We start from the raw sequence: 47,657 nt of genomic DNA on the forward strand, positions 1-47,657 counted from the left end.
ACCCTAAATTGTAGGGGGTTCCCGGGCCCGGCCAGGGGCGCCCCCCCGGCGCCGCCGCCGGGCCCGGCGGCCGGGGGGCCCCCGGCCACGGCGCCCACCGACGTGCCCGGGCCACCGCCGGTGGCCCCCGGCCCGGATCCGCCCTCTCCAGCATCGAGAAAGGCAGCAACACATGAACGACAGTCAGCACGGGATGAGCCGTCGCCGCATGCTCGGCGCCCTCGCCGGCGTGGCCGGCGCGGCGGCCGTCGGCGCGACCGGACTCGCCCCCGCCGCCGGCGCCAACGGCAACGGCCTGCTCGTCCCGGCCGGCAAGCGGGGCATCATCCTCTACAGCGTCCGGGACCGGATCGGCGCCGCCCCGGACACCAGCGGAGTGCCGTACGGCTTCGAGCGGGTGCTCGCGCGGCTCGCTGAGATCGGCTACAAGGAGGTGGAGTTCGCCGGCTACAACCAGCACACCTCCATCCTCGGCCGGCAGATCACCGCCGCGGAGATCCGCAAGATCCTGGACGACAACGGGCTGCGCGCCAACGGATCACACGCGTCCATCCCGAGCGTCATCAACCCGACCACCCTCGCGGCCTTCGAGCAGCAGCTCGACATCGCCGAGACGCTGGGCATGACGCACATCGGCACCGGCAGCGACCCGACCGGCAGCAACTACAAGACCGACTGGGACGCCGCCGCGGAGCGGTGGAACACCCTCGGCGAGCTGGCCGCCGCCCGCGGGCTGAAGCTGTACACGCACAACCACGACGCGGCGTACAACTTCCTGCTCGACAGCGGCCCGCTGGACGCCCTGGGCCGGCCGACCCGCTCCTCCGGCGTGCGGAAGCTGGAGTACTTCATCGGGCTCACCGACCCGGCGTACGTGTGGTTCGAGATGGACATCTACTGGGCGCACGTGGCCCAGCACCGGTTCCGCAGCTACACCGACCCGGACGGCGTGACGCGGACCGACGTCTTCGACCCGCTGGCGACCGTGGCCGCCCAGCCGATCCGGTTCCCGCTGTTCCACGCCAAGGACGGCGCGTTCAACCCGGCCAGCAGCGCCGGGTACGACATGGTGCCGCTCGGCCAGGGCGACATCGACTACGGCGGGTTCTTCGCCAACATGGGCGCCAAGGGCTACCACAACCCGATGTGGGAGCAGGACAACGCACCGGGCGGCACCACCGACCCGGGCCGGTCGCTGCGCTACGCGGAGCTCAGTTTCCAGCACATGTCGGGTCTGCGGGGCTGACGGACCCGACACGCACCTGGGGGCCGCGTCCGGGACGACCGGGCGCGGCCCCGCGCGCCACACCCCGGTAACAGCGCCGTGGAAGACTTCAGGCCGGGAGGTGATGGCGATGGTCCTCGTCCGGCCTGAGAACGCGTACCAGGCACGGCTGGTCCGGCTGCTGCGCGACGACGGTCCCCGCTCGCGGGTGGAGTTGGGCGACGCGGTGGGCCTGTCCCGGTCCAAGTTGGCCGCGGAGGTGGACCGGCTGGTCGAGCGGGGCCTGGTCGAGACCGCGGGGCCAGCGGCGTCGCGCGGCGGTCGCCGGTCCTCGATGCTGCGCGTCGCCGGCGGCGTGCGCTTCGCCGGCGTCGTCGTCGGCGCGGACCGGATCACCGTCACGGTGACCGACGGCGAGTTGACCGTGCTCGCCGGGAGCGCCGAGCCGATCGACGTCCGGGTGGGGCCGGAGCCGGTGCTCGGCCGGGCCGTCGAACTGGTCGGAAAGCTGCGGGCCGAGCTGGGTCTGGCCCAGCTCACCGGGGTCGGCGTCGGCCTGCCGGGGCCGGTCGACTTCCCCGAGGGCACGCCGGCCTCACCGGCGGCCATGCCGGGCTGGCACCGGTTCCCGGTGCGCGAGGCGCTCGCCGCCGAGCTGGGCTGCCCGGCCCTGGTCGACAACGACGCGAACGTGATGGCGCTCGGCGAGAAGCACGCCGGGGTCGGGCGCACCTTCGACGATTTCCTCTACGTCAAGCTCGGCACCGCGATCGGCTGCGGGCTGGTGCTCGGCGGCGCGCCCTACCGGGGCGCGACGAGCAGCGCCGGGGACATCGCCCACCTGCCGCTCACCGAGGACGGGCCGAGCTGCGCCTGCGGCGAGACCGGCTGCCTGGAGGCGTACTGCGGCGACCGCGGGCTGGTCGGCGCGGCGCTCGCCGCGGCCCGCGCGGGCCGGTCCACGGCGCTGGCGGCCCGGCTGGCCGAGGCGGGCACCCTCTCCGTGGCCGACGTCGCCGCGGCGGCGGGCGCGGGCGACGCGGCCGTACAGGCCCTGGCCCGGGACGCGGCCCGCCGCCTGGGCCAGGTGCTGGTCGGCCTCGTGAGCTTCTTCAACCCGGGCATCGTCATCATCGGGGGCGCGCCGGCCGGGCTGGGCCACACGCTGCTGGCCGAGATCCGTGGGGTGGTCTACCGCCGGTCCGCGCCGCTGGCCACCGGCACCATGCCGATCGTGCTCTCCGACCTCGACGACCGCGCCGGAGTGGTGGGCGCGGCGCGGCTGGTCAGCGACCACCTCTTCTCGGCCGGCTGACGGGGGCCGACCGGCGGCCGGCCCCCGGTGCGGGCCGTGTCCCCGCCGCGGACCGAGCCCCCGCCGCGGACCGAGTCCCCGCTGCCGCACGCGGCCGTGACCGCTGACGGGCCCTCGGTCCGTGCCGCCGAACGCGGCGTCGACCGGCAGCCGGGACTCGGTCCGTGCCGCCGACGGGTGCTCGGTCCTTGCTGCTGACGGGTGCTCAGTCCTTGCTGCTGAACGCGGCGTCGAAGGCTGCGGCCGGGGCGTCGAAGGCGAGCCGCCGGACGAACTGCAGGGCTTCGGGGGCGCCGACGAGGCGGTCCATGCCGGCATCCTCCCACTCGATCGAGATCGGGCCGGCGTAGCCGATCGCGTTCAGCGCCCGGAAGCAGTCCTCCCAGGGCACGTCGCCGTGACCGGTCGAGACGAAGTCCCAGCCGCGCCGCATGTCCGCCCACGGCAGGTGCGAGGCGAGCCGGCCCCGCCGCCCGTCCCCCGTACGCACCTTCGCGTCCTTGCAGTCGACGTGGTAGATCCGGTCGGCGAAGTCGAAGATGAAGTTGACCGGATCCAGCTCCTGCCAGACGAAGTGCGACGGGTCCCAGTTCAGCCCGAACGCGGGCCGGTGCCCGACGGCCTCCAGCGCCCGCTTGGTCGTCCAGTAGTCGTACGCGATCTCGCTCGGGTGCACCTCGTGGGCGAAGCGGACCCCGACGGAGTCGAAGACGTCGAGGATCGGGTTCCAGCGGTCGGCGAAGTCCTGGTAGCCCCGCTCGATCATCTCCGGCGGCACCGGCGGGAACATCGCCAGGGTGTGCCAGATCGACGACCCGGTGAAGCCCACGACGGTGTCCACCCCGAGCCTCGCCGCCGCCCGGGCGGTGTCCTTGATCTCCTCGGCGGCCCGGCGGCGTACGCCCTCGGGCTCGCCGTCGCCCCAGATCCGGGCCGGCAGGATGCCCTGGTGCCGCTCGTCGATGGGGTGGTCGCAGACGGCCTGGCCGACGAGGTGGTTGGAGATCGCGTACACCTTCAGGTTGTGCTTCGCGAGGGTCTCCCGCTTCCGGTCGACGTACGAGTCGTCGGCGAGGGCCCTGTCGACCTCGAAGTGGTCGCCCCAGCAGGCGATCTCCAGCCCGTCGTAGCCCCACTCGGAGGCGAGCCGGCAGACCTCGTCGAACGGAAGGTCGGCCCACTGGCCGGTGAAGAGCGTGATGGGTCGCGCCATTGTCCTTCTCCCCTGTCGTGATGGGGATTCCGTGGGTGCGTGACCGGGGCGAGGGTGACCGGCCGGGCCGGTGCGAGGGCGGTCACGGCGGGACACCGGTGGGCGCCGCGTAGGCACCTGAACCCGCCGGGTTGCGCCTCCCGCCGGATCACCGGCAACCGCCACGGTCGCCGCCCTCACTCTAGAACCGCCACGCCCCGCACGGAACCCCACACCCGCCCACCCTCCCGCCCCATCCCCTCCCTCCTCCGCGATCTTGCACTTTCTGCCCTCGGCTCGCGGCCTTCGGGCGGAATGTCGGGGCACGAACTGCAAGATCGCGGGGAGGTGTTTCCGCGCACGCCCGTCGATCCCACGAAAGGTCCCTCCTAGGCCGCCCGTCAGAGCGGACGGTCGACGACCTGGGCGGCGAGGACGGCGAGGGCGGCCCGGGCCTCCGGGGTCACGGGGGCCTCCGCCAGGGCCGCCAGGGCGGCGTCGGCGCGCACCCGGATCATCCGCTCGATCCGCTCGCGCGCGCCGGTACGCTCGATGATGCCCCGCAGCTCGGCGGCCCCGTCGGCGTCCAGCGCCGGGTTGCCGAACAGCTCCCGCAGCCTGGCGGCCTGCGCCCGGTCGGCGGCGCCACGGGCCAGCGCCATCATCACCGTCGGCTTGCCCTCCCGCAGGTCGTCCAGGACCGACTTGCCCGTGACGGCCGGATCGCCGAAGACCCCCAGCACGTCGTCGCGCAGCTGGAACGCGTCGCCCAGCGGATCGCCGAAAGCGGTCAGCGCGGCGACCGGCCCCGGGCCCGCCCCGGCCAGCGTCGCCCCGATCTGCAGCGGCCGGGTGACCGTGTAGCGGGCAGCCTTCATCCGGATCACGGTCAGCGCGCTGGCCACCGAGCCGTCGCCGACCCCGGAGACCAGGTCCAGGTACTCGCCCGCGATCACCTCGGTGCGCATCAGCGCGAAGACGGCGCACCCCCGGTGCACCCGCGCGGCGTCCAGCCCGCACTCGTGGAACATCTGGTCCGACCAGGCGGCGCACAGGTCGCCGCAGAGCAGGGCCGTGTTGCGCCCGTACGCCTCCGGGTCGCCGCGCCAGGACGAACGGGCGTGCAGGTCGGCGAAGAGCCGATGCACCGACGGCTCGCCCCGGCGGCGGTCGCTGCCATCGAGGATGTCGTCGTGGATCAGCGCGAACGCGTGGAACAGCTCCAGCGCGGCGGCGGCCACCACGATCGGGGTGCCGTCGGGGGCGCCGGCGCCCCGCCAGCCCCAGTAGCAGAAGAGCGGGCGCAGCCGCTTCCCGCCGGCCAGCACGAACCGGTGCAGCGCGGTGAAGACGCCCCGGGGCGCGCCGTCCGGCCAGTCCCGGCCCTGCCGGTCGAGGAACGCGGCCAGCTCGGCGTCGACACGGGCCCGCAGTTCGCTGGTGTCGGGGGGCGCGACGGTGACGGTCACGACGCCTCCCCCGGTCGTCCGGCCGCCGCAGGGGGCGGCGGCGCGGCTGGCGGGACCAGCCCCGCCAGCTCCAGCAGCAGGGCTTTCACCTCGGTCGCGGCGACCCGGTCCCGGGCGGCGGACGGGTCGGAGCAGAGCAGCACCGGCCCGTCGGCCGGGTCGGCGGGGAGCCGCCCGTGCGACCCGCGCACCGCCTGGGCACCGGCGTCCAGCCCGACCACGCTCATCAGGTAGCGCAGCCCGAGCTTCTTGCGGGCCAGCGCCACGGCGGCGCGGCGCTTGGCGGCACCGGGGGCGGCGGGGTCGAAGAACAGCTCCGCGGGGTCGTAGCCGGGTTTGCGGTGGATCTCCACGAGGCGGGCGAAGTCCGGCGCGCGGGTGTCGTCGAGCCAGTAGTAGTACGTGAACCAGGCGTCCGGCTCGGCGACGAGAACGAGTTCTCCGGCGCGCGGATGGTCCAGCCCGTGCGCGGCCTTGCCGTCGGCGTCGAGCACCTCGGCCACCCCGGGCAGCGCGGCGCAGAGCTTCGCCACCGCCGGCACGTCGGCCGGGTCACGGACGTAGACGTGCGCGACCTGGTGGTCGGCGACCGCGAAGGCCCGCGAGGTCCACGGGTCGAGGTACTCCATGCCGGCCTGGGTGTGCACCCGCAGCAGCCCCTCGGCGCGCAGCAGCCGGTTGACGTCGACCGGGCGGGAGGCGTCGGTGATGCCGTACTCGGAGAGCACCACCACGGTGGCGTCCCGGGCCCCGGCGGCGTCCAGCAGCGGCCCGAGCACGGCGTCCAGCTCGGCCGCCGCCGCGGCGGCCTGCGGGGAGGACGGGCCGAAACGTTGCAGGTCGTAGTCGAGGTGCGGGACGTACACCAGGGTCAGGTCCGGGGACTGCTCGGCGAGGATCCGCTCGGCGGCCCGGCAGATCCACGCCGACGACGCCAGCCCCGCACCCGGCCCCCAGTAGCTGAACAGCGGGAATGTGCCGAGCCGGTCGGTGAGCGCGTCGTGCAGCTCCGGCGGGTCGGTGTAGCAGTCCGGCTCCTTGCGCCCGTCGGCGTGATAGACGGGGCGCGGGGTGACCGTCCAGTCCACGTCCGCGCCCATCGCGTACCACCAGCAGACGTTGGCGACGGTGTAGCCGGGCTCGGCCCGGCGGGCCGCCTGCCAGAGCCGCTCCCCGCCGACCAGGGCGTGGTGCTGACGCCAGAGCAGCACCTCGCCGAGGTCGCGGAAGTACCACCCGTTCCCGACGATCCCATGCTCGACCGGGAGCGCCCCGGTGAGGAAGGTGGACTGCACCGAGCAGGTCACCGCGGGCAGCACCGTGCCCAGCTCGGCCCGGAAGCCGGCGTCGGCGACCGCGCGCAGCCGGGGCATGTGCGCCAGCAGGCGCGGGGTCAGCCCCACCACGTCCAGCACCACCAGCCGCCGGCTCATGCCGGCACCTCGCTCCGCTCGGCGCCGCCATGAGACACCCCGGCACAGTGTCGATGACTCACTCGCTGACGCTCGCTCATGTCGGCACCTCGCTTCGCTCGGCGCCGCCATGAGACACCCCGGCACAGTGTCGATGACTCACTCGCAGACGCTCGCTCATGTCGGCACCTCCGCCGGACGGCCCGCGGGAGCCAGGCCGAGGGCGACCAGCTCGGCGTGGGCGAAGGCCAGTTCCGCGGCGATCCCGGCGGCCAGCTCCGCGTCGGTGCCCGGCCGCCGCGCGGCCGGCAGCACCCCCCAGGTGTACGTCTCGACGTCGAGGTGGTCGCAGCCCGCCTCGGGCCGGGCGTAGAGCGCGGCCAGCGCGGCGCGCAGCACCGGCAGGGTGGAGTCGAGCGGCGGTTCGGGCGGGGCGTGCAGCGGCACGTGGTAGTGCACCCGCCACGGCCCGGGCAGCCGCGCGGCCAGGGCGGCGTCCAGGTCGTCGGCGGCGTGGGCGGGGTCCGCCGGGTCCGCCGCCCCCGCGCAGCCCGCCGCGCGGGTCTGGTGCAGGAAGCGCGGCTCCACCCAGCGGCGCAGCGCCGCCGTCGCCTCGGCCGGCGCCTCGATGGCGGCCGAGACCTGCACCTTCACCACCGGCAGGCCGGCGGCCCGCAGCCGGCGCAGCGCGTCGGCCGGCTCCTCCCAGGCGCAGGCGAGGTGGGCGAGATCCAGGCAGACGCCGAGGCGGTCGGTGTCCACGCCGGACAGTGCCGCGACGGCCTGTCCGGTGCTCTCCACCACGCAGCCCGGCTCCGGCTCGAAGCCGACCCGGACCGGTCGGCCGGTGTCCCGCTCGACGACCGCGAGACCGGCCGCGAGCTGGTCGAGCCGGCGGCGCGCGGCGTCCGTGCGGGCGGCGTCCCAGGGCCGTCGCCAGGCCAGCGGCAGGGTGGAGACCGAGCCCCGGGCCGCGTCGTCCGGCAGCAGGTCGGCAAGCACCCGGGCCAGGTCCAGGGTGTACGCGAGCCGCCCGCCCGTGGTCCAGTCCGGGTGGTAGACGTCGCCCTTGACCACCGGCGCCTGGAAGGCCGCGTACGGGAAGCCGTTGAGCGTGACCACCTCCAGCCCCCGAACGGTCAGCTCGGTACGCAGCCGGCGACGGGCCGCCGGGTCGACGGCCAGCTCGGCGGCGACCGGGGCGGCCAGCCACAGCCCGAGGCCGAGCAGGTCCGCGCCGACCGCCTCGCGGACGGGCACGGCGTAGGTGTCCAACTGGCGGAGGATGCCGGCGAGGTCCTCGGCGGGGTGCACGTTGGTGCAGTAGCCGAGGTGGACGGTGTCGCCACCGGCGTGCCGCAGCCGCATCAGCTGCCGCCGCGCAGGATCGAGTTGCCGGCCCACGTGCCGGTCGGCGGGTCGACGTCGGCGCGGTCCAGGTCGGCCAGGTCCAGCCGCCCGGACTGGCCGTAGAACTCGACCGGGTTGCGCCACAGCACCCGGTCGACGTCGTCGTCGGTGAAGCCGGCCAGCAGCATCGCCTCCCCCGTGGCCCGGGTGAGCAGCGGGTCCGAGCGCCCCCAGTCGGCCGCCGAGTTGACCAGCACCCGCTCGGTCCCGTACGCCCGCAGCAGCTCCACCATGCGCGGCGGCGACATCTTGGTGTCGGGGTAGATGGAGAAGCCCAGCCAGCAGCCGGTGTCCCGGACCAGCTTCACCGTCACCTCGTTGAGGTGGTCGAGCACCACCCGGCCCGGCTCGATGCCGGACTCGGCCACGACGGCGAGGCTGCGCTCCACGCCCCGGGCCTTGTCCCGGTGCGGGGTGTGCACCAGCGCCGGCAGGTCGTGCGCCACGGCCAGGGCCAGTTGGGCGGCGAACGCGTCGTCCTCCTCCGGCGTCATCGAGTCGTAGCCGATCTCGCCCACCGCCACCACGCCGTCCTTGTCGAGGTAGCGCGGCAGCAGGTCGAGCACCGGGCGGCAGCGCGGGTCGTTGGCCTCCTTCGGGTTCAGCGCGACCGTGGCGTGGTGGCGGACCCCGAACTGCCCGGCCCGGAACGGCTCCCAGCCGATCAGCGAGTCGAAGTAGTCGGCGAAGGAGGCGGCGCTGGTGCGGGGCTGGCCGAGCCAGAACGCCGGCTCCACCACCGCCCGGACGCCGGCCGCGGCCATCCGCTCGTAGTCGTCGGTGGTCCGCGAGGTCATGTGGATGTGCGGGTCGAAGATGCGCATCACGCCTCCCTGGCGGTGATCGGGACGGGACCGGTGGTGAACCGGCCGAGCAGCGCGGTGGCGTCGGCGGGCATCGTGCGGCCGGCGGCCTGCCGCTCGGCGGCCAGCCCGGCGAGCATCGCGGCGAGTTCCGCGTCGGCGCGGGCGTCGAGGTCGTGCACCACGGCCAGCGGCACGCCCGTGAAGACGCACTTGAGCACCGCCTGCCGCCAGGCGGCCGGGTCGAGGTGCCGGGCGTACGGGCCGAGGGCGGCGGCGACCAGCCGGGTGTCGTTGGTACGGATCGCGTCGTGCAGCAGCGGCACCCCGGCCGCGCCGATCGGCAGCAGCGGCAGGGCCTTGAGCACGGCCCGCTTCTCGGCGGCGTCGCCGTGGCGGTAGAGCGACTCGGCGTGCGGGGCGTGGTCGGCGGGCAGCGCGGTCAGCAGCAGCGCCCGGGCCGCCTCGTCGGCGCTCCAGCCGGCCGGCTCCGGCAGCGGGGCCCGGCCGCAGCGCCGGCCGGCAGCCGCGAAGAGCCCGCCGATCGCCGCCGGTTCCGCCGCCACCCGCCGCACCGCCGCGTCGAGCCAGTCGGGCTCGGGTACCCCCCGCAGCGCGGCCCGCAGTGAATCCGGTGTCATCCCGTCTCCTCTCTCGTGCTGCCCGAGCTGGCCCCGTCACCGATCCCGTTGCCCGGCTTCCTTCACGGCGGTACGCAGGAAGTCGAGCGAGCGGGCGGCGACGGCGGGGGCGGCGTGCGAGTGCCGGGGCAGCTCCACGGCGACCAGCCCCCGGTAGCCGGCGTCGGCCAGGGCCCGCAGCACCGGCGGGAAGTCGATCTCGCCGGCACCGAACTCCAGGTGCTCGTGCACGCCCCGGCGCATGTCGTCGATCTGCACGTTGACCAGGTGCTCGGCCACCTCGTGCACACACGCGGAGATCGGCTGCGGCTCCAGGCACCGGCAGTGCCCGATGTCGAGGGTGATGCCGAAGTGGGCCGGGTCGCCGAGCGCGCCGCGCAGCCGGCGCCAGCCGGCGATGTCCTCGACCAGCATTCCCGGCTCCGGTTCGAAGCCGAGGATCACCCCGGCCGCGTCGGCGGCGTCGACCACCGTCGCGCAGCCGGCGACCAGCCGGTCCCAGGCCGTCGGCGGCGGGACGGCGTCGGGGCGTACGCCGGCCCAGAAGGAGACGGCCTCCGCGCCCAGGTCGGCGCCGATCCGCACGGCCCGGCGCAGGAACTCGACGCGCCGCGTCGGGTCGTCGTGCAGCAGCGTCGGGGCGTGCTTGTGCCACGGGTCGAGCAGGTACCGCGCGCCGGTCTCGACGACCACGGCGAGGCCGAGCGCCGCCAGCCGGCGGGCGACGGCGGCCACCCGCCGCGCCAGCGCGGGCGCGAACGGGTCGAGGTGGTCGTGGTCCAGGGTGAGCGCGACGCCCTGGTAGCCCAGGTCGGCGATGACCGCCAGCGCGTCGGCCAGTCGGTGGTTGGCGAACCCGTTGGTCCCGTAGCCGAACCGCAGCCCGCCGTCGCCGCGTCCGGCCGCCCCGGCGCTCGGGGGCTCCGGGGCCGTGTGCCGGGGGCGCGGGGCGGTCATGTCGGGGAGACCTTCCGGGCCAGCCGGCGGCCCAGGGGCGCGGCCACCGCCACCGCCAGCCCGAGCAGCCCGGCCCCGGCGCGCGCGGCCAGGGCGCCCTGCAACGCGGGCAGCCCGGTGATGCCGGCCCCCACCGCCGCGCGCACCCGGGCGGCGGAGGGCTCGGCCACCACCCGGGCCTGGGCCGCGCCGTAGCGGGCCGCGTACGAGCCGGCCAGCAGGGCGGGCAGCACCCCCGCGCCGGCCGGGCCACGCCACCGGCGGGGCATCGCGCGACCGGCGGACCGGGCACGACCCGTCGGGACGGTGGCGGCGCCGGCGGCGACCAGGGCGGTGCCGACGAGGGTACGCAGCGGCAGCGCCGCGTCGGCGCCGGTGACCTCCCGGCGGGAGAGTGCCGTGACCGTCCACGTGTGGGCGGCCACGGTGACCGCCGCCGGCACCGCCCGCAGCACCCGTCCACCCGTGGCGCCAAGCAGCACGTCCAGCCCCCGGCACGCGGCCATCACGGCCGGTCCGGCGGGGGTGTCCTTCGCCGCCAGGTCGTACCCCCAGACGGCGGCGGCGAGCGGGACGGCGACGCTCGCGGCGCGCCGGCCCCCGGCGGTGGCGGCCAGCGCGACCCCGGCGGCGGTGAGCCCGGCGGCGAGGCCGAGCGCGGTCCCGGGGGCGACCCGGCCGCTGGGGATGGGCCGCTCGGGGCGTTCGACGGCGTCCAGCCGCTGGTCGGCCCAGTCGTTGGCGGCCATTCCCGCCCAGTAGAGCAGCACGGACGCGGCGGCCAGGGCGGGCGTACGCCGGTCGAGCGCACCGGCCGCGGCCGCGCCGGCGACGACGTCGCCGGGCACCGAGAGCGCGGCCGGGGCCCGGACCAGCTCGACGAGGTCAGCCGCGCGGGGCATCGGCACCTCCCGCGTGCAGCCGGCGGGCGAAGCCGCACAGCCGGGTCCACTGGTCGGCCAGCGAGTGGGTGGACGCGCCGAGCGGGTCCTTGAAGAAGAAGGCCAGGTCGTGCAGGGGGCCGGTGTGGCCGGCGGCGTGCGCGGCGGCGACGAGCCGGGCCAGGTCGAGCACCAGGGGCGCGGCCAGCGCGGAGTCGCAGCCGTGCCAGGTGAACTCCATCCGCATCCCGGTGCCGAGGAAGCCGGCGAAGGTGACCAGGTCCCACGCGGTCTTGAAGTCGCCCAACTCCTCGACGTACTCGATCCTGGTGCCGCCCTGCGGGAGGTAACCGAGCGTCTCACCGAGCACCCGCTGCTTGCTCTCCACCTTGGCCGCGTTGGCGGCCGGGTCGGCGAGGGTGGCGCCGTCGCCGCCGCCGAGCAAATTCACCCCGGACCAGGAGCGCACCGCCAGGTGCCGCATCGCGAACATCGGCGCGAGCACCGACTTGACCAGGGTCTCCCCCGTCTTGCCGTCGTGCCCGGCGTACGGGATCCCGCGTTGCGCCGCCAACGTGGCCAGGGCCGGCAGCCGCAGCCCGGTGGACGGCGTGAAGTCGACGTACGAACAGCCCGCCCGCACCGCCGCGTACGCGTAGAGCGAACTGGGCGGCAGCACCTCCTCGGGACCGGCGAGCGCGGCCCGCAGCGTGTCCGGGTCGGCGTGCGCCGGGTGCGGTCGGGCGACCGGTTCGGTGGCCGAGACGTTGACCACGACCACCCGGTCCAGCTCGTGCCGCCCCCGGAAGTCGGTGAGGTCGCGTACGGTCGCGGCGGCCCGGTCCGCCTGGGTGCCGGCGGTGGGGGCCGCGCACAGCTCGCGCTCGACGGCGGCCAGTTCGTCGGGGAGGGCGGCGACCAGCCGGCCGGGCAGCACGCCGGCGGCGGCGAGGGCCTCGGCGCGTTTGGCCAGCGGGACGGTGGCGACGTCGTGCCCGCCGAAGACCAGGTCGGTGAAGGCCGGCAGGGCGGGCCCACGCACGTCGGGCAGCTCGGTGACGCAGCCGGTGGGGCCGGTGAGCCCGGCTCGCAGGGCGAGCGCCCCGACGATGCTGGTGGTCGCGACCGAGCCGCGCGCCCCCACCAGCCAGACACCCGTACGCATGGTGCTCCTTCCCGTCAGGAGGAACCAGCCGTGCATTGGCTTACATGGATATCAGAAGTTTGTTCGGAAAGATATGGATCTGTGCAGATGGGCCCCGTCCGCCGGCCCGCACCGGGGGAGCCGACCGGCCCGGTGTCGACGTCGGCGGCGACGACGCCGGACCGGCTCCCGGTGCGGGCGCGGACGGACGGGGCTGGCAGGCAGGGGCGGTCGGCGTCTCGCCCCTGCCTCCCCCGCATCCGCCGGCCGGGACGACGGCGCGCCCCGACCGGACGTCGTGGGGTGACGCGGCCCGGCGGGATCGCCGGGGTGGTGGCGGTCCTCCGGTGCGACTGGGGAATCCCGGTCCGGCCGCACCGGACGACCGTCCTGCTCGTGCGCCACCGGGCCGTGGCGGCCCGGCTGCACGTCCTCCGGTGCCGACCTCGTCCCGGCCGCGGGGCGCAACCGCGGCCGGTCCCTCGCCGGTCGGCGCCGGAGGTGGCTCAGACGGCCACCGAGGCCAGCGCGGGCTCCACCTCCGTCCACGAGGAGCCCAGCTCCGCCGACCGGGCGACCGCGTCCAGCACGAGCTGGACCTGGAGCCCGTCGGCGAAGGAGGGGGCCGGGTCGGCGCCGGTGGCGACCGCCTCGACGAAGTCCCGCATCTGGTGCGTGAAGGAGTGCTCGTAGCCGATGATGTGGCCGGGCGGCCACCACGCCGACATGTACGGGTGCTCGCCCTCGGTCACCAGGATGCGGCTGAAGCCCTGCTCGGCGGCCGGTCGCGTCGCGTCGAAGAACTCCAGCTCGTTGAGGCGTTCCAGGTCGAAGGCCACGGTCCCGAGGGAGCCGTTGATCTCCACCCGGAGCGCGTTCTTGCGGCCGGTGGCGAACCGGCTCGCCTCGTACGTGGCCAGCGCGCCGCCGTCGAGCCGGGCCACGAAGACCGCCGCGTCGTCGACGGTGACCGTGCCGGTGGCCGGGCGGTGCCCGTCGGAGCCGTTGCCGTCGACGGCGCCCCCGTCCACCGTGGCCGCGAGCCCGCTCGACCCGCCCGGCAGCGGGCGTTCCTTGACGAAGGTCTCCGTCACGGCGCTGACCCCGCTGATCCGCTGCCCGGTGACGTACTGGGTCAGGTCGATGATGTGCGCGCCGATGTCGCCGAGCGCGCCGGAGCCAGCCCGGTCCCGCTGCAACCGCCAGACCAGGGGGAACTGCGGGTCCACGATCCAGTCCTGCAGGTACGTCGCCCGGACGTGCCGGATCACCCCGAGCCGCCCGTCGGCGACGAGCTGGCGCATCATCGTGACCGCGGGCACCCGGCGGTAGTTGAACCCGCACATCGAACGCACCCCGGCGGCCTGCGCCGTGGCCGCGGCGGCGGCCATCGCCCGGGCCTCGGCGACCGTGTTCGCCAGCGGCTTCTCGCACAGCACGTGCTTGCCGGCGGCCAGCGCGGCGAGGGCGATCTCGGCGTGGCTGTCCCCGGGTGTGCAGACGTCGACCACGTCGATGTCGTCCCGGGAGATCAGGTCGCGCCAGTCGGTCGTGTACGCCTCCCAGCCGAGCCGGTCGGCGGCGTCGGCCACCTTCCCGGCGTCCCGGCCGCAGATCAGCGCCATCCGGGCCCGTGCCGGCAGGTCGTACACCCGGTTCACGGTGCGCCACGCCTGCGAGTGCGCGGCGCCCATGAACGCGTAGCCGACCATGCCGACCCGCAGTTGCCTGTCTGTCGTGGACAAGGTGGGTCTCCCCCCGTGTGTCAGAACCCGAGCTTCAGGTAGTTGCCCGCGTTCTCCTTGGTGATCGTCTCGGAGGCGAGGACGATCTCCTTGGGCACCTGGAGTTCCACCAGGTCGGACATGCCCTTGCCCTGGCCGATCAGCCGGGCCAGGGAGATCGCCGAGGAGGCCATCGACGGGCTGTAGGTCACGGTCGCCTTGAGCACCGTGTTGTCGGCCTGGATGTCCTCCATCGCCTTCTTCGAGCCGGCGCCGCCGACCATGAAGAACTCCTTGCGGTTGGCCTGGTTGATCGCGGCCAGCACGCCGATGCCCTGGTCGTCGTCGTGGTTCCAGAGGGCGTCCATCTTCGGCAGGGCCTGGAGCAGCTGGGAGGCCTCCTGCTGGCCCGAGTCGGCGGTGAACCGGGCCGAGCGGCGGTTGGCGACCTTCAGCCCCGCCTGGGCCAGCGTGTCGGCGAAGCCCTTCGACCGCTCCTGGGTCAGCTCGAGTTCCTCCATGCCGGCGATCTCGCCGATCACCGGGTTGGTGAGGTTCTTGGCCTTCAGCTGGGCGATGATGTACGTGGCGGCGGCCACGCCCATGCCGTAGTTGTCGCCCTTGATCTGCAGCCGGTAGGCCTTGGCGTCGGGGAACGCCCGGTCCAGGTTGACCACCGGGATGCCGGCCTTCATCGCCTCCAGGCCGAAGGCGTTGAGCTCCTTGCCGTCGTGCGGCAGCAGCACGATCACGTCGGGCTTCTGCGAGACCAGCGTCGACAGCGCCGCCCGCTGGGCCGCGGCGTCGGCGCCGGCCTCGACCGTCTTGAACTCCACGTCGGAGTACGTGCCGGCCTGCGCCTTGGCGTTGTTGGTGATGGCGGCGATCCAACCGTGGTCGGCGGCCGGCGCGGAGAAGCCGATCGTCACCCGCTTGCCGGGCTCACTGTTGCCGCCGGGCGCGCCCGCCGCCTTGGTCTGCGCCTCGGTCGGCTGGGCCTCGTTGCTGGTGCAGCCGGCGAGCAGCACGCCGGCGCCGACGGCGGCCCCGCCGAAGAGCAGCCGGCGGCGCGACAGGTCGCGGCTGTGCTGGGTCATGACGACCTCCTGTTTTTTACGGGGGTGAAGGGGGATTTCGGGTGTGCGAGGTCCGGCCACCGTCGTCTGTTCGGGTGGCCCAGGTGCGGCAGGTTGTCACTCGATGGGGGTCAGGTGGTGGTGAGCCGGTTTCGGCCGAGGAACTGCGTGAGGCTGCGGAACTGCACCTGCTGGACCAGGACGGCCGCGACGATGATGCCGCCCTTGACCATGTTCTGGGCCTCGGTGGTGAGGCCGTTGATCGCGAAGAGGTTGGTGATCGTGGCGAAGATGATCACCCCGAGCAGGGAGCCGATGATGGTCCCCCGCCCGCCGCTGAGCAGCGTGCCGCCGATGATCGCGGCGGCGATCGCGTCCAGCTCGTACAGGTTGGCCATCGCCGCCTGGGCCGAGTTGGCCTGGGCGGTGAGCATGATGGCGGCGATGCCGCAGCAGAGGCCCGAGAGCGCGTAGAGCAGCAGGGTGTGCCGCTTGACGTTGATGCCGGCGAGCCGGGCCGCCTCCGGGTTGCCGCCGACGGCGACCGTACGCCGGCCGAAGGTGGTGCGGTTGAGCAGCACCCAGCCGGCGGCCACGACGGCGGCGAGGATGTAGACCAGCAGCGGGATGCCGAGCAGGTTGTTGCTGGCGAGGCCGTTGATGAAGCCGTTGTCCGAGACCTGCGTCTGCTTGTCGGAGATCTCGGCGGCCAGCCCCCGGGCCGCCACCAGCATCGCCAGGGTCGCGATGAACGGCACCAGCCGCCCGTACGAGATCAGCAGCCCGTTGATCAGGCCGACCGCCAGCCCGACGGTGAGCGCGCTGAAGATCATGCCGCCGGCGCCGTAGCTCTGGGTCGCCACCGTCGTGCACCAGACCCCGGCCAGCGCGACGATCGCCCCCACCGACAGGTCGATGCCGCCACCGATGATCACGAACGTCATACCGACGGTGACCACGCCGACCACCGAGGCGAGCTTGAGGATGCTGAGCACGTTGTCCCAGACCCAGTCCGGGTTGGAGTAGAGGTCGGAACGGGTGAGGGCGCCGATCACGATCAGCGCGACCAGCACTCCGATCAGGGCGAGGTTGCGGAGGGCGCCCTCGCCGGCGTCGCCGTGCCACCAGGAGAGCCGGCCGGTGGCCTTCTCGCCGGCCAGGGCGGACTCCGCCGGGTCGACCGGCGGTGACTGCGCCGGAAGATCCGTACCGCGCCCCGGCGCGGCGGTGGAGGTGGGCACTGTGTCGCTCATGCCGGTGCGCCTTCCATCAGGGACCCCGCCATGACGAGGTCGAGCACGGTGTTCTCGTCGAGTTCGGCGGCCGGGGCCTCGCGAACCACCCGGCCCTCGCGCATGACCAGCACGCGGTCGGCCAGGCCGAGCACCTCCGGCACCTCGCTGGAGACCAGCAGCACCCCGACGCCGCGGGCGGCCAGGGCGCGGACGACCTGGTACAGCTCCGCCCGGGCGCCGACGTCCACGCCCCGGGTCGGCTCGTCCAGCAACAGCAGCTTCGTGTCGCCGAGCAGCCACCGCCCGACCACGACCTTCTGCTGGTTGCCACCGGAGAGCGTGCGCACCGGCCGGCGGACGTCGCGGGGGCGCAGGTCGAGGCTCTCGGCGATGCGGTCCGCCTCGGCCCGCTCCTTGCCCGTGTCGGTGAAGCCGCCCCGGGCGTACCGGCCGAAGGTGGCCAGCGTGACGTTGCGGTAGATCGGTTCGCCCAGCAGCAGCGCCTGGCTCTTGCGCTCCTCCGGGGCCATGCCGAGGCCGGCGCGGACCGCTGCGCCCACGCTGCCCGGACGCAGTGCCTTTCCGGCCATCGTGACGGTGCCGGCGTCGGCCCGGCGGGCGCCGTAGATGGTCTCCAGCAGCTCCGATCGGCCGGAGCCGACCAGCCCGGCGATGCCGACGATCTCGCCCGCCCGCACGGACAGCGACACGTCGGCGAACTCGCCGGCCCGGGTCAGCCCGTCGACGCGGAGCAGCCCTTCGCCGGCCGCCGCCTCGGCGGGGCGGTCCGGGAAGACGTACTCGATGGTGCGGCCGGTCATCCGGGAGACCAGGTCGCGGGTCGGGGTCTCGCGGGCCGACAGGTTCGCCGCCGTGGTCCGCCCGTCCTTGAGGACGGTGACCCGGTCGCCGATCTCGCGGATCTCCTCGAGCCGGTGCGAGATGTAGATGACCGCGATGCCCTGGGCAGTCAGCTCCCGGATGATCCGGAACAGGTTGCCGACCTCGTCGTGCGCCAGCACCGCGCTCGGCTCGTCCATGATGATCAGCCGGGCCTCGTGCGACAGCGCCCGGGCCATGCTGACCACCTGCTTGGCGGCCGCCGGCAGCGAGCGGACCATCCGGTTCGGCGGGATCTCGGCGTGACCCAGCCGACCGAGGATCTGCCGTGTCCGGCGGGCCATGTGGCCGCGCTGGACGAAACCCAACCGGCGCGGCTCGTGGCCGAGGAAGGCGTTCTCCGCGACGGACAGGTCCTCGACCAGGTCGAGTTCCTGGTAGATCGTGGCGATGCCGGCGCGCATGGCGGCCTGCGGGTTGGCGAAGCCGACCGGCTGGCCGCGCCACTCGACCTGCCCCGAGTCGGGACGGTGCACCCCGGCCAGCACCTTGATCAGGGTGGACTTGCCGGCACCGTTCTGCCCGAGGAGGCAGTGCACCTCGCCGGCGCGCACCTCCAACTGCACCCCGTCCAGCGCGCGTACGCCGGGGAAGGTCTTGACCACGTCGGTGAGGCGCAGGACCACCTCGCCCGCGACGGCGTCGGCGGGCGCCTCGACCAGCGGAGCGTCGGCGGGGGCGACATCCGCCGGCGTGGCGGCGGCCGTCTTCTCGGGCTGGGCCACGCTCTCCTCCTCGCGCTCGTTCATGACGCCTCCGCGAAGGCCACGTCGCTGGCCAGGACGGCGGCGCCGGCCACGCCGGCGCGGGGCCCCAGCTCGGACAGGACGACCGGGAGATTGCCGGTGGCCAGTGGCAGCGACCGGCGGTAGACCACGCTGCGGATCTCGGCCAGCAGGATGTGCCCGAGCTGGGCGAGCCCGCCGCCGATCACGATCATCGACGGGTTGGTGAAGCTGACCAGCCCGGCCAGGACTCCACCGACCCGCCGACCCCCGTCGCGGATGAGCTGGATGCAGGTGACGTCGCCCTCGCCGGCGCCCTCCGCCACGTCCCGGGCGGTGACCGCGCCCCGCGCGGCGAGCCGCTCGGCCAGCGCGGGCGAGGTGCCGGCGCGCGCCGCGGCGGTCGCGTCCTTGGCCAGCGCGGCGCCGCTGAACAGGGCCTCCAGACAGCCGACGTTGCCGCAGGAGCACATCGGGCCGTGCGCGTCGACCTGGATGTGGCCGATGTCGCCGGCGCAGCCGTCGGTGCCCCGGTAGACCTCGCCGCTGAGGTAGATCCCGCACCCTATTCCGGTGCCGATCTTCACGAAGAGGAAGTCGTCCACGGAGTGGGCGACCCCGCCGTGCCGCTCCCCGATCGCCATGATGTTGACGTCGTTGTCGACCACCGCCGGGCAGCCGTGCTCGCGGGTGAGCAGCTCACGCACCGGGAACCGGTCCCACCCCGGCATGATCGGCGGCGAGACCGGCACGCCGTCGCGGAAGCTGACCGGGCCGGGCACGCCGATGCCGACGGCGTCGAGCCGCTCGTAGGCGCCGTCCACCCGGGCCTTGTGCAGCAGCTCGTTGACCCGCTGGAGGGTCACCTTCGGTCCGGTGCGGATGTCGGCCGGCTCCGCGTACGCGGCGACCGGCTCCAGGCGGCCGTTGACCACCTCGACGTCGATGGAGCTGGCGCCGAGGTCCACGGCGGCGAACCGCAGGTGGGGGCTCAGCTCGACGAGGGTGGAGCGCCGGCCGCCCCGGGAGGCCGCGAGACCCGCCTCGGCGACGTAACCGAGCCCGACGAGCCGTTCCAGCTCGGCCAGCAGCCGCGGACGCGGCATCTGGAGGCGGTCCGCCAACTCGGCCCGGGAGACGGCCCCCTCGTCGCGGAGCAGCCGCAACAGGCGTACGTGCAGGGGATCGATGGTCCGCACCGGGACTCACCTCTTCGTCACGTCGTTCACATCGACGCAACGCCGATGTGTCGTGTCCGACACAGTAGGAGACTTCCGCGCCGCGTGTCTAGATCTTTGCTCGAGCTGCGCCCAACTTTTGTACGATCGGACAAAAGCTTCGACAGCCCGACGGCGCCCAACCCCGCGCCGCAGCCCGTCCCGCGGCGGGCCGGAGTCGGCCGGTCCCGCGCGGCAAGGACGGCACGCGCGGCGACATGTGCCGCGCCACGCACCGCGATCTAATTGATCTTCAGCAATGGGACGAGAGGTTCGATGTAACCGAATCAGGCTTTACACCTCGACCCACATCACTGCATTGACATTTAAGACGCGCCGGGAGTAGCGTGCCGGTCGAGACACGGGGGAAATACACACGGCGCATTCACGGTGAATCGCGCCCTCCCTGGCGTCTTTCTCAGGAGGGTGCGTGACCATGAGAATTGGCCGCCGCATGATTGCTGTCGCCCTATTGACGACAGTGTTGTTCGCACCAGCCGCCCGGGCCGAGGCGTCCCCGTCGGCCGCCTCCGGTGCGGCGTCGGTCGCCGACAGCAGCCTGACCACGACGCAGCCCGCCGAACTGCGCGAAACCGCTGGGAGCCGGTCGGTGACCGTCTTCGGCAACTGCACCGCCGGGATCTTCTGCGGTGAGGTGAAGAACCGGCTCGGACGGTCAGTGTTGATCTCCGGGAACTGGCCCTACAACACGAAGACGATGTGGCTGCCAGCAGGCCAGGGATCCGCGTCCGATTCGCACTACTACTACGACTTCCGCGACACGGACGGTTTCCACGTGCCGAGCGGCTACATCTACTACGACACCATCGGGAGCAAGTACTACCCCGGCTGGCACAAGGTCTACGATTACCAGGAAATCACCCTCAACGGCTGGTGCCTCACCACAGCCTGCAGCTGACAGTCATCCCGAACTGCATTCGATAATTGCTGCCACGCCCCGACAATGGGACGTGGCAGCAATCATTGCTCGTCTCAACCGGCCGAGCTGCGTTGGTTGCGCTTCTTGCGGAGCTTGCGGTCGTCGCGCAACTCGACATAGGGCTCCTCGTCCGGGGAGTGCCCGGCCTCGATGGCGCGGCTGCGCTCCAACTCGGCGTCGAACTCGGCGCCCAGCAGGATGGCGATGTTGCTCAACCAGAGCCAGATCAGGAAGATGATCACACCCGCGAGCGCCCCGTACGTCTTGTTGTACGAGCCGAAGTTGCTGACGTAGAGGGCGAAGAGGCCGGAGATCACCAGCCAGATCACCACGGCCAGCACGCCGCCCGGGCTCACCCAGCGGAACCCGCCGTGCCTCGCGTTCGGGGAGGCCCAGTAGAGGATCGCGAACATCAGGCTGACCAGGAGCAGCAGCACGGGCCACTTCACGATGTTCCACACGGTCACGGCGGTGGAGCCCAGCCCGATCGCCTCGCCGACCTGCGCGGCGAGGCCGCCCGTGAAGACCACGATCACCGCGCTGGCCAGCAGCATCACGCCGATCACCGCGGTCACCCCGATGCGGATCGGCAGCGTCTTCCAGATCGGCCGCCCCTCGGGGACGTCGTAGATCGTGTTGGAGGCGCGCATGAACGCGGCGATGTAGCCGGAGGCCGACCAGAAGGCGGCCAGCAGACCGAGGATCGCGGCGAGCCCGGCGAAGCCCCCGCTCTGCTGCGCCTGGTTGATCGCTCCCTCGACGATCTGGCGGATGTTCTCCTGCGGGACGGCCTGGTTGACCGTGTCCTTGACGCCCTGCGTCGCGCGCGGGCCGAGCAGACCGAGGATCGAGACCAGCACCAGCAGGCCGGGGAAGATCGAGAGCACCCCGTAGTAGGTCAGGGCCGCCGCCCAGTCGGTGAGGCTGTCGTCCTGGAACTCCCGGAGCGTGCGCCGCAGCGCCGCCTTCCACCCGGTGCCCGGCAGCTCCGTCGGGCTTTCGGGGCCCTCGTCGGGCCCGACCGGGCCGCCCCCGGGGCGGTGCCGCCGCGCCGGATCCGGGCTGGGGTCGGCGCGGTCCGTCCGGCGGTCACCGCCCGCCCTGCCGCCGGCCACGGCCCCGGAATCGTCGCGGTCGCGCCCGCCGCGGGCGGAAGACTCGTCGGAGGCCATCGCCCCTCCCTCTGCTCGGCTCATGTCCCCCCGACATGCCCCGGCAGCGGCGACGATTAACCACCTACCGGTAGAGCAACCTGCCCATCCGGCGCGAAGCGACCAGCAGGCCGACAACCAGCACCGCGAGCAGGTAGAGCACGTCGAGCACCCACGCCCAGCCGGCCGTGCCCACGGAGACGCCGCGGATCAGGTGCACCGCGCGGTAGAGCGGGGTCACCTCGACCACCCAGCGCAGCAGGGACGGGTACGCCTCGGCGGGGACGAACGTGCCGGAGAAGAGGAAGAGGGTGAACTGGGCCGAGCCCATCAGGTCGAAGTCCTGCCAACTGCGCATGAAGGTGGAGATCGTCATGCCGAGCGCGCCGAAGGCGAAGCCGACCAGCACCGCCGCGGGGAAGGCGACCAGGGCCCGGGCCACGGTGGTCAGGTCCATCCCCACCATCACCACGAGGAACGCGGCCGAGTAGGACCCGCCCCGCAGCATCGCCCAGCCCAACTCCCCGAGGGCGATCTCGAACGGCTGCACCGGGGTGGCGATCACCCCGTCGTACAGCTTCATGTACTTCATCTTGCCGAAGAAGTTGAACGTCGTCTCCGACAGCGCGCCGGTCATCGCCGACGAGGCGAGCATGGCCGGCGCGACGAACGCCGCGTACGTGACGACCTGGCCGCCGGGCAGCGTGAGGTCACCGACCAGCGCGCCCACCCCGACGCCGATGGAGAGCAGGTAGAGCAGCGGCTCCACGAAGCCGGAGACGAGCAGCAGCCAGTAGACGGACTTCAGGGCCGCGACGTTGCGCTCGGCCACCGACGTCGACCGGCGGGTCGCGGCGGCGACGTCGACCAGCCGGGGCAGGACGAGACTGACCACGACACCCCTCCTAGACGACGAGCCGGCGACGGAACGCGCGGCAGGCCAGCAACCAGCCGGCGACCGCCCAGGCCGCGAGGTAGAGCAGGTGGCCGGCGACCGACCACTGCGGAGCGACGCCGAGCGTCGCCGCCCGGCACAGGTCGACGCCGTGCCACAGCGGCGTCGCGTACGCCAGCCAGCGCAGCGCCGTGGGCAGCGACTCGACGGGGAAGAACACCCCGGCGAACAGCGTCATCGGGATCACCGCGAAGCGGAACAGCATCGCCAGCCAACTGTCGGTGGACACCACCGACGCGTACGCGAAGGTCGGGGCGGCCACGGCGAGGCCGAGCAGCGCCACCACCGGCAGCGTGGCCACCGCCCACGGCGAGCGCAGCGCTCCGAACAGCGTCATCACCAGCAGGAACGCCGCGCTGGTGGTGACCACCCGGAACAGCACGAACGCCAGGTGCCCGCTGAGGATGTCGCCCACCCGCAGCGGCGCGGCGCTCTGCGCGAAGTAGGTCTTGATCCACTGGAAGTTGCTGAACACCGGCCACGTCGACTCGCCGATCGCCGTCTGGAGGGCGGTCGACGCGATCAGGCCGGGCACGATCCACTCGAGATAACGCACCCCGCCGACGCCCTGGTCGATGTAGGCCCCGACACCGACCCCGAACCCCAGCACGGTCAGCACCGGCAGCAGGAACGACGAGAAGACGCCGGCCCGCCAGGTGCGCCGGTAGCCGACCAGGTAGTGCGCCAGCACCGCCAGCGCCGGCACGCGTGGCAGCGACGGCCGCGCCCGCTCCCGCGCCTGTTGCGCCACGCTCACGCGACCACCCCCGTTCACCACGGCCTTCCTACCTCGGGGGTACGACAGGCCGCAGCCACCCTACGACCGGCGTACGCACCTGTCGTGGCAGTTTCCGCTCCGAGCGGGGTCTCCATTCACTGGACAGGCTTAATCTACATAGGTAGCCTTGACCTCGTGGAGCCACTCGGACGCATCGGTGCGGCGACGGTCGACGTCCTGCGGGTGCTGGTCGACAGCGACCGGCCACGCTGGGGGCTGGAGATCATCAAGGTCACCGGGCGCCCGTCCGGCAGCGTCTACCCGCTGTTGGAACGGTTGGAGCGCAACGGCTGGGTGACCTCGCACTGGGAGGACGAGACCGACCGCCGCGGCCCACGGCGGCGGATGTACCAGCTCACCGCCGACGGAGCGGTGGCCGCCCGGCGGGTCTGCGCCCGGGCCGACACCCGGGCGACTCACCACCGCCCGGCCCGGCTGCGGGAGGCACGATGACGCCCGTCCGGGCCGCGCTCGCCCTCGTGCGCTGCGCCGCGGCAGTGCTCCCCGGCCCCTCCCGCGCCCGTCATCTCGAACAGTGGCAGGCCGACGTGTACGGCGCCGCCGAACTCGGCATGTCCCCCCTGCGGCTCGCCGCGGGCACCCTCGGCGCCGCCGTCCGGATCGCCGCCACCAGCCCGAAAGGACCTCGCGCCATGCAGCCAATCGGCCCGCTCGCCCTCGCCCTGAAGCTGATCGGCGGCACGCACGCCCGCCGTCGCGCTGCCACTCTCGCCGCCGTGTTCACCGCCACCCTGCTGGCCGGCGTCGGGCTGCTCATCGCCGGCTGACCGGCGACCGCTCCACCAGGGACCCGCCCGGACCAGCGCCCGTAGTGCGGGGTAGCGCGGCGACGTGTGTGAACACGTCGTCCAGGCCGGCGGCACGGGGACCGGCAGGTGGGCGAGCTACCGCCGGGCGACGCCTGAGACGAACGCCCGCCAGGCGGCGGGGTCGAAGGCCAACACCGGACCGGCCGGGTCCTTGGAATCGCGTACGGCCACCACGCCGGGCAGGTTGTCGGCTACCTCCACGCACGCACCACCTTGGCCGTTGCTGCGGGTGCTCTTGCGCCACCGGGTGCCGGTCAGGTCCATGTCTCCGCCACTTCCGCCATCAGATCGAGGGACTGCTGCTGCGATGGTGCCTCACCACGGATCGACTCCCAAACGTCGACCATCTGCCGCACGTACTCAGCGCGGTCGATCACCTGTCCGTGGAGTTGCCCCTCCAGGTAGACGACATCCTCCCCGTGCGGCGAGGTGGCGATCACGAAGGGTCCGTTGACCCCACCATAGGCACCGGCGGAGAGCGGCACGACCTGGATTCGGACCCGCGGCAGGGTGGAGCCGAGCTTCACGAGATGGCGAAGCTGCTCGTTCATCACCTCTGGCCCGCCAATCCGGCGGCGCAGCACGTGCTCGTCGACGACGGCGGTGAGCAGTGGCGGCCGGTCGAGGGTGAGCACGGCCTGGCGGTCCAGGCGCGCCGACACCTGCTGCTCGATCTCGTCGGGCGCGAACAGGCCGGCACCGGTCAGCAGCGCACGAGCATACCCCTCGGTCTGCAACAGGCCCGGCACGCACAGCGGTTCAAACCAGCGCAGCGCCGTCGCCTCCGCCTCGATCCCGGTCCAGTCGCGGACCCACGGCACCACGGTCTCCCGGCTGATCCGTCGCTGGATGCGCTCGAAGCGCCCGTCCGCACCGAACACGGTGTCGCAGCGGCGGGCGAAGTCGAGGCTCGGCCGGCGCTCGCACGTCTCCACCTTGGCGACCAGGGCACCTGAATAGCTCAGTGCCTCGGCCAGCGCGGTCTGGGACATGCCGCTGGTGGCCCGGGCGAGCCGCAGCTCCTCCGCGAAGTGGTCCAGCATGGACGAGCGTTCCACGGACAGCCTCCGTACATCCTCGTACCGCCAGGAACGGCCGCCGTACGCCCTGGTCGTCGGCGCGCGGGAACTCCCACCGTAGTCGGATCCTCACCAGACTGTCACGCAGCGGAACCGCTCACGGGATCGGACGGCGGGCGGAACCAGGCCGGGGGCGCCCGGAGACAACGAGGTCCGGGGCGCCCCCTTCCCACCTCGACGGAGGCTCACCGCATGCGACTCAGGTTCTGGCGCTGCCGGCGCTCGACGCCACCCGCCGCGCTCCCCCGGCGTACGCCCAACACGCGACCGGCGTGGGCGACCGCGCCGACGGGGGTCTTCCCGACCGATGGCCCGGGACGCCCGGGGCGGCTGACCCGGGCGCAGGAGTGGCGGGCGAACGGCGGCCACTGGCTACCGTCGCCGCGCCGGGTCGAGGAGGGCCCGCGCTGATGCCGCGCTACCGCCCGCACGTCGCGGCGCGCCCGTCCTGGCGCTGCCGGGTGTGCGGTGCCGCGTGGCCCTGCTCCCCGGCCCGGCTGGCGCTGCTCGGCGAGTACCGCGAGAACCGGACGGGCCTGCTGATCTATCTCGGCGCGCTGATGTACGAGGCCACGGGCGACCTGGCCGACGTGAACGGGCAGGTCGTGCCGGACGGGCTGGCCGACCGCTTCCTGAGCTGGGCGAGGGCGCGATGACCAGCACGGCCGATCGGATCAGCTCTGGTGGCACGCAAGGCCGGGGCGCGGGCCGCTCAGCCGCGGACCGCCCGCAGCAGCGACAGCACGGCGGCGCCGAGCAGCAGCAGCCCGGCACCGGTGCCGACGACCAGGCCCGCCGCCACCCCGGAGGTGAGTGCGGTGACCAGCCCGGCCAGCGCGACGACGCACATGGCGACGCCGAGGGGCCGCAGCAGCGGGTCACGCAGCACCGGCACGAGGGGGAAGAAGTGCAGCCCCACCACGGCGCAGACCAGCACCGGGATGAACTCCGACCAGCCGGCGAGACCGAGCACGGCGGCACCCAGCCCGGCGGCGGCGAACTCGGCGACGACGATCAGCAGGTAACGGCGGTCGGCGGTGCGGTCCCGGGCGACGGCGGCGACCCTCCGGCTCCGGGCCACCACGACCGCTCCGGCCACCGCGGTGAGCAGCGCCGCGCCGCTGGCGACGACGAGCAGGCTCCGCATCGGTTGGTCGGCGGCCGGCACGCTGAACCAGATGGTGGCGAAGACCCCCAGGTAGAGCGCGCCCAGCCCGGCCTGCCGGCGGGACTGGAACTCCAACCTCGACATGTGACCCCCGTGCTCGTCGCCGGGCGGGCGGCATGCCGCCGGCCCGCCGATGCTACGGAACGAGTCGCAGGACGCCGACGGCTCCACGCCGCCGGGGAGCGACTCAGTCGACCAGGGTGCGGCCGGTGAGGTGGAGGAAGACGTCCTCCAGACTGCTGCGCCGGACCAGCACGTTGGCGGGGTGCAGGCCCAGCGCGCCGACCTCGGCCACGGCCGCGTCGCCGTCGTGGACGTAGAGCAGGATCCGGTCGGGCAGCACCTCGACCCGCTCCCCCAGGCCGTCGAGCTTGCCGGCGAACGCCTCCTGCGACTCGGCGGCGAACCGCAGCTCCACCACCTCCCGGGTGGAGTGCCGCTCGATCAGCGCGCGGGGCGAGCCCTCGGCGACGATCCGGCCGCCGTCCATCACGACCAGGCGGTCGCAGAGCTGCTCCGCCTCGTCCATGTAGTGCGTGGTGAGCACCAGCGTGACGCCCTGCTGCTTGAGCCGGAACAGCCGCTCCCACACCAGGTGCCGGGCCTGCGGGTCGAGGCCGGTCGTCGGCTCGTCCAGCAGCACGATCTCAGGCTCGTTGACCAGCGCGCGGGCGATGGTCAACCGCCGCTTCATGCCCCCGGAGAGCGGCTCGACCTTGCTGTCGGCCCGCTCGGTGAGCTGGACGAAGTCGAGCAGCTCGGCGGAGCGGGCCCTCGCCACCCGGCGGGGGATGCCGAAGTAGCGCGCGTAGGTCGTGAGGTTTTCCCGGACGGTCAGCTCCGGGTCGAGGTTGTCGAGCTGGGGGCAGACGCCGAGCCGGGCCCGGATGGCCGGCCCGTCGCGGACGGGATCCATGTCGAGGATCCGCAGCTCGCCGCCGCTGGGCGGGGAGATGCACCCGATCATCCGCATGGTGGAGGACTTGCCGGCGCCGTTGGGCCCGAGGAAGCCGAAGGCCTCACCGGCGCGCACCTCGACGTCGATGCCGTCGACGGCGGTGAAGTCGCCGAACCGCTTCACCAGCCCCCGCGCCCGGATGAGTGGCTGAGGCGTGGTCACCGCCCGACCCTAACCGCCCGGTCCGACACGTCCCACCGGTTTGTCGGGCGGGACGCGGGCGCACGGAGAGCGACGACGCTACTCTCCGTCGCGGCGCCGCCGGTGCGGGCGTACCCGCGTCGGCCGGTGGACGGGGCGGAGGATCCGGAGGGCGTTGTCGGGATCATAGTGGACAAGATGGATTCAATCGCCGCCGGACATTCCGCATTGTCGCCCGTTCCGGTCCACATTACGATCAAAAGGCGACCACAACCGCAGCTTCTCTGCGTAATTGTCCACTCGCCACCATTACCGACTGCAATCATGGCCGGCAATATTCCCTAAGGTATGCAATTCGCGTATCGTGCCCCCTCGTGTCACCAGTACGTTCTTCCGGAGATCCCGCCCCACAGCCACCTTCCGTGGGCCCGGGATCCACCGTGGACGAGGACCCGATGCCGCTGCCGCCGGAACCGCCCGACAAGACGGATTCCGCCGGCGCCGATCCGCGCGACCTCGCCGCCCAGTTCGAGGACGAGAAGCCGGGACGGGTCCTCTCCGGGCCGGTCGGCGTCCTGATCACCGGCACCACGCTCGCGGTCGCGCTGCTCGCCCTCTGGCAGGTGTTCAGCCCGCTTCCGCAAGGCAGCAAGTTCTACCTCGTCATCTTCCTGGCCGGCGTCCTGCCGGTCGTCTTCCTGGCGTACCCGGCGAACCTGCGGCTGCCCGAGCGGCTGCGGCGCGGGGCCCGACGAGCGGACGGGGAGAGCCGGCCCGACACCGGCGACCGTGACGAGGGCGGGGGCCCGACCGTGGTCGACTGGGTGCTGGCCGCCGCGGCGCTGGTGAGCTGCCTCTACCCGGTGCTGCCGGTCCCCCTCGGCGACGGCGGCGGCGGGTACGACGCCTTCCTCGACCGGCAGGGCCTGCTGGTCGGGGTCGACGTGGCCATGGGCACCGTGTTGCTGCTCCTGCTGCTGGAGGCGTGCCGGCGCACCACCGGGTGGATCCTGCCGGCCGTCTGCCTGGTCTTCCTCGGCTACGGCTACTACGGCGGGCTGCTGCCCCAGTCCTGGCCGGTGGCCCACGCCGGCCTCGACTTCGGGCAGCTCGTCGACGCCTTCTACAACTCCGACAGCGGCTTCTACGGCACCCCGCTCGACGTCGCGGCGACGTACATCGTGCTGTTCACCATCTACGGCGCGGTGCTGGACCTCTCCGGAGCCGGGCGGTTCTTCGTGGAGCTCTCCGCCGCCGCCTTCCGGCGCTCCCGGACGGCGGCCGGCCGCACGGCCGTCGCCTCGGGCTTCCTGCTCGGCACCGTCTCCGGCTCGGGCGCGGCGACGACGGTCAGCATCGGCGCGGTCACCTGGCCCGTCCTGCGCCGGGCCGGCTACCCGCCGGAGCGCGCGGGCGGCATGCTCGCCGCGGCCGGCGTCGGGGCGATCCTGTCCCCGCCCACCCTCGGCGCGGCGGCCTTCATCATCGCCGAGTACCTGGGCGTGTCGTACCTCCAGGTACTCGGCTGGGCCACCGTCCCGACGGTCCTGTACTACCTCGGCATCCTGCTCGCGGTCGAGATCGACGCCCGGCGCTCGGGGGTGCGCCCGGTGGTGCTCGACACCGCCTCCCCGTGGCGGCTGCTGGGCCGGTTCGGCTACCACTTCCTGTCGCTGCTCGCGATCGTCGTGCTGCTGGCCGTGGGCTTCTCCGCGACCCGGGCCGTCGTGGTGGCCACCGTCCTGGCCGCGGTGCTGTCCTTCCTGGACCGGCGGCACCGGCTCACCCCGGCCCGGCTGCTGGCCGCGCTGAGCGTCGGCGTGCGCGGGGTGCTCGCGGTGAGCGCGGTCTGCGCCGCGGCGGGCATCATCACCGCCACCACCACCAAGACCGGCCTCGGTCCGCAGGCCGCGGCGCTGCTGGTCAGCGGGGCCAAGGCCGTCAGCTCGGAGCCGGCCGTGGTGCTGGCGCTCACCGCGCTCCTCGCCGCCGTCGCCCTCACCTTGCTCGGGCTGGCCGTGCCGGTCACCGCGTCCTTCGTGATCGGCTGGGTGATCATCGGTCCGGCCCTGCTGGACCTGGGCGTCACGGCCCCGGCCGCGGCGATGTTCGTCTTCTACTTCGCGGTCCTGTCCGAGGCCTCCCCGCCGACCGCGCTCGCCGCCGTGGCCGCCGCCGCCGTGACCGGCGGCCGGCTGGTGCCGACCATGTGGCAGACCCTGCGGTACGCCCTGCCGGCCTACCTCATCCCGCTCGCCTTCGTGGTCACGCCGACGGGCCTCGGGCTGCTCGGCATCGGGGGCGCGCAGCGGATCGCCGTGGCGGGGGCGGTGGCCGCCCTCAGCGTCGCCGTGCTGGCGGTGGCGGCGGGCGGTTGGCTGCCCGGCGTCGGCCCGGCCGGCACGCCGGAGCGGATCCTCGGCGCGCTCGCCGGGCTGACGCTGCTCTGGCTCGAACCCGTACCCGTCGCCGTCGGCGCCGCCCTGGCTGCCGTCATGGTGGCGGGTGTGCTCGTCAGACGCGGCACCGCCGGCCCGACCGGCGTGCCGTCAGCAGGTGCAACGGTCACCCATGGGGAGGAGAAACAGTGAGACGGATCAACGTGCGGATCGCCGCGGGGGTGGGCACGCTGGCGCTCGTCGCGGCGGGCGCCGCCGGTTGCGGGGGCCGTCAGGACGGCGCCACCAAGGACGACGCCGCCAGCGAGATCACCTGCAAGGTCACCGAGAGCACCCGCGTCGGCATCGCCACCGGCAACGCCACCGGCGTCTACTACGTGGTCGGCAACGCCCTCGCCGGCCAGCTCTCCGGGGCGACCGACGGCAAGCTGAGCGGCACCGCTGCCGAGACCGGCGCGTCGGTGCAGAACGTCGAGCAGCTCGTCGGCGGCCAGTACGACGTCGCCTTCTCGCTGTTCGACACGGCGGTCAACGCGGTGCAGGGCAAGGGCAGCTTCACCGCCCCGCAGCCGGTCGAGGCGCTCGCCCGGATCTACGACAACTACACGCAGGTCGTCGTCCGGGCCGACGCGGGGATCAACTCGGTCGCCGACATGAAGGGCAAGAAGATCTCGACGGGCTCCCCCAAGTCCGGCACCGAGGTCATCGCCAACCGCCTGCTGGAGGCCGCCGGCCTCGACCCGGCCAAGGACATCCAGGCGCAGCGGCTCGACCTGACCAAGACCGTCGAGGGCGTCAAGGACGGCAGCATCGACGGCTTCTTCTGGTCGGGCGGGGTGCCCACGGGCGGCGTGACGGACCTGTTCACCACGGCCGGCGACAAGGTGAAGTTCCTCGACATCACCCCGCTGCTGCCCAAGATGGCCGAGCTCAACCCGGCGTACCAGGCGGGGACCATCAAGGCGGACGTCTACCAGACGGCGGCGGACACCCCGACCATCGTGGTGCCGAACGTGCTGCTGGTCCGCAAGGACCTCAACGCGAACGTGGCCTGCGCGATCACCCGGACGGTGTTCGACAGGAAGGACGCGCTGGCCCAGGCCAACCCGGCGGCCAAGGGCATCAGCCTCGACACCGCCCGCAAGACCGACCCCGTGCCGCTGCACCGCGGCGCGGCCAAGGCGTTGCAGGACCTCGGCGCGAGCTGATCCGTCGGTGCCGGGTCCGGGGCGTCCCGCCCGGGCCCGGCACCCTCCCGACCCACCCCGGAAGGCCCGCGTGTCGCTTCCCGACCCCGCCGGTGTGCGCCGGCACCACCGGCCCACCGACCACACCGACCGGCTGTGGTCGGTACGCACCCAGCTGCTCGCGCCGATCCTGGTGGCCACGGTCGGTCTGGTGGTGCTGGGGGCCACCCAGACCGCCACCGCGCTGGACGCCTCCGCCGACGCGGACCGCGCCCGGGTGCTCGCCGGCACCGCGACGGCCACCGTGCGCCTGGTGCACGAGCTGGAGCGCGAACTCGGCGAGACGGCGGCCCTGCGCCAGCGGGGCGGCTCGACCGGCCGTCCCCTCGTCGAGGCGCAGCGGCGGCGGGTCGACACCTCCGTGGAGCGTTACCGCGGCGCCAGCCGGGACGCCCGCCGGGCCGCCCCGGACCTCGGCCAGGTGCTCGACGGCGCCGACGCGCAGCTCGGCCAGCTCGCCCCGGCCCGCCAGGCCGCGCTCAACGCCACCACCGCCGACCCGACCTACCTGGCGCTGGTCGAGTCGCTGCTCGCCGTCGCCGACGCGCTGCCGGCCCAGGTCCGCGACCGGGACCTGGCCAACGGGGCCCGGGAGGTGGCGGCGGTGGCCGCCCAGGAACACCTCGCCGCCCTGGAACGCGACCTGCTCCGCACCGTCTTCGTGCGGGGCGCGCTGGCGGACGGGGAACTGGTCCGCCTCGGCCAGTTGCGCGGCGCGCAGGAGCAGCGCCAAGCCGAGTTCTCCCGGATCGCCGGCGGGCGGTCGGCGGACGCGTACGCCCGGCTGGTGACCGGCACCGACGTCTCCACGGCGCGGCGGATGCGGGACAGCGCGCTCAACGCGGAGACCGAACCGGGCGGGCTGCGCACCGACGGCGACGCCTGGTACGTGGCCCAGAGCGGCGCCATCCGCCGCTACAACCTGCTCGGCCGGGAGCTGTCCGAGGAACTCGACCGTCAGGCCGCCGGCCTGGCCCGGGACGCGCGGCGGCGGGCCCTGGTCACCGGTGGCGCGACCACCGCCGTCGCGCTGGCGTCGCTGACCGCCGCCGCGCTGCTCGCCGTGCGCACCAGCCGCCGGCTGCGCCGGCTGCGGGTCGCGGCGCTCACCATGGCCCACCGCGAACTGCCGGAGCGGATCACCGCGATCGCGGCCGGCGACGGTACGCAGACCGAGGGCGCGGCCACCCGGCTCACGGCCGGCATCCGGCAGGGCCGGGACGAGGTCGCCCAGGTCGCCCAGGCGTTCGACACGGTGAACCGGGCCGCGCTGCGGCTGGCCGGCGAGCAGGCCGAGCTGCGGATGGACGTGACCCGGATGGTCGAGGCGCTGGCCCGGCGGATCCGCACCCTGATCACCCGGCAGCTACGCCTGCTCGACGAGTTCGAACGCGAGGAGACCGACCCGGACGCCCTGGCCCGGCTCTTCGCGCTGGACCACCTCGCCGCCCGGATGCGGCGCAACGGGGAGAACCTGCTGGTCCTCGCCGGCGGCGAGCCCGGCCGCACGCACGAGGGCGCCCACCTGCTGACCGACGTGATCCGGGCGGCCGCCTCGGAGATCGAGGAGTATCCCCGGGTGGAGGTCGACGTGCCCACCGCCGCGGTGCACGGCGACGCCGTCGGCAACCTGGTCCACCTCCTCGCCGAGCTGCTGGAGAACGCCACCGTCTACTCGCCGCCGGACGCGCCGGTGCACGTCGACGGCCGGCGCACCGTCGACGGGCTCACGCTGCGCGTGCACGACCGGGGCATCGGGATCAGCGACGGCCGGCTCGCCGCGATCAACGAGCGGCTGCGCGTCCCCGCGATGCTCTCCAGCGCCGCCGCCGGCAGCATGGGCCTGCACGTGGTGTCCCACCTGGCGGCCCGGCACGGCGTGCGGGTGCACCTGTACGCCACCGGCGCGGGCACCGTCGCGCAGGTGGACATCCCGGAGTCGGCGCTGACCCGGGTCGAGTCGGTCGCCCCGCGGCCCGCCCCGCAACGGCGTACGCCGGAGCCCGCCGCCGCGGCCCCCTGGTTCCGGCCACCGTCCACCCGGGCCGTCCCGCCCGTGTCGACCGGCGCCCGGCCCGGCGAGTCGGGTGACCCGGCCGCCCTGCCCGACATGGCCGGCATCCACCGCGCGCCGACGGTCGCGCTCCCGGTGCTCAAGGCGCGGCCGGCCGGCCCCGCCACCGCGCCGCCCCCGCCGGTCTCCGTTCCCGCGCCGCCCCCGCCGGGCCCGGCGCCGGCCTCCACCACCGGGGTCGGGCTGCCCCGCCGCACCCGGGGCGGCCAACTCCCGGCCGCGCTGCACGACGCCCCCGCGCCGCCGCCGAAGGACGACCTGCTCGACCCCGAGTTGGTGCGCTCCCGGCTGTCCGCGCTCGCCGAGGGCGTCGCCGCCGCGACGCGACGTACCCAGCAGACGACACCCCCCAGGAGAACCCCATGACCCCATCCGCGAGCGCCGGCCTCGACTGGCTGCTGGCCAACTTCGCCGAGCAGGTGCCGGACGTGTCGCATGCCCTCGCCGTCTCCGGCGACGGGCTGCGGCTGGCGGCCTCCCCCGACCTCGCGGCGGACCAGGTGGACCAGCTCGCCGCCGTGATCAGCGGCCTGGCCAGCCTGACGGTCGGCGCCGCGCGGCTGATGTCCGCCGGCCGGGTACGCCAGCAGATCGTCGACATGGACGGCGGGGTGATGCTGGTGATGGCGGTGGGCGAGCGCGCGCTCGTCGGGGTGCTGGCCGCGCCCGGCTGCGACCTGGGCCAGATCGGCTACGAGACCGCCATGCTGGTCCAGCGGGTGGCGGAGGCGCTGGAGCCGGCGGTCCGGGCGTGACCGGACGGCCCCGACGGCTGCTGGCGGCCCTGCTGGCGGCCCTGCTCGCCGCCGGCTGCGGCACGTCCGAGGCCGGGCCGCAGCCCTGGCACGACGGTCGCATCTTCCTCGCCACCGGCAACACCACCGGCGTCTACTACCAGCTCGGCGGCGGTTACGCGGACGTGATCAGCCGCCACCTGCCCGGCTACGAGGCCCGGGCCGAGCCGACCGGGGCGTCGGTGGAGAACATCAACCGGCTGGCCAGCGGCGACATGGAGATCGCGTTCAGCCTCGCCGACACGGCCGCGGACGCGGTGCGGGGGCGCGGGGCCTTCGAGGGCCAGCCCCAGCCCGTCCGGGCGCTGGCCCGGGTCTACAGCAACTACACCCATGTGATCGTCCGGGCCGACGCGAAGATCACCGCCCTGTCGGGGCTGCGCGGCAAGCGGGTGTCCACCGGCTCCCCGAAGTCCGGCACCGACATCATCGCCGGGCGCCTGCTGACGGCGGCCGGCCTCGACCCGGACCGGGACGTCCGCCGGGCCACGCTGTCGCTGCCGGAGACGGTCAAGCGGATGCGGGCCGGCACGCTCGACGCGATGTTCTTCTCCGGCGGCCTGCCCACGCCGGGCATCGCCGATCTGCTCTCCAGCGCCCCGGGGACGTTCGCGCTGCTGCCGATCGCCGACCTCATCGAGCCGCTCGGCGCCCGGCACGGCTCGGTCTACACCACCGCCGAGCTGCCGAAGGAGGTCTACCGCACGACGAGCGCCACACCGACCGTCACGGTGGCGAACGTGATCCTGGTCGGCGCCGACATGCCCGACCAGTTGGCGTACGACCTGACCCGGCTGCTCTTCACCTACCAGGCCGACCTGGTCGGCGTGCACCCGGAGGGCGGCAACTTCACCCGGCAGAGCGCCGCCGGCACCGACCCGATCCCGCTGCACCCCGGGGCGGCCCGCTTCTACCGGAGCGGGTGACCGCGCCGGTCAGGCGTCCGCCGGGGTGGTGGCGGCGCGGGCGGCGGCGACGAGACGGTCGGTCTCGGCGAGCACGTCGGGGTCGTCCGCCGGGGTGCCGGGGTCGAGGCGGACCGTCCAGGTGAGGCCGTCCACGCCCGGCGCCCGCCGCGCGGCGACCCGGCCGGCGCCGCCGGGGACCGGGTGGTGCCGGGTGTACGCCACCGAGCGGGTGACCCGCTCCCGCACCTGGTGCGGCAGCTCGCCCGGGTCGAGCAGCAGGTAGGTCTCGGCCGGGCAGTCGGCCACCACCAGGTAGCCGTCGCGCTCGGCGACCGGCTCGGCCGGCGTGACGGTGAGTTCCCGGCCGGACCAGACCGCCTTGAGGATGTCGTGCCAGCCCAGCCGGTGCGCCCGGCCGGGCAGCCAGAGCCCGAGGTTGCTGGCCACCACCACGCCGTCGCCCTCGCCGTTGCCGGCCGCGGCCCAGGCGAGCACCCGCTCGTCGGGGGCCAGCGGCGGCCGGGCGGCCGTCGGCAGCTTCGGCCTGCGGCGGAACAGTCCCATCTACAGCCCTCCCGCGGCCTGCTCGCGCAATGCCCGGGCGTGCTGCTCCAGCGAGAGCAGCTCGCCGAAGGCGGCGAAGTACTCGTCCTTGTTGTTGACCGGGTTGATCCGCTGGATCCGGGACTTCAGGTCCCTGATCCGGCCGGTCACCGAGCCCCACTGCAACCGGGCGATCGTGACCGAGACGTAGCGCGGGTCGGGGTCGCCGTCGATGCGCAGCGGCTCCACGGCCAGCTCGCCGACGAGCGCCCGGGCCGCGAGGTCCTCGCAGGCGTCGCGGACGGACTCGATCCAGACCGCGCCGCCGGTCGCCGTGGCGGCCCCGCCGACGGCCGCGACGGCCGCCCGCACCGCCACGTGTACGGGGTGGCGGTACTCCGACGCCTCGACCGCGTCGAACATCGGCCCGGCCAGCACCGGCTCCTGGAGGGCGAGCTTCAGCGCCTCCCGCTCGACCATCGACTGCGGGTTGTCGACGACCGGCTCGGCCGGGGCGGGGCGGGCCGGCGGCGGGTTGTCCCGACCGGGCGGGGCGGACGCGGCGGCGAGCACGGCCCGCTGCACCGGCTCGATCTCCATGCCGAGGTCGCCGGCGAGCTTGCGGACGTACTCCGGGCGCTTCTCCCGGTCCTTGATCTTGGCCACCAGCGGCGCGGCCCGGCGCATCGCCTCCACCCGGCCGTCGACGGTGTCGAGGTCGTACCGGCTGATGACGTGCCGCAGCGCGAAGTCGACCAGCGGCTCGCGGCGGGCGACCAGGTCGCGGACCGCCATGTCGCCCTTGGCCAGGCGCAGGTCGCACGGGTCCATGTTGTCGGGGCTGACCGCGATGAAGGTGCGCCCGACGAAACGCTGGTCGTCCTCGAAGGCCCGCAGCGCGGCCTTCTGGCCGGCGGCGTCCCCGTCGAAGGTGAAGATGACCTCGCCGGCTCGTTCGTCGCTGTCGAAGAGCACCCGGCGCAGCACGCCGATGTGGTCCGCGCCGAACGCCGTGCCGCAGGTCGCCACCGCCGTCGGGACGTCCGCCAGGTGACAGGCCATCACGTCGGTGTAGCCCTCGACCACGACCACCTTGCCCTGCTTGGCGATCTCCCGCTTGGCCTGGTCGATGCCGTAGAGGACGTGCGACTTCTTGTAGATCGGCGTCTCGGGGGTGTTGAGGTACTTCGGGCCGTCGTCGTCCTCGAAGAGCTTGCGGGCGCCGAAGCCGATGACGTCGCCGGTGATGTCGCGGATCGGCCACATCAGCCGCCGCCGGAACCGGTCGATCAGCGTGCCGGAGCGCGACGGCCGGGACAGCCCGCCGGTGACCAGCTCGTCGTGGGTGAAGCCCTGCTGGCGCAGGTGCTTGGTGAGCAGGTCCCAGGCGTCCGGGGCGAACCCGCAGCCGTAGCGCTCGGCGGCGGCCCGGTCGAAGCCGCGGCGGGCCAGGAACTCCCGGGCCGGGCGCGCGCCGGCCGTGGTGAGCTGGGCGCGGTAGAACTCCACGGCGGCGGCGTGCGCGGCGACGAGGCGCTGCCGCTGCCCCTGCTGCGGGCGGGGCCGCGGCGCGGCGGAGTCGCCCTCGACGTAGCGCAGCTGGATCCCGGCCCGGGCGGCGAGCCGCTCCACCGACTCGACGAAGCTGAGGTGCTCGGCGTCCATCAGGAACTTGATCGCGTCGCCGCCGGCGCCGCAGCCGAAGCAGTACCAGACGTTGCGGGCGGGCGAGACGTTGAACGAGGGGCTCTTCTCGTCGTGGAACGGGCACAGCCCCTTGAGGTTGCCGCCGCCGGCCGACTTCAGCGTCACCGTCTCCGAGATGACGTCGGCGATCGAGCTGCGCTCCCGGACCAGCGCGATGTCCTCGTCCCGGATCCGCCCAGCCATGTCCGCCACCCCCTCGCCGTACATCCTGCCCTGCCCGACCGGCGGCGCGCGGCCGGGGGACGCCGGGTGTGGCGACCACCGCCGCCACCTCGGCGGTTCCGCCGGCGCGACCGCCTCACCCCGGGCGGGCCGCGCCGGTCACCGCGGCCGGCGCCGCAGGTAGCGCCGCACCGGCGGCGGGTCCTCCTCCTCGTACGACCGGGCGGCGCGGATCGCCGCGGCCAGGCCGTAGCGGCGGACCCGGGGCGGCGGGTTGACCGCCGGGTCCAGGGCCATGTCCCGGACCAGCGCGACGGCCAGGCCGAGCATGACCACCACGAACGGCAGCGCGACCAGGATGGTCGCCTGTTGCAGCGCGTCCAGCCCGCCGACCAGCAGCAGCACCGCGGCCACCGCGCCGATCAGCACGCCCCAGACCACGACCAGCGCCCGGTGCGGGCGCAGCGCGCCCCGGGAGGTCAGCGAGCCGAGCACCAGCGCGGCGGAGTCGGCGCCGGTGACGAAGAAGAGCGCGACCAGCACCATCGCCAGCAGGGTGGTCAGGCCCGCCAGGGGCAGGGCCTCGAGCAGGCCGAAGAGCGCCCGCTCGGTGCCCGCGCCGACGTCGGCGACCAGGTCCCGGGCGCCGGTGGCCTGCACCCGCAGGGCGCTGCCGCCCATCACCGCGAACCAGACCACGCTGGCCCCGCTGGGCACCAGCAGCACGCCGACGACGAACTGCCGGACGGTGCGGCCCCGGGAGATCCGGGCGATGAAGATGCCGACGAACGGGGCCCAGGAGATCCACCACGCCCAGTAGAAGATCGTCCAGTTGCCCAGCCAGGCCGGGTCGGAGAACGCGCCGGTACGGGTGGACATGGTGATCAGGTGGCTGAGGTAGTCGCCGACCGACGCGGGCAGCACCTCCAGCGCGTAGATGGTCGGGCCGGCCACGAACACGAAGACCATCAGCGCGACGGCGAGCACCACGTTGGTGGTGGACAGCCACTTGATGCCCTTGTGCAGGCCGGAGAAGGCGGAGACGACGAAGGCCAGGGTGAGGGCGGCGATCACCACCAGCTCGACCACCGTGCTGTCCGGCACGGGGGTGACCAGGTCCAGCCCGGCGGCGACCTGGAGAGCGCCGAGGCCGAGGCTGGTGGCCGAGCCGAAGACGGTGGCGAAGACGGCCAGCAGGTCGATCACCCGGCCCACCGGGCCGTCCACCCGCGCGCCGAGCAGCGGCTGGAACGCCGCCGAGATGCGGTTCTCCCGCCCCTTGCGGAACGTCGAGTACGCCAGCGCGAGCGCCACCACCGCGTAGATCGCCCACGGGTGCAGCGTCCAGTGGAAGAGCGTGTACTGCATCGCCACCGCCCCGGCCGCCCCGGTGTTCGGCGCGACGCCGCTGGCCGGGGGCGGCGCGGCGTAGTGCTCGATCGGCTCGGCGACGGCGTAGAAGACCAGGCCGATCCCCATGCCGGTGCTGAACATCATCGAGACCCAGGCGAGGGTGCTGAACTCCGGTTCGTCCTCGTCGGCGCCGAGCCGGATCCGGCCGAACTTCGTCGCGGCGATGACCACCGAGAGCACCAGGAAGGCGTCGGCGGCCACCACGAAGAACCAGCCGAAGGTGCTGATCACCCAGCCCAGGCCGGACTCACCGAAGCCGGCCAGGGACCCCCGGCCCAGCACGCCCCAGGCCACCACGGCCAGCACGCCGCCGACGCTGAGCACCAGCACCACCGGGTCGACCCGGCCCACGGCCTGCGGCCGGTCCCGCACCTGCTCGCTCATGCTCACCCCCCGCCCATCCTGCTGGGCACGGGGGCGACACACGGCGATATCGGGCGAACGCCCGCTCCCGGGGTGCCCGGGAGGGCCACTCAGGCGGGGACGGCGGCGGACTCCTCGGCCTCGACCTGGCGGTTCCACTCGGGCTTGCTGGCACGCCAGCCCTCGTCGTCCATGCCACGGCGCCAGTAGCCGGAGATGGAGAGCCGGTCGCGGGGGACGCCACGCTCGACGCGGAGCAGGCGGCGCAGTTCCTTCACGAAGGCCGCCTCGCCGTGGACGAAGGCGTGCACCTCGCCGGGCGGGAACTCCAGGTCGCGGACCGCCGCGACCAGGGCCTCCCCGACCGGGCGCCCGCCCCGGTGCAGCCAGGTCAGGCGCACCGCACCCGGGCTGGCCAGCCGCTGCTCCTCGGCCGGGTCGGCGACCTCGACGAACGCGACGGCCGGGGCGTCGGCCGGCAGCCGCTCCAGGGCGGCGGCGATCGCCGGCAGCGCGCTCTCGTCGCCGACCAGCAGGTGCCAGTCGGCGTCCGGGCTCGGGGCGTACGCGCCGCCGGGGCCGACGAAGTGCACCGGGTCGCCGGGGCGCAGCGCGGCCGCCCACGGCCCGGCGAGCCCCTCGTCGCCGTGGTGCACGACGTCGACGGTCAGCTCCCCGACCAGCGCGTCCCAGGCCCGCACCGTGTACGCGCGCAGCCGGGGCCACTGCTCCCGGGGCAGGTCACGGCGGATCGCGGCGAGGTCCATCGGGCTCGGGTGGTCGACCCCCGGCACCGGGAACACGATCTTGATGTAGTGGTCGGTGAACTCGCCCACCGGCAGGCCGGTCAACTCCTCCCCGCCGAGCACGAGCCGGATCAGGTGGGGGGTGGGCCGCTCGGTGCGCAGTACCCGGGCGGACGTGACCTTCTTCGGGCGCTCCGTCATGCTGGTTAGGCTAACCTAAGTACGTCGGGTCGCCCATTCCCGCCCCTCCGCCGGGCGCGCCCCGGGCGCGCCCGGAGCCGGGCGCCAGCCGCGCGTGCCAGGCCACGGCCGCCGGATCGGTGAGCGAGGCGACCTGGTCGATCACCACCCGGAGCCGGGCGGCGTCGTCCGGCGCGGCCCGCCAGAGTGGGGCGAAGACCGGGTCCAGCGCGTCCGGCGCCCGGCCGGCCAGGGCGTGCACCAGGTCGGCCAGCACCTCCTGCTGCCGCCGGTAGCGGCCCTCGGCGCCGGGGCGGCGCATCACGTACCGCAGGGCGATGCCCTTGAGCAGCGCGCACCGCGCCCGGATCCGCCGGGGCACCACCAGGTCGGAGGCGTACCGGCGGTGCGGGCCGGGGCCGTACCGCTCCTCGGTGGCCGCCACGACGGTCGAGACGAAGCGGCCGGTCAGCACGCTGGTGGTCGCCTTGAGCGCGGCCAGCGCGCGGTGGCTGCCGTCGTAGCCGGCCAGCGGGGCGAGCACGGGATCGTCGAGCAACTCCCGCAGCACCTCGTCGAGGTCGGCCGGGGACTCGCCGGAGTAGGTGGCCGCGACGTCGGCGCAGAGCGCGGCCCGCTCGTCGGGGTCGTCCAGCAGCGGGCGCAGCGTCACGTACCCGCCGTGGATGCCGTCCTCGACGTCGTGCACCGAGTACGCGACGTCGTCGGCCCAGTCCATCACCTGCGCCTCCAGGCAACGCCGGTCGTCGCCCGGGCCGCCGGCACGCAGCCAGGCGAATACTGGCAGGTCGTCGGCGTACACACCGAACTTGCGCTGGTCCGGACGGCGGGGCCACGGGTACTTGCTGACCGCGTCGAGCGAGGCGCGGGTCAGGTTGAGGCCGGCGGACGTGCCGTCCGGGGCGACCACCTTCGCCTCCAGCCGGGTCAGCACCCGCAGCGTCTGCGCGTTGCCCTCGAAGCCGCCGCACCCGGCGGCCAGCACGTCCAGCGCGTCCTCGCCGTTGTGCCCGAACGGCGGGTGCCCCAGGTCGTGGGCGAGCCCGGCGGTGTCCACCACGTCCGGGTCGCAGCCCAGCCGGGCGCCCATCTCCCGGGCGATCTGCGCGACCTCCAGCGAGTGGGTCAACCGGGTCCGCAGGAAGTCGTCGGTGCCGGCCGTGTGCACCTGGGTCTTCGCGGCGAGCCGCCGGAACGCCGCCGAGTGCAGCACCCGGGCCCGGTCCCGCTCGTACGCCGACCGCCCGTACCCGGTGTCCTTCGGCGGCTCGCCGACCCAGCGGGCCGTGTCCGGGTCGTCCGGCCCGGGACGCTCAGTCCGCACGCTGCCGCAGCACGCAGAACTCGTTGCCCTCCGGGTCGGCGAGCACGGTCCATTCGACGTCGCCCTGGCCGATGTCGACGTGCCGGGCGCCCATGTCGACCAGCCGCTCGACCTCGGCCTCCTGGTCGTCGGGGCGCAGGTCGATGTGCAGCCGGTTCTTGGTCTCCTTGTCGTCGGCGACGGGCACGAAGGTGATGCCCGGCAGCCGGTCGGCGGACCGGCGGATCTCCACCCCGTCCGGCTGCTCGGCCACCACCTGGTAGCCCAGTGCCTCGGCCCACCAGCGGGCGAGCCGGGCCGGGTCCCGGGCGTCGACGGTCAGGCTCTCCCAGGCGCTGCTCATGCCGATCAGGTTACGCCCGGACGGCCCGAACGGCTCGCCGCTGGCGCGCGCCGGACGGGCCCGCAACCTCCGTTCAGACGAGAGTTGTCGGCCGATCGCCGACCGTTACGGGACCTCGGTCCGGCATGGCCGGCGGTAGCGTTCCCGGAGCGGAACGTGACCAGACTGAGGGCCCGACGGTGGGAGTGACACCCGTGAACGCGGACACGATGATGGGAACGGAGTTGCAGGGGCTACGCCTACGCCGCCCCGAGGTGGCGGGCACGGTGCTGGCCGGCACCGACGGCCTGCTGATCTCCAGCGACCTGCCGGCGACGGACGCCACGCACCTGGCGGCGCTCGCGGCGGCGAGTTTCGGCCTCGGCCACCGGGTGGCCGACACCGTGCGGCACGGGGAGTTCCGGGAATCGGTGCTCCGCACCGCGGCCGGCGCGGTGGTCACCTACCCGGCCGGGCGCAACGCCCTGCTGACGCTGGTCGCCGACGGCGCCGCCGACCTGGAGGCGCTGCACGCCGACGCCCGGGCGGTGGCCCGGCGCGCCGGCTCGGTGCTGGACACCCGCCGGCCGATCGGGGTGACGCCGGTACCGGAGGCGCACTCCCTGCTCGCGGCCCGCACCTCCAGGGGCACCCTGCCCCGGCGCGTCACCCCCCACACCTGGCGCCGCCCGCCGATCTGAGCCACGCGGGAGCCGACCGACGATGCGGTCGCGCCCGCACGGCAGCGGCGGCGGATCCGCTCCCCCGGGTCCGCCGCCGGTCTGCCGAACGTCCCCGCGTCAGCGGCTGTCGGAGCCGTCCGTCTCCACCGCGGCGCGGCCGGCCTCCAGCCGGGCGACGGGCACCCGGAAGGGCGAGCAGGACACGTAGTCCAGGCCCACCTCGTGGAAGAAGTGCACCGAGTCCGGGTCGCCGCCGTGCTCGCCGCAGACGCCGAGCTTCAGCCCCGGCCGGGCCGCCCGGCCCTCCTCCGCGGCGATCCGGACCAGCCGGCCCACGCCGTCCCGGTCGATCGACTCGAACGGCGAGATGCCGAAGATGCCCAGCTCCAGGTAGCGCCAGAAGAAAGCGCCCTCCACGTCGTCCCGGGAGAAGCCCCAGCCCATCTGGGTCAGGTCGTTGGTGCCGAAGGAGAAGAACTGCGCCGCCTCGGCGATCTGGCCGGCGGTCAGCGCCGCCCGGGGCACCTCGATCATCGTGCCGATCAGCACCTCGACCGGCTGCTCCCGGGTCACCTCGGCGATGATCCGCTCGGCCTCGGCGCGGACCGTCTCCAGCTCCTGCACCGCCCCGACCAGCGGCACCATGATCTCCGGGCGCGGCGTCACGCCGCTCTTCGCGCACTCGACCGCGGCCTCCACGATCGCCCGGACCTGCATCGCGAACAGGCCGGGGATGACCAGACCGAGGCGTACGCCGCGCAGGCCCAGCATCGGGTTCTGCTCGTGCATGCGGCGGACGGCGGCGAGCAGCGCCTCCTCCTGGGCCACGTCCTCGCCACGCTCCTGGGCGACCGCCACGTTGACCGCGAGCTGCTCCAGCGGGGGCAGGAACTCGTGCAGCGGCGGGTCGATCAGCCGGACGGTGACCGGCAGCCCGTCCATCTCCCGGAAGATCTCCACGAAGTCGGCCCGCTGCAACGGCAGCAGCGCGCCCAGCGCGGCCTCCCGCTCGGTCTCGTCGCGGGCCAGGATCAGTCGCTCGACCAGCTCGCGCCGGTCGCCGAGGAACATGTGCTCCGTGCGGCAGAGCCCGATGCCCTGCGCGCCGAAGCGCCGGGCCCGGGCGGCGTCCGCGGCGGTGTCGGCGTTCGTCCGGACGGTCAGCCGGCGCGCGGCGTCGGCGTGCGACATGATCCGGTGTACGGCCCGGACCAGGGCGTTGTCGATGTGCTCCGGGTCGAGGCTGCCCTCGAAGTACTGGACCACCTCCGACGGCATGACCGGCACCTCGCCGAGGTAGACCTTGCCGGTGGTGCCGTCGATGCTGACGACGTCGCCCTCGGTGACGGTCTGCCCGGCGACCGTGAACTTCCGCTGCGGGATGTTGATTTCCAGCTCGTCCGCGCCGGAGACGCAGGTCTTGCCCATGCCCCGGGCCACCACGGCGGCGTGGCTGGTCTTGCCACCCCGCGAGGTGAGGATGCCCTTGGCGGCGATCATGCCGTTCAGGTCGTCCGGGTTGGTCTCCCGGCGGACCAGGATCACGTCCTCTCCCTCGGCGGCCAGCTCGACCGCGCGGGCGGAGGTGAAGACGACCTTGCCCACCGCCGCGCCCGGGGAGGCGCCGATGCCCTTGGCGACCGGCTGGAACTCGTGGTCGAGCTGGAAGCGCGGGAACATCAGCTGGGCGAGCTGCGCACCGTTGACCCGGTGCAGCGCCTCGTCGAGGTCGATCAGGCCCTCGTCGACCAGTTGTCCGGCGATGACGAAGGCAGCCGCGGCGGTGCGCTTGCCGACCCGGGTCTGGAGCATCCAGAGCTTGCCGCGCTCGATGGTGAACTCGATGTCGCAGAGGTCCTTGTAGTGGCCCTCCAGCCGGGCCATGTAACTGAGCAGCTCGTCGTAGGACTTCTTGTCGAGCTTCTCCAGCTCCTGCAACGGCACGGTGTTGCGGATGCCGGCGACCACGTCCTCGCCCTGGGCGTTGGCCAGGTAGTCGCCGTAGATGCCCTGCGCGCCGCTGGCAGGGTCGCGGGTGAACGCGACGCCGGTGCCGGAGTCCGAACCGAGGTTGCCGAAGACCATCGCCACCACGTTGACCGCGGTGCCGAGGTCGGCCGGGATCCGCTCCTGCCGCCGGTAGACCACCGCGCGCTCGGCGTTCCACGACTCGAAGACCGCGCGGATGGCCAGGTCGAGCTGCTCGCGCGGCTCCTGCGGGAACTCCCGGCCGGTGTGCTTGAGGAAGATCCTCTTGTACGCGTCGACCAGCCCGCGCAGGTCGTCCGCGTCGAGGTCGAGGTCGTTCCGGGTGCCCTTGGCACGCTTGGCGTCGTCCAGCGCGTGCTCGAACTCCTCGCCCGGCACCTCGCAGACGGTCTTGCCGAACATCTGGATCAGTCGGCGGTACGAGTCCCAGGCGAACCGGTCGTTCCCGTCCGCCTGGGCGCTCAGCCCGACCACGCTGCGGTCGTTGAGGCCGACGTTGAGGACGGTCTCCATCATGCCCGGCATGGAGAACTTGGCCCCGGAGCGGACGGAGACGAGCAGCGGGTCCTGCGGGTCGCCGAGGCGCTTGCCCATCGCCTGCTCCAGCGACGCCAGGTGCGCGGCGATCTGGTCGGCCAGCCCGTCGGGCTCCTCACCGGTGGCGAGGTACGCCTTGCAGGCCTCGGTGGTGATGGTGAAGCCCGGCGGGACCGGCAGGCCGAGGTTGGTCATCTCGGCCAGGTTGGCCCCCTTGCCGCCGAGCAGGTCCTTCAGGTCCTTGTTGCCCTCGGCGAAGTCGTAGACGTACTTGTGTTCCACCGTCTCTTGCGCTGCCACCAGAGCCTCCCACGCGCGCCGGTCCGACACTTAACGAAGGTTCAGTTGCTCCATACCCCGGGGCGGACCACCGGTAATCCCGATGCCATCCCGGCTGGTGGGCGAAGGCTAAGCGAACATCGCGTGACCCGGGGCCGTTCGGTGACAATAGGCACAGCCATCACGACTATCCGCGTTCGTACCGGTTTTTGGGAACGCTTCCACGAGCACGATCACGCAACTCCGGCCCCTCCCTCGTACTCTTGACGGCACGCATTTCGGTGAACCTCACCTTTGCCATAACAGCCGCGAATACACCCCCGGGGAGCCATCGCCGTGCCATCCGTTCCCACCGCCTCGGAGCCGCTCGACCCGTCCGCCACCGGGCCGGACGACCCGGCGCCCGGGCACCTCGACCTGCCGGCCCACGCGCCCGCCGCCGCCGACCTGGCCCGGGCGGCGGCCCGGACCGCCGGCGACCTGCTCGCCCCGCCCACCCCGGTCCGGCTGGGCGACGTGGTGCCCGCCCCCGAGCTGGTCGCGCCCGACCCGGCCGCCGACTTCGTCCTCACCGCCGAATCGGCCGTCCGGGTGAACGCCGACGACGCCGTCCGGGCCGTCGGCGAGCAGCTCGCCGCCCTGCTCCGGCCGGCCACCGGCTACCCGCTGCCGGTCGCCGACGCCACCCGGCCGGAGCCGGCCGGCGGCATCGCGCTGGCGCTGGTCGACGCCGACGACCTCGGCGCGGAGGGCTACCGGCTCGACGTGACACCCGACGGGGTACGCATCGAGGCCGCCACCCCGGCCGGGCTCTTCTTCGGCACGCAGACGCTGCGGCAGCTCCTGCCGGCGGCGATCGAGAGCCCCACGCCGGTCGCCGAGCGCTGGGCGCTGCCGGGCGGCTCGATCACCGACCGCCCCCGGTTCGCCTACCGGGGGGCGATGCTCGACGTGGCCCGGCACTTCTTCGGCGTCCCGGACGTGCTCCGGGTGATCGACCACCTGGCCCGCTACAAGCTCAACCACCTGCACCTGCACCTCACCGACGACCAGGGCTGGCGGATCGCGGTCGACTCGTGGCCCCGGCTGGCGACGGTCGGCGGGGCGTTCGAGGTGGGCGACGGCCCCGGCGGGCACTACACGCGCGACGACTACCGCCGGATCGTGGCCTACGCGGCGCAGCGGCACATCACCGTGGTGCCGGAGATCGACCTGCCGGGGCACACCCACGCGGCACTGACCGCGTACGGGGAGCTGGCGCCGGACCGGGTCGCGCCGCCGCCGTACACCGGCACCGAGGTCGGCTTCAGCTACGTCGACCCGGCCAGCGAGCGGACGTACGAGTTCGTCACCGACGTGCTCGGCGAGATCGCCGCACTCACCCCCGGGCCGTGGCTGCACATCGGCGGCGACGAGGCGTTCAAGGTGCTCCCCGACGCGTACGCCGCCTTCGTCGAGCGCGTCCAGCGGATCGTCGCCGACACCGGCAAGACGGTGGTCGGCTGGCACCAGATCGCGCCCGCCGGGCACGCCGACGGGCGGGTGCTCCAGTGGTGGGGGACGACGGGCGAGGACCCGGTCACCGCGGACGCCGTCCGCCGGGGCGCCCGGCTGATCCTCTCCCCCGGCAACCACGCCTACCTCGACATGAAGTACGCCCCCGACACCCCCATCGGGCACGACTGGGCGGGCCTCATCGACGTCCGCCGGGCGTACGACTGGGACCCCGCCGCCCACGTGGCCGGCGTCCCCGCCGACGCGGTGCTCGGGGTGGAGGCGCCGCTGTGGACCGAGTCGGTCACCTCGCGGGCCGAGGTCGAGTTCATGTTCTTCCCCCGGCTGCCCGCGATCGCCGAGCTGGGCTGGTCCCCGCGGACGGCGCACGACTGGGCCGGGTTCCGCGACCGGCTGGCCGGGCACGGCCCGCGCTGGTCCGCCGCCGGCATCGCCTTCCACGCCGCCCCGGAGGTGCCCTGGCCGGCGGAGCAGCCGGCTCCGGCCGCGTCCCCGGCGGCGATCCCCACCCAGCGCGGCCCCGAAGGGGCGCCCGCCCCGTCCGCCTGACGTCGCACGCCCGGCGGGCCCGCCAACCGCATGGTGGCGGACCCGCCGGCGCGGCGGCCCCGGCTGCGCCCCGATGTCCTGACGGGCGGCGGCCCCGACTGCGCCCTACGTCCTGTCGGGCGGCTGTCGACGGCCATTCGGCGACCCCGACGACCTGCGCCACCTGTCCCGCATGTCCGGTTCCCGCCGCCCGATATGCCCCGGATGTCGCCACCACGTGCGGCCCGTCCCGTGGCCGGCGCCACCCCGGCGGCGGAATCGTCGGCGGGCCCGGGTCGTTGAACATGGCATACCCGCGGCACTCCCCCGCGCCGCGGCGGCCCGAACGACCGGCGGAATGCGTCGCCGGCCCGGGTCGTTGAGACACCCCGGACGCCCCGAGCAGGCCCCGCCGCCGGAGCGATCCGTTCTGACCTCCCCCTCTCGCGGCACGCCGTCCCCCCGTGCGCGCCGCACACCCCCGATCGAAAGGTGCACACCATCATGCGTACCGATCTGATCCGTAAGGCCGCCCTGACCGCTGCCGGCCTCGCCTTCACCGGCGGCGCCATCGCCGGCCCCGTCACCGCCGCCCAC

General features: G+C 74.0%; 42 protein-coding genes. 14 read left to right on the top strand and 28 right to left on the bottom strand.

The window, feature by feature from the left end:
• Positions 1 to 172: 172 nt before the first annotated feature.
• Positions 173 to 1,246, top strand: a complete 1,074-nt coding sequence (locus ACGFZ2_RS30505) for a sugar phosphate isomerase/epimerase family protein (protein ID WP_393459531.1) — start codon at positions 173 to 175, stop codon at positions 1,244 to 1,246.
• 109 nt (positions 1,247 to 1,355) lie between these two features.
• Positions 1,356 to 2,540, top strand: a complete 1,185-nt coding sequence (locus ACGFZ2_RS30510; RefSeq protein WP_393459534.1) for an ROK family protein — start codon at positions 1,356 to 1,358, stop codon at positions 2,538 to 2,540.
• Between the two features lie 205 nt (positions 2,541 to 2,745).
• Here the strand turns inward: ACGFZ2_RS30510 and ACGFZ2_RS30515 are convergent, their stop codons facing one another.
• The 14 genes from ACGFZ2_RS30515 to ACGFZ2_RS30580 all read right to left on the bottom strand — a co-directional run bounded on the left by ACGFZ2_RS30515 (position 2,746) and on the right by ACGFZ2_RS30580 (position 19,308).
• Positions 2,746 to 3,753 (bottom strand): sugar phosphate isomerase/epimerase family protein, encoded by a 1,008-nt coding sequence (locus ACGFZ2_RS30515; RefSeq protein ID WP_350712241.1) that lies wholly within the window; start codon positions 3,751 to 3,753, stop codon positions 2,746 to 2,748.
• 380 nt (positions 3,754 to 4,133) lie between these two features.
• On the bottom strand, positions 4,134 to 5,201 hold the full coding sequence (locus tag ACGFZ2_RS30520) for a polyprenyl synthetase family protein (RefSeq protein ID WP_393263234.1): 1,068 nt from the start codon (positions 5,199 to 5,201) through the stop codon (positions 4,134 to 4,136).
• A complete protein-coding gene (locus ACGFZ2_RS30525; RefSeq protein ID WP_393459536.1) occupies positions 5,198 to 6,634 on the bottom strand; it encodes an alkaline phosphatase family protein in 1,437 nt (478 codons plus the stop codon). The genes ACGFZ2_RS30520 and ACGFZ2_RS30525 overlap by 4 nt, the downstream gene beginning before the upstream one ends.
• 156 nt (positions 6,635 to 6,790) lie before the next feature.
• Complete coding sequence (gene eboE / locus ACGFZ2_RS30530) at positions 6,791 to 7,981, bottom strand: metabolite traffic protein EboE (RefSeq protein ID WP_393459539.1); 1,191 nt, start codon at positions 7,979 to 7,981, stop codon at positions 6,791 to 6,793.
• On the bottom strand, positions 7,981 to 8,847 hold the full coding sequence (locus tag ACGFZ2_RS30535; protein WP_357450749.1) for a TatD family hydrolase: 867 nt from the start codon (positions 8,845 to 8,847) through the stop codon (positions 7,981 to 7,983). Before ACGFZ2_RS30535 ends, eboE begins: the two co-directional genes overlap by 1 nt.
• Positions 8,847 to 9,467, bottom strand: coding sequence for an EboA domain-containing protein (locus ACGFZ2_RS30540; RefSeq protein WP_393263240.1), 621 nt, complete (start codon positions 9,465 to 9,467; stop codon positions 8,847 to 8,849). Before ACGFZ2_RS30540 ends, ACGFZ2_RS30535 begins: the two co-directional genes overlap by 1 nt.
• A 36-nt stretch (positions 9,468 to 9,503) precedes the next feature.
• Positions 9,504 to 10,424 (bottom strand): sugar phosphate isomerase/epimerase family protein, encoded by a 921-nt coding sequence (locus ACGFZ2_RS30545; protein ID WP_393459542.1) that lies wholly within the window; start codon positions 10,422 to 10,424, stop codon positions 9,504 to 9,506.
• Complete coding sequence (locus ACGFZ2_RS30550; protein ID WP_393263242.1) at positions 10,421 to 11,326, bottom strand: SCO3242 family prenyltransferase; 906 nt, start codon at positions 11,324 to 11,326, stop codon at positions 10,421 to 10,423. Before ACGFZ2_RS30550 ends, ACGFZ2_RS30545 begins: the two co-directional genes overlap by 4 nt.
• Entirely contained in the window at positions 11,310 to 12,470 is a 1,161-nt protein-coding gene (locus ACGFZ2_RS30555) for an inositol-3-phosphate synthase (protein WP_393459545.1), read from the bottom strand. The genes ACGFZ2_RS30550 and ACGFZ2_RS30555 overlap by 17 nt, the downstream gene beginning before the upstream one ends.
• Before the next feature lie 485 nt (positions 12,471 to 12,955).
• Positions 12,956 to 14,161, bottom strand: a complete 1,206-nt coding sequence (locus ACGFZ2_RS30560) for a Gfo/Idh/MocA family protein (RefSeq protein WP_393459619.1) — start codon at positions 14,159 to 14,161, stop codon at positions 12,956 to 12,958.
• Between the two features lie 53 nt (positions 14,162 to 14,214).
• The gene (locus ACGFZ2_RS30565) at positions 14,215 to 15,270 is read right to left on the bottom strand and encodes a substrate-binding domain-containing protein (protein ID WP_393263246.1); all 1,056 of its coding nucleotides are present in this window, start codon (positions 15,268 to 15,270) and stop codon (positions 14,215 to 14,217) included.
• A gap of 110 nt (positions 15,271 to 15,380) precedes the next feature.
• Positions 15,381 to 16,502, bottom strand: a complete 1,122-nt coding sequence (locus ACGFZ2_RS30570) for an ABC transporter permease (RefSeq protein WP_393459548.1) — start codon at positions 16,500 to 16,502, stop codon at positions 15,381 to 15,383.
• Positions 16,499 to 18,133, bottom strand: a complete 1,635-nt coding sequence (locus tag ACGFZ2_RS30575; protein ID WP_393459551.1) for a sugar ABC transporter ATP-binding protein — start codon at positions 18,131 to 18,133, stop codon at positions 16,499 to 16,501. The genes ACGFZ2_RS30570 and ACGFZ2_RS30575 overlap by 4 nt, the downstream gene beginning before the upstream one ends.
• Positions 18,130 to 19,308 (bottom strand): ROK family protein, encoded by a 1,179-nt coding sequence (locus ACGFZ2_RS30580; protein WP_393459554.1) that lies wholly within the window; start codon positions 19,306 to 19,308, stop codon positions 18,130 to 18,132. The genes ACGFZ2_RS30575 and ACGFZ2_RS30580 overlap by 4 nt, the downstream gene beginning before the upstream one ends.
• 448 nt (positions 19,309 to 19,756) lie before the next feature.
• Here ACGFZ2_RS30580 and ACGFZ2_RS30585 point away from each other — a divergent pair, with 448 nt between their 5' ends.
• Positions 19,757 to 20,245, top strand: a complete 489-nt coding sequence (locus ACGFZ2_RS30585; RefSeq protein WP_393459557.1) for a hypothetical protein — start codon at positions 19,757 to 19,759, stop codon at positions 20,243 to 20,245.
• A gap of 74 nt (positions 20,246 to 20,319) precedes the next feature.
• Here ACGFZ2_RS30585 and ACGFZ2_RS30590 read toward each other — a convergent pair whose 3' ends face one another.
• The 3 genes from ACGFZ2_RS30590 to ACGFZ2_RS30600 form a co-directional block, all read right to left on the bottom strand.
• Positions 20,320 to 21,438, bottom strand: a complete 1,119-nt coding sequence (locus tag ACGFZ2_RS30590; protein ID WP_393459560.1) for a YihY/virulence factor BrkB family protein — start codon at positions 21,436 to 21,438, stop codon at positions 20,320 to 20,322.
• Positions 21,439 to 21,502: 64 nt separating this feature from the next.
• Positions 21,503 to 22,312, bottom strand: a complete 810-nt coding sequence (locus ACGFZ2_RS30595) for an ABC transporter permease (RefSeq protein ID WP_357701823.1) — start codon at positions 22,310 to 22,312, stop codon at positions 21,503 to 21,505.
• Positions 22,313 to 22,322: 10 nt separating this feature from the next.
• Entirely contained in the window at positions 22,323 to 23,123 is an 801-nt protein-coding gene (locus ACGFZ2_RS30600; protein ID WP_393459622.1) for an ABC transporter permease, read from the bottom strand.
• 162 nt (positions 23,124 to 23,285) lie between these two features.
• Here ACGFZ2_RS30600 and ACGFZ2_RS30605 point away from each other — a divergent pair, with 162 nt between their 5' ends.
• Both ACGFZ2_RS30605 and ACGFZ2_RS30610 read left to right on the top strand, forming a co-directional pair.
• Positions 23,286 to 23,603 carry a PadR family transcriptional regulator gene (locus ACGFZ2_RS30605; RefSeq protein WP_350712258.1) on the top strand — a complete coding sequence of 106 codons (318 nt, stop codon included), beginning with the start codon at positions 23,286 to 23,288 and terminating at the stop codon, positions 23,601 to 23,603.
• On the top strand, positions 23,600 to 23,938 hold the full coding sequence (locus tag ACGFZ2_RS30610; protein ID WP_393459563.1) for a hypothetical protein: 339 nt from the start codon (positions 23,600 to 23,602) through the stop codon (positions 23,936 to 23,938). Before ACGFZ2_RS30605 ends, ACGFZ2_RS30610 begins: the two co-directional genes overlap by 4 nt.
• A 117-nt stretch (positions 23,939 to 24,055) precedes the next feature.
• Here the strand turns inward: ACGFZ2_RS30610 and ACGFZ2_RS30615 are convergent, their stop codons facing one another.
• Both ACGFZ2_RS30615 and ACGFZ2_RS30620 read right to left on the bottom strand, forming a co-directional pair.
• Positions 24,056 to 24,244: a DUF397 domain-containing protein gene (locus ACGFZ2_RS30615; RefSeq protein WP_393459566.1), complete on the bottom strand. Its 189-nt coding sequence runs from the start codon at positions 24,242 to 24,244 to the stop codon at positions 24,056 to 24,058.
• Complete coding sequence (locus tag ACGFZ2_RS30620; RefSeq protein WP_393459569.1) at positions 24,235 to 25,038, bottom strand: Scr1 family TA system antitoxin-like transcriptional regulator; 804 nt, start codon at positions 25,036 to 25,038, stop codon at positions 24,235 to 24,237. The genes ACGFZ2_RS30615 and ACGFZ2_RS30620 overlap by 10 nt, the downstream gene beginning before the upstream one ends.
• Before the next feature lie 213 nt (positions 25,039 to 25,251).
• Between ACGFZ2_RS30620 and ACGFZ2_RS30625 the strand changes: the two genes are divergently transcribed.
• The gene (locus tag ACGFZ2_RS30625) at positions 25,252 to 25,470 is read left to right on the top strand and encodes a hypothetical protein (RefSeq protein WP_393459572.1); all 219 of its coding nucleotides are present in this window, start codon (positions 25,252 to 25,254) and stop codon (positions 25,468 to 25,470) included.
• The gene (locus tag ACGFZ2_RS30630; RefSeq protein ID WP_393459575.1) at positions 25,470 to 25,715 is read left to right on the top strand and encodes a flavin reductase; all 246 of its coding nucleotides are present in this window, start codon (positions 25,470 to 25,472) and stop codon (positions 25,713 to 25,715) included. The genes ACGFZ2_RS30625 and ACGFZ2_RS30630 overlap by 1 nt, the downstream gene beginning before the upstream one ends.
• 56 nt (positions 25,716 to 25,771) lie before the next feature.
• Here ACGFZ2_RS30630 and ACGFZ2_RS30635 read toward each other — a convergent pair whose 3' ends face one another.
• A complete protein-coding gene (locus ACGFZ2_RS30635) occupies positions 25,772 to 26,311 on the bottom strand; it encodes a hypothetical protein (RefSeq protein WP_393263271.1) in 540 nt (179 codons plus the stop codon).
• 103 nt (positions 26,312 to 26,414) lie between these two features.
• A complete protein-coding gene (locus ACGFZ2_RS30640; RefSeq protein WP_393263273.1) occupies positions 26,415 to 27,347 on the bottom strand; it encodes an ABC transporter ATP-binding protein in 933 nt (310 codons plus the stop codon).
• A 434-nt stretch (positions 27,348 to 27,781) separates the two neighbouring features.
• On the opposite strand from ACGFZ2_RS30640, the gene ACGFZ2_RS30645 reads away from it, so the two are divergent.
• The 5 genes from ACGFZ2_RS30645 (at position 27,782) to ACGFZ2_RS30665 (ending at position 34,766) form a co-directional block, all read left to right on the top strand.
• On the top strand, positions 27,782 to 29,917 hold the full coding sequence (locus ACGFZ2_RS30645) for a TRAP transporter permease (RefSeq protein WP_393459625.1): 2,136 nt from the start codon (positions 27,782 to 27,784) through the stop codon (positions 29,915 to 29,917).
• Complete coding sequence (locus ACGFZ2_RS30650) at positions 29,914 to 30,933, top strand: TAXI family TRAP transporter solute-binding subunit (RefSeq protein WP_393459578.1); 1,020 nt, start codon at positions 29,914 to 29,916, stop codon at positions 30,931 to 30,933. The genes ACGFZ2_RS30645 and ACGFZ2_RS30650 overlap by 4 nt, the downstream gene beginning before the upstream one ends.
• Positions 30,934 to 31,003: 70 nt before the next feature.
• A complete protein-coding gene (locus ACGFZ2_RS30655; RefSeq protein WP_393459581.1) occupies positions 31,004 to 33,412 on the top strand; it encodes a nitrate- and nitrite sensing domain-containing protein in 2,409 nt (802 codons plus the stop codon).
• A complete protein-coding gene (locus ACGFZ2_RS30660) occupies positions 33,409 to 33,801 on the top strand; it encodes a roadblock/LC7 domain-containing protein (protein WP_393263279.1) in 393 nt (130 codons plus the stop codon). The genes ACGFZ2_RS30655 and ACGFZ2_RS30660 overlap by 4 nt, the downstream gene beginning before the upstream one ends.
• On the top strand, positions 33,798 to 34,766 hold the full coding sequence (locus ACGFZ2_RS30665; protein WP_393263281.1) for a TAXI family TRAP transporter solute-binding subunit: 969 nt from the start codon (positions 33,798 to 33,800) through the stop codon (positions 34,764 to 34,766). The genes ACGFZ2_RS30660 and ACGFZ2_RS30665 overlap by 4 nt, the downstream gene beginning before the upstream one ends.
• A 9-nt stretch (positions 34,767 to 34,775) precedes the next feature.
• Here ACGFZ2_RS30665 and ACGFZ2_RS30670 read toward each other — a convergent pair whose 3' ends face one another.
• The 6 genes from ACGFZ2_RS30670 to ACGFZ2_RS30695 all read right to left on the bottom strand — a co-directional run bounded on the left by ACGFZ2_RS30670 (position 34,776) and on the right by ACGFZ2_RS30695 (position 41,550).
• Entirely contained in the window at positions 34,776 to 35,312 is a 537-nt protein-coding gene (locus ACGFZ2_RS30670; RefSeq protein ID WP_393263283.1) for a hypothetical protein, read from the bottom strand.
• Positions 35,313 to 37,205 carry a DNA primase gene (gene dnaG, locus ACGFZ2_RS30675; RefSeq protein WP_393459584.1) on the bottom strand — a complete coding sequence of 631 codons (1,893 nt, stop codon included), beginning with the start codon at positions 37,203 to 37,205 and terminating at the stop codon, positions 35,313 to 35,315. It lies immediately after the preceding gene.
• A gap of 114 nt (positions 37,206 to 37,319) precedes the next feature.
• Positions 37,320 to 38,957 (bottom strand): BCCT family transporter, encoded by a 1,638-nt coding sequence (locus ACGFZ2_RS30680; protein WP_393459587.1) that lies wholly within the window; start codon positions 38,955 to 38,957, stop codon positions 37,320 to 37,322.
• Positions 38,958 to 39,046: 89 nt separating this feature from the next.
• Positions 39,047 to 39,883 (bottom strand): siderophore-interacting protein, encoded by an 837-nt coding sequence (locus tag ACGFZ2_RS30685; RefSeq protein WP_393459590.1) that lies wholly within the window; start codon positions 39,881 to 39,883, stop codon positions 39,047 to 39,049.
• Between the two features lie 10 nt (positions 39,884 to 39,893).
• A complete protein-coding gene (locus ACGFZ2_RS30690; RefSeq protein ID WP_393459593.1) occupies positions 39,894 to 41,207 on the bottom strand; it encodes a deoxyguanosinetriphosphate triphosphohydrolase in 1,314 nt (437 codons plus the stop codon).
• Positions 41,197 to 41,550 carry a VOC family protein gene (locus ACGFZ2_RS30695; RefSeq protein ID WP_393263292.1) on the bottom strand — a complete coding sequence of 118 codons (354 nt, stop codon included), beginning with the start codon at positions 41,548 to 41,550 and terminating at the stop codon, positions 41,197 to 41,199. Before ACGFZ2_RS30695 ends, ACGFZ2_RS30690 begins: the two co-directional genes overlap by 11 nt.
• A gap of 194 nt (positions 41,551 to 41,744) precedes the next feature.
• On the opposite strand from ACGFZ2_RS30695, the gene ACGFZ2_RS30700 reads away from it, so the two are divergent.
• Positions 41,745 to 42,230 carry a roadblock/LC7 domain-containing protein gene (locus ACGFZ2_RS30700; RefSeq protein ID WP_393459596.1) on the top strand — a complete coding sequence of 162 codons (486 nt, stop codon included), beginning with the start codon at positions 41,745 to 41,747 and terminating at the stop codon, positions 42,228 to 42,230.
• A gap of 99 nt (positions 42,231 to 42,329) precedes the next feature.
• Here ACGFZ2_RS30700 and ppdK read toward each other — a convergent pair whose 3' ends face one another.
• Positions 42,330 to 45,038, bottom strand: a complete 2,709-nt coding sequence (gene ppdK, locus ACGFZ2_RS30705) for a pyruvate, phosphate dikinase (protein ID WP_393459598.1) — start codon at positions 45,036 to 45,038, stop codon at positions 42,330 to 42,332.
• A 315-nt stretch (positions 45,039 to 45,353) separates the two neighbouring features.
• Here ppdK and ACGFZ2_RS30710 point away from each other — a divergent pair, with 315 nt between their 5' ends.
• Positions 45,354 to 47,081, top strand: a complete 1,728-nt coding sequence (locus ACGFZ2_RS30710; RefSeq protein WP_393459601.1) for a beta-N-acetylhexosaminidase — start codon at positions 45,354 to 45,356, stop codon at positions 47,079 to 47,081.
• The last annotated feature ends 576 nt before the right edge of the window (positions 47,082 to 47,657 follow it).

Source organism: Micromonospora sp. NPDC048063, from assembly GCF_043202855.1.
Classification (GTDB): Bacteria; Actinomycetota; Actinomycetes; order Mycobacteriales; family Micromonosporaceae; genus Micromonospora.

Excerpts from the sequence above, each read along its gene's own strand:
- ACGFZ2_RS30505 (WP_393459531.1), top strand. The coding sequence starts at position 173 with ATGAACGACAGTCAGCACGGGATGAGCCGTCGCCGCATGCTCGGCGCC.
- ACGFZ2_RS30510 (WP_393459534.1), top strand. The coding sequence starts at position 1,356 with ATGGTCCTCGTCCGGCCTGAGAACGCGTACCAGGCACGGCTGGTCCGG.
- ACGFZ2_RS30515 (WP_350712241.1), bottom strand. The coding sequence starts at position 3,753 with ATGGCGCGACCCATCACGCTCTTCACCGGCCAGTGGGCCGACCTTCCG.
- ACGFZ2_RS30525 (WP_393459536.1), bottom strand. The coding sequence starts at position 6,634 with ATGAGCCGGCGGCTGGTGGTGCTGGACGTGGTGGGGCTGACCCCGCGC.
- eboE (WP_393459539.1), bottom strand. The coding sequence starts at position 7,981 with ATGCGGCTGCGGCACGCCGGTGGCGACACCGTCCACCTCGGCTACTGC.
- ACGFZ2_RS30535 (WP_357450749.1), bottom strand. The coding sequence starts at position 8,847 with ATGCGCATCTTCGACCCGCACATCCACATGACCTCGCGGACCACCGAC.
- ACGFZ2_RS30540 (WP_393263240.1), bottom strand. The coding sequence starts at position 9,467 with ATGACACCGGATTCACTGCGGGCCGCGCTGCGGGGGGTACCCGAGCCC.
- ACGFZ2_RS30545 (WP_393459542.1), bottom strand. The coding sequence starts at position 10,424 with ATGACCGCCCCGCGCCCCCGGCACACGGCCCCGGAGCCCCCGAGCGCC.
- ACGFZ2_RS30550 (WP_393263242.1), bottom strand. The coding sequence starts at position 11,326 with ATGCCCCGCGCGGCTGACCTCGTCGAGCTGGTCCGGGCCCCGGCCGCG.
- ACGFZ2_RS30555 (WP_393459545.1), bottom strand. The coding sequence starts at position 12,470 with ATGCGTACGGGTGTCTGGCTGGTGGGGGCGCGCGGCTCGGTCGCGACC.
- ACGFZ2_RS30560 (WP_393459619.1), bottom strand. The coding sequence starts at position 14,161 with ATGGTCGGCTACGCGTTCATGGGCGCCGCGCACTCGCAGGCGTGGCGC.
- ACGFZ2_RS30565 (WP_393263246.1), bottom strand. The coding sequence starts at position 15,270 with ATGACCCAGCACAGCCGCGACCTGTCGCGCCGCCGGCTGCTCTTCGGC.
- ACGFZ2_RS30570 (WP_393459548.1), bottom strand. The coding sequence starts at position 16,502 with ATGAGCGACACAGTGCCCACCTCCACCGCCGCGCCGGGGCGCGGTACG.
- ACGFZ2_RS30575 (WP_393459551.1), bottom strand. The coding sequence starts at position 18,133 with ATGAACGAGCGCGAGGAGGAGAGCGTGGCCCAGCCCGAGAAGACGGCC.
- ACGFZ2_RS30590 (WP_393459560.1), bottom strand. The coding sequence starts at position 21,438 with ATGGCCTCCGACGAGTCTTCCGCCCGCGGCGGGCGCGACCGCGACGAT.
- ACGFZ2_RS30610 (WP_393459563.1), top strand. The coding sequence starts at position 23,600 with ATGACGCCCGTCCGGGCCGCGCTCGCCCTCGTGCGCTGCGCCGCGGCA.
- ACGFZ2_RS30615 (WP_393459566.1), bottom strand. The coding sequence starts at position 24,244 with ATGGACCTGACCGGCACCCGGTGGCGCAAGAGCACCCGCAGCAACGGC.
- ACGFZ2_RS30625 (WP_393459572.1), top strand. The coding sequence starts at position 25,252 with ATGCGACTCAGGTTCTGGCGCTGCCGGCGCTCGACGCCACCCGCCGCG.
- ACGFZ2_RS30630 (WP_393459575.1), top strand. The coding sequence starts at position 25,470 with ATGCCGCGCTACCGCCCGCACGTCGCGGCGCGCCCGTCCTGGCGCTGC.
- ACGFZ2_RS30635 (WP_393263271.1), bottom strand. The coding sequence starts at position 26,311 with ATGTCGAGGTTGGAGTTCCAGTCCCGCCGGCAGGCCGGGCTGGGCGCG.
- ACGFZ2_RS30645 (WP_393459625.1), top strand. The coding sequence starts at position 27,782 with ATGCCGCTGCCGCCGGAACCGCCCGACAAGACGGATTCCGCCGGCGCC.
- ACGFZ2_RS30660 (WP_393263279.1), top strand. The coding sequence starts at position 33,409 with ATGACCCCATCCGCGAGCGCCGGCCTCGACTGGCTGCTGGCCAACTTC.
- ACGFZ2_RS30670 (WP_393263283.1), bottom strand. The coding sequence starts at position 35,312 with ATGGGACTGTTCCGCCGCAGGCCGAAGCTGCCGACGGCCGCCCGGCCG.
- dnaG (WP_393459584.1), bottom strand. The coding sequence starts at position 37,205 with ATGTACGGCGAGGGGGTGGCGGACATGGCTGGGCGGATCCGGGACGAG.
- ACGFZ2_RS30680 (WP_393459587.1), bottom strand. The coding sequence starts at position 38,957 with ATGAGCGAGCAGGTGCGGGACCGGCCGCAGGCCGTGGGCCGGGTCGAC.
- ACGFZ2_RS30685 (WP_393459590.1), bottom strand. The coding sequence starts at position 39,883 with ATGACGGAGCGCCCGAAGAAGGTCACGTCCGCCCGGGTACTGCGCACC.
- ACGFZ2_RS30695 (WP_393263292.1), bottom strand. The coding sequence starts at position 41,550 with ATGAGCAGCGCCTGGGAGAGCCTGACCGTCGACGCCCGGGACCCGGCC.